The organism is Kitasatospora sp. NPDC057738, from assembly GCF_042798815.1.
GTDB classification, from domain to species: domain Bacteria; phylum Actinomycetota; class Actinomycetes; order Streptomycetales; family Streptomycetaceae; genus Kitasatospora; species Kitasatospora lactacystinica.
In genome coordinates this window covers 1-57,671 of sequence record NZ_JBHVJT010000056.1, presented here as the reverse complement: position 1 = coordinate 57,671, position 57,671 = coordinate 1, and the positions used below count along the sequence as shown (strand labels likewise).

44 protein-coding genes and 1 pseudogene (1 of these 45 running past the window's edge) are annotated in these 57,671 nt (G+C 73.8%); 34 read left to right on the top strand and 11 right to left on the bottom strand.

Annotation, left to right across the window (positions count from 1 at the left end):
- The 9 genes from ACFVGO_RS27370 to ACFVGO_RS27330 form a co-directional block, all read left to right on the top strand.
- Positions 1–345, top strand: the end of a protein-coding gene (locus tag ACFVGO_RS27370; RefSeq protein WP_380352581.1) for a HAMP domain-containing protein. 4,257 nt of this gene lie to the left of the window's left edge; 345 of the gene's 4,602 nt are visible here — the last part of the coding sequence; its start codon lies off the left edge, out of view; the stop codon is at positions 343–345.
- A gap of 294 nt (positions 346–639) precedes the next feature.
- Complete coding sequence (locus ACFVGO_RS27365; protein ID WP_359913916.1) at positions 640–1,278, top strand: response regulator; 639 nt, start codon at positions 640–642, stop codon at positions 1,276–1,278.
- A 146-nt stretch (positions 1,279–1,424) separates the two neighbouring features.
- A complete protein-coding gene (locus ACFVGO_RS27360; protein ID WP_359913899.1) occupies positions 1,425–4,100 on the top strand; it encodes a DNA translocase FtsK in 2,676 nt (891 codons plus the stop codon).
- A 281-nt stretch (positions 4,101–4,381) separates the two neighbouring features.
- The gene (locus ACFVGO_RS27355; protein WP_380352583.1) at positions 4,382–5,245 is read left to right on the top strand and encodes a helix-turn-helix domain-containing protein; all 864 of its coding nucleotides are present in this window, start codon (positions 4,382–4,384) and stop codon (positions 5,243–5,245) included.
- 96 nt (positions 5,246–5,341) lie between these two features.
- Positions 5,342–6,862 carry a 30S ribosomal protein S12 methylthiotransferase RimO gene (gene rimO / locus ACFVGO_RS27350; protein WP_380352585.1) on the top strand — a complete coding sequence of 507 codons (1,521 nt, stop codon included), beginning with the start codon at positions 5,342–5,344 and terminating at the stop codon, positions 6,860–6,862.
- Positions 6,859–7,497 carry a CDP-diacylglycerol--glycerol-3-phosphate 3-phosphatidyltransferase gene (gene pgsA, locus ACFVGO_RS27345; protein WP_359913893.1) on the top strand — a complete coding sequence of 213 codons (639 nt, stop codon included), beginning with the start codon at positions 6,859–6,861 and terminating at the stop codon, positions 7,495–7,497. The genes rimO and pgsA overlap by 4 nt, the downstream gene beginning before the upstream one ends.
- Before the next feature lie 17 nt (positions 7,498–7,514).
- Positions 7,515–8,027: a CinA family protein gene (locus tag ACFVGO_RS27340; protein ID WP_380352587.1), complete on the top strand. Its 513-nt coding sequence runs from the start codon at positions 7,515–7,517 to the stop codon at positions 8,025–8,027.
- Positions 8,028–8,346: 319 nt separating this feature from the next.
- Entirely contained in the window at positions 8,347–8,715 is a 369-nt protein-coding gene (locus tag ACFVGO_RS27335; RefSeq protein ID WP_359913890.1) for a helix-turn-helix transcriptional regulator, read from the top strand.
- A 55-nt stretch (positions 8,716–8,770) separates the two neighbouring features.
- A complete protein-coding gene (locus tag ACFVGO_RS27330; RefSeq protein ID WP_359913887.1) occupies positions 8,771–9,079 on the top strand; it encodes a hypothetical protein in 309 nt (102 codons plus the stop codon).
- A 94-nt stretch (positions 9,080–9,173) separates the two neighbouring features.
- On the opposite strand, the gene ACFVGO_RS27325 is transcribed toward ACFVGO_RS27330, so the two are convergent.
- Positions 9,174–13,883, bottom strand: coding sequence for an ATP-dependent helicase (locus ACFVGO_RS27325; RefSeq protein ID WP_380352589.1), 4,710 nt, complete (start codon positions 13,881–13,883; stop codon positions 9,174–9,176).
- 212 nt (positions 13,884–14,095) lie between these two features.
- On the opposite strand from ACFVGO_RS27325, the gene ACFVGO_RS27320 reads away from it, so the two are divergent.
- The 7 genes from ACFVGO_RS27320 (at position 14,096) to rny (ending at position 21,793) form a co-directional block, all read left to right on the top strand.
- On the top strand, positions 14,096–15,694 hold the full coding sequence (locus ACFVGO_RS27320) for a S8 family serine peptidase (protein WP_380634577.1): 1,599 nt from the start codon (positions 14,096–14,098) through the stop codon (positions 15,692–15,694).
- Between the two features lie 113 nt (positions 15,695–15,807).
- A complete protein-coding gene (locus ACFVGO_RS27315) occupies positions 15,808–16,398 on the top strand; it encodes a GNAT family N-acetyltransferase (protein WP_359907125.1) in 591 nt (196 codons plus the stop codon).
- Positions 16,395–16,589: a DUF3046 domain-containing protein gene (locus tag ACFVGO_RS27310; RefSeq protein WP_359907122.1), complete on the top strand. Its 195-nt coding sequence runs from the start codon at positions 16,395–16,397 to the stop codon at positions 16,587–16,589. The genes ACFVGO_RS27315 and ACFVGO_RS27310 overlap by 4 nt, the downstream gene beginning before the upstream one ends.
- Before the next feature lie 37 nt (positions 16,590–16,626).
- Complete coding sequence (locus ACFVGO_RS27305; RefSeq protein ID WP_380352592.1) at positions 16,627–17,853, top strand: AI-2E family transporter; 1,227 nt, start codon at positions 16,627–16,629, stop codon at positions 17,851–17,853.
- 196 nt (positions 17,854–18,049) lie between these two features.
- Positions 18,050–19,177, top strand: coding sequence for a recombinase RecA (gene recA, locus ACFVGO_RS27300; protein ID WP_380540197.1), 1,128 nt, complete (start codon positions 18,050–18,052; stop codon positions 19,175–19,177).
- A gap of 4 nt (positions 19,178–19,181) precedes the next feature.
- Positions 19,182–20,189 (top strand): regulatory protein RecX, encoded by a 1,008-nt coding sequence (locus ACFVGO_RS27295; RefSeq protein WP_380634573.1) that lies wholly within the window; start codon positions 19,182–19,184, stop codon positions 20,187–20,189.
- A 134-nt stretch (positions 20,190–20,323) separates the two neighbouring features.
- A complete protein-coding gene (gene rny / locus ACFVGO_RS27290; protein ID WP_359907114.1) occupies positions 20,324–21,793 on the top strand; it encodes a ribonuclease Y in 1,470 nt (489 codons plus the stop codon).
- A gap of 76 nt (positions 21,794–21,869) precedes the next feature.
- On the opposite strand, the gene ACFVGO_RS27285 is transcribed toward rny, so the two are convergent.
- From ACFVGO_RS27285 to ACFVGO_RS27265, 5 genes are all read right to left on the bottom strand, one after another.
- Positions 21,870–23,597, bottom strand: a complete 1,728-nt coding sequence (locus ACFVGO_RS27285; protein WP_359907111.1) for an FAD-dependent monooxygenase — start codon at positions 23,595–23,597, stop codon at positions 21,870–21,872.
- Positions 23,598–23,719: 122 nt separating this feature from the next.
- The gene (locus tag ACFVGO_RS27280) at positions 23,720–24,568 is read right to left on the bottom strand and encodes an amino acid ABC transporter permease (RefSeq protein WP_359907108.1); all 849 of its coding nucleotides are present in this window, start codon (positions 24,566–24,568) and stop codon (positions 23,720–23,722) included.
- A gap of 73 nt (positions 24,569–24,641) precedes the next feature.
- The gene (locus ACFVGO_RS27275) at positions 24,642–25,292 is read right to left on the bottom strand and encodes an amino acid ABC transporter permease (RefSeq protein ID WP_359907105.1); all 651 of its coding nucleotides are present in this window, start codon (positions 25,290–25,292) and stop codon (positions 24,642–24,644) included.
- 52 nt (positions 25,293–25,344) lie between these two features.
- Positions 25,345–26,250, bottom strand: coding sequence for a glutamate ABC transporter substrate-binding protein (locus ACFVGO_RS27270; protein WP_359907103.1), 906 nt, complete (start codon positions 26,248–26,250; stop codon positions 25,345–25,347).
- Positions 26,251–26,365: 115 nt separating this feature from the next.
- A complete protein-coding gene (locus ACFVGO_RS27265; protein ID WP_359907100.1) occupies positions 26,366–27,139 on the bottom strand; it encodes an amino acid ABC transporter ATP-binding protein in 774 nt (257 codons plus the stop codon).
- Positions 27,140–27,530: 391 nt separating this feature from the next.
- Here ACFVGO_RS27265 and ACFVGO_RS27260 point away from each other — a divergent pair, with 391 nt between their 5' ends.
- Together ACFVGO_RS27260 and ACFVGO_RS27255 are read left to right on the top strand one after the other, a co-directional pair.
- On the top strand, positions 27,531–28,289 hold the full coding sequence (locus tag ACFVGO_RS27260) for a response regulator transcription factor (RefSeq protein ID WP_359907097.1): 759 nt from the start codon (positions 27,531–27,533) through the stop codon (positions 28,287–28,289).
- A gap of 6 nt (positions 28,290–28,295) precedes the next feature.
- Positions 28,296–29,720: a HAMP domain-containing sensor histidine kinase gene (locus ACFVGO_RS27255; RefSeq protein WP_359907094.1), complete on the top strand. Its 1,425-nt coding sequence runs from the start codon at positions 28,296–28,298 to the stop codon at positions 29,718–29,720.
- Between the two features lie 77 nt (positions 29,721–29,797).
- On the opposite strand, the gene ACFVGO_RS27250 is transcribed toward ACFVGO_RS27255, so the two are convergent.
- Positions 29,798–30,817, bottom strand: coding sequence for a TAXI family TRAP transporter solute-binding subunit (locus ACFVGO_RS27250; protein WP_359907091.1), 1,020 nt, complete (start codon positions 30,815–30,817; stop codon positions 29,798–29,800).
- Between the two features lie 95 nt (positions 30,818–30,912).
- Here ACFVGO_RS27250 and miaB point away from each other — a divergent pair, with 95 nt between their 5' ends.
- Complete coding sequence (gene miaB / locus ACFVGO_RS27245; RefSeq protein ID WP_359907088.1) at positions 30,913–32,451, top strand: tRNA (N6-isopentenyl adenosine(37)-C2)-methylthiotransferase MiaB; 1,539 nt, start codon at positions 30,913–30,915, stop codon at positions 32,449–32,451.
- 78 nt (positions 32,452–32,529) lie between these two features.
- Positions 32,530–33,228, top strand: coding sequence for a class III extradiol dioxygenase subunit B-like domain-containing protein (locus tag ACFVGO_RS27240; protein ID WP_380634567.1), 699 nt, complete (start codon positions 32,530–32,532; stop codon positions 33,226–33,228).
- Positions 33,229–33,313: 85 nt separating this feature from the next.
- Here the strand turns inward: ACFVGO_RS27240 and ACFVGO_RS27235 are convergent, their stop codons facing one another.
- Complete coding sequence (locus ACFVGO_RS27235) at positions 33,314–33,574, bottom strand: antitoxin (protein WP_359907083.1); 261 nt, start codon at positions 33,572–33,574, stop codon at positions 33,314–33,316.
- Between the two features lie 164 nt (positions 33,575–33,738).
- On the opposite strand from ACFVGO_RS27235, the pseudogene miaA reads away from it, so the two are divergent.
- The 5 genes and pseudogenes from miaA to hflX all read left to right on the top strand — a co-directional run.
- Positions 33,739–34,677 (top strand): annotated as a pseudogene (miaA, locus tag ACFVGO_RS27230) (tRNA (adenosine(37)-N6)-dimethylallyltransferase MiaA); the annotation flags it as partial.
- 249 nt (positions 34,678–34,926) lie between these two features.
- Entirely contained in the window at positions 34,927–35,439 is a 513-nt protein-coding gene (locus ACFVGO_RS27225; RefSeq protein WP_359907080.1) for a hypothetical protein, read from the top strand.
- 112 nt (positions 35,440–35,551) lie between these two features.
- Complete coding sequence (gene dapF, locus ACFVGO_RS27220) at positions 35,552–36,457, top strand: diaminopimelate epimerase (protein WP_380634564.1); 906 nt, start codon at positions 35,552–35,554, stop codon at positions 36,455–36,457.
- Positions 36,458–36,658: 201 nt separating this feature from the next.
- On the top strand, positions 36,659–38,890 hold the full coding sequence (locus ACFVGO_RS27215; RefSeq protein WP_380352602.1) for a RelA/SpoT family protein: 2,232 nt from the start codon (positions 36,659–36,661) through the stop codon (positions 38,888–38,890).
- Positions 38,891–39,128: 238 nt separating this feature from the next.
- On the top strand, positions 39,129–40,631 hold the full coding sequence (gene hflX / locus ACFVGO_RS27210) for a GTPase HflX (RefSeq protein ID WP_380634562.1): 1,503 nt from the start codon (positions 39,129–39,131) through the stop codon (positions 40,629–40,631).
- A gap of 68 nt (positions 40,632–40,699) precedes the next feature.
- Here the strand turns inward: hflX and ACFVGO_RS27205 are convergent, their stop codons facing one another.
- Both ACFVGO_RS27205 and ACFVGO_RS27200 read right to left on the bottom strand, forming a co-directional pair.
- The gene (locus ACFVGO_RS27205) at positions 40,700–41,818 is read right to left on the bottom strand and encodes a hypothetical protein (RefSeq protein WP_359907069.1); all 1,119 of its coding nucleotides are present in this window, start codon (positions 41,816–41,818) and stop codon (positions 40,700–40,702) included.
- A 74-nt stretch (positions 41,819–41,892) separates the two neighbouring features.
- A complete protein-coding gene (locus ACFVGO_RS27200) occupies positions 41,893–43,086 on the bottom strand; it encodes a hypothetical protein (RefSeq protein ID WP_359907067.1) in 1,194 nt (397 codons plus the stop codon).
- 421 nt (positions 43,087–43,507) lie between these two features.
- Here ACFVGO_RS27200 and ACFVGO_RS27195 point away from each other — a divergent pair, with 421 nt between their 5' ends.
- Genes ACFVGO_RS27195 through ACFVGO_RS27175 form a run of 5 tightly spaced genes read left to right on the top strand, consistent with a single transcriptional unit; the run spans position 43,508 to position 51,298 of the window.
- Positions 43,508–45,304 carry an IucA/IucC family protein gene (locus ACFVGO_RS27195; protein WP_359907064.1) on the top strand — a complete coding sequence of 599 codons (1,797 nt, stop codon included), beginning with the start codon at positions 43,508–43,510 and terminating at the stop codon, positions 45,302–45,304.
- On the top strand, positions 45,304–45,960 hold the full coding sequence (locus ACFVGO_RS27190; RefSeq protein WP_380634559.1) for a GNAT family N-acetyltransferase: 657 nt from the start codon (positions 45,304–45,306) through the stop codon (positions 45,958–45,960). Before ACFVGO_RS27195 ends, ACFVGO_RS27190 begins: the two co-directional genes overlap by 1 nt.
- Before the next feature lie 9 nt (positions 45,961–45,969).
- Positions 45,970–47,370 (top strand): lysine N(6)-hydroxylase/L-ornithine N(5)-oxygenase family protein, encoded by a 1,401-nt coding sequence (locus ACFVGO_RS27185; protein WP_380634557.1) that lies wholly within the window; start codon positions 45,970–45,972, stop codon positions 47,368–47,370.
- The gene (locus ACFVGO_RS27180) at positions 47,348–49,171 is read left to right on the top strand and encodes an IucA/IucC family siderophore biosynthesis protein (protein ID WP_359907056.1); all 1,824 of its coding nucleotides are present in this window, start codon (positions 47,348–47,350) and stop codon (positions 49,169–49,171) included. Before ACFVGO_RS27185 ends, ACFVGO_RS27180 begins: the two co-directional genes overlap by 23 nt.
- 12 nt (positions 49,172–49,183) lie before the next feature.
- Positions 49,184–51,298: an ATP-dependent DNA helicase gene (locus tag ACFVGO_RS27175; RefSeq protein ID WP_380634554.1), complete on the top strand. Its 2,115-nt coding sequence runs from the start codon at positions 49,184–49,186 to the stop codon at positions 51,296–51,298.
- A gap of 120 nt (positions 51,299–51,418) precedes the next feature.
- On the opposite strand, the gene lexA is transcribed toward ACFVGO_RS27175, so the two are convergent.
- Positions 51,419–52,204, bottom strand: a complete 786-nt coding sequence (lexA, locus tag ACFVGO_RS27170; protein WP_380350895.1) for a transcriptional repressor LexA — start codon at positions 52,202–52,204, stop codon at positions 51,419–51,421.
- Between the two features lie 451 nt (positions 52,205–52,655).
- On the opposite strand from lexA, the gene nrdR reads away from it, so the two are divergent.
- From nrdR to ACFVGO_RS27150, 4 genes are all read left to right on the top strand, one after another.
- The gene (nrdR, locus tag ACFVGO_RS27165) at positions 52,656–53,156 is read left to right on the top strand and encodes a transcriptional regulator NrdR (RefSeq protein ID WP_359907050.1); all 501 of its coding nucleotides are present in this window, start codon (positions 52,656–52,658) and stop codon (positions 53,154–53,156) included.
- Between the two features lie 207 nt (positions 53,157–53,363).
- Positions 53,364–56,249, top strand: coding sequence for a vitamin B12-dependent ribonucleotide reductase (locus tag ACFVGO_RS27160; RefSeq protein WP_359907047.1), 2,886 nt, complete (start codon positions 53,364–53,366; stop codon positions 56,247–56,249).
- Positions 56,250–56,420: 171 nt separating this feature from the next.
- On the top strand, positions 56,421–57,185 hold the full coding sequence (locus tag ACFVGO_RS27155; protein WP_380634588.1) for an SDR family oxidoreductase: 765 nt from the start codon (positions 56,421–56,423) through the stop codon (positions 57,183–57,185).
- Positions 57,186–57,489: 304 nt separating this feature from the next.
- The coding region (locus ACFVGO_RS27150) for a hypothetical protein (protein ID WP_380634552.1) at positions 57,490–57,671 on the top strand (182 nt) is incomplete at its 3' end.

The window sequence follows — 57,671 nt, the reverse complement described above, 5'->3', positions numbered from 1 at the left end:
CGCAACGTGTTCGCGCTCACCAGCGTGCTGGAGCAGCACGGCCTGACCGTCCTGTACGCCGAGAACGGCCGCGAGGGCATCGAGATGCTGGAGCAGCACGAGAACGTGGCGCTGGTCCTGATGGACATCATGATGCCGGAGATGGACGGCTACGCGACCACCGAGGCGATCCGCCGGATGCCCCAGTTCGCGGGCCTGCCGATCATCGCGCTGACCGCCAAGGCGATGAAGGGCGACCGGGAGAAGTCGCTGCAGGCGGGTGCCACCGACCACATCACCAAGCCGGTGGAGACCGACCACCTGCTGTCGGTCATGCGCGAGTGGCTGAACGCGGACCGCGCGTGATCGCGGGGGGAGGCGTGAAGCCCCGACCGGGCCCCGGGGTTCACGTCGGCCGGTCGGCCGGTTTGCTGGCGGTCGGGCCCGGGAACCGGGTAGGGTCACCGATCGTTGCGAACAGTGACCGGATGGCGACACGCTGCTGAGCGTGCGCCGGAGCACTGGCTGCGCGCCGCCCCGGATCGGGTCACGACGGGGCGATGTGCCGGGCGAGGGGGTGCGGCTAGCATGACCGGGGTAGCGGTGGGCAGTACGCGGGTGCCTGCACCGGGCGGCAGGCAGGCGACAGGAGGGCGAGCCCTGATGCAGAAGGCCAAGATCCTCCTGGTCGACGACCGACCGGAGAACCTGCTGGCGCTGGAGGCGATCCTCTCGGCCCTGGACCAGACACTGGTCCGTGCGGCCTCGGGTGAGGAGGCGCTGAAGGCGCTGCTCACCGACGACTTCGCGGTGATCCTGCTGGACGTCCAGATGCCGGGGATGGACGGCTTCGAGACCGCCGCCCACATCAAGCGCCGCGAGCGCACCCGGGACATCCCGATCATCTTCCTGACCGCGATCAACCACGGCCCGCACCACACCTTCCGCGGCTACGCGGCCGGCGCGGTGGACTACATCTCCAAGCCCTTCGACCCGTGGGTGCTGCGCGCCAAGGTCTCCGTCTTCGTCGACCTGTACGCGAAGAACTGCCAGCTGAAGGAGCAGGCCGCGCTGCTGCGCCTGCAGCTGGAGGAGGGCGGCGACGAGCGGGCCCTCGGCGGGGCGCTGCTGGGTGAGCTGTCCGCGCGGCTGGCGGCGGTCGAGGAGCAGGCGGAGGCGCTCGGCAAGCAGCTGGACGGGGGCGAGGACGCCGGGGTGGCCGCCACCGCGGCACACCTGGAGCGCAAGCTCGCCGGGCTGCGCCGGGCCCTGGACGCGATGCGTCCGGGCAGTTCCTGATCCCCTGCCGGGGTTCACCCGTCCGGGTGGTCCGGTGCGGCGACCGGGTGAATCCCGGTCAGGGTGACGGTGTGTCTGCGACACGTCCCGGCGCCCGGACTCGGGCACATGTGCAGTGGTCGTCGGCCCCGGTAGGCTGCTGACCCATGGCCACTCGCACGCCCGGGAACGCAGCACGCAAGTCGAGTCCGGGAGCGTCCGGGAAGGCCGCGGCGAAGGCCCCGGGCAAGCCGCCCGCGAAGAAGGCGGCGGCCGGGAAGGCGGCTCCCGCGAAGAAGGCGGCGGCCAAGCCGGCCGCACCCGCGCCGCCGAAGCCGTCCAGATCGGTGCTGATGGGCGCGCTCAACGCCCTGGCCAGCCCGATCGCGGCGATCTTCCGGGGCTTCGGCGACGGCGCCAAGAACCTGCATCCGGACCACCGCAAGGACGGCGTGGGACTGCTGCTGTTCGCGCTCGCGCTGGTGACCGCGGCCGGCACCTGGTTCAGCCCGCAGGGCTGGCTGGGGGAGGGGGCCACCGCCGTGGTGTCCGGGCTGTTCGGCCGGCTCGACGTGCTGGTGCCGTTCCTGCTGGCCGCGATGGCGATCAGGCTCTGGCGCCACCCGGAGCTGCCGGAGGCCAACGGACGGATCATGATCGGGCTGAGCGCGCTGCTGGTCGGCGTCCTCGGCCTGGTCCACATCGGCTGCGGCGCGCCCATGATGGGCAGCGGCGCCTCCCGGATAAGGGCGGCCGGCGGAATCATCGGCTGGGCCGCGTCCACCCCGATGATGGCCGCCGCCGGGCCGGCGCTCGCCGTGCCGCTGCTCCTGCTGCTGGCCTTCTTCGGCCTGCTGGTGGTCACCGCCACCCCGATCAACCGGATCGGCGAGCGGGTGCGGGGGATCGGCATACGGCTGGGCGTGGTCGAGCCCGGGCCGGAGGACGAGCGGTGGGGGCGCGCGCCGGAGCGCGAGCTGTCCACCGACCCGCCGGAGGACGCCGACCCCGACGCGCTGCCGTTCACCGTGGACACCGGCGGTGACGACCCCTCGGACGAGGTGGCCGCCCGCCGGCGCCGCCGCCGGCGCAAGCCCGCCGAGGAGCCGGAGGACGTCGAGCGGATCTCCCTGGACAAGGAGCCGCTGGACCCGTACGCCACCCGCGACCTCGCCGCCGGCGCGGCCGCGGACCTGGACGGCGCCCTGGTCTACGGCGTGCCCGCCTCCTCCGCGGTGGCGGACATGATGCACCAGGTGCAGGACCGCACCGCCCCGCCGGAGGAGGCCGCCGTCCCCGCCGCCCGCAGCGGCGGCCCGGGCGCGCCCGAGGAGCACGGCGCGGCGCCGGTGCGGATGGAGCAGCTGCAGTTCGGCGAGGGCGTCACCTACGCCCTGCCCTCGCTCGACCTGCTGGAGCGCGGCGGCCCGGCCAAGGCCCGCAGCGCCCTCAACGACGAGGTGGTCGCCCAGCTCACCGGCACCTTCGCCGAGTTCAAGGTGGACGCCAAGGTCACCGGCTTCACCCGGGGGCCGACGGTCACCCGCTACGAGGTCGAGCTCGGCCCGGCCGTCAAGGTGGAGCGGATCACCGCGCTCGCCAAGAACATCGCGTACGCGGTGGCCAGCCCGGACGTGCGGATCATCAGCCCGATCCCCGGAAAGTCCGCGGTCGGGATCGAGATCCCCAACCGGGACCGCGAGATGGTCAACCTCGGCGACCTGCTGCGCTCGCGCACGGCCGCCGAGGACACCCACCCGATGGTCGTCGGCATGGGCAAGGACGTCGAGGGCCACACCGTGATGGCCAACCTCGCCAAGATGCCGCACATCCTGGTGGCCGGCGCGACCGGCGCGGGCAAGTCCTCCTGCATCAACTGCCTGATCACCTCGATCCTCGCCCGGGCCACCCCGGACGAGGTGCGGATGGTGCTGGTCGACCCCAAGCGGGTAGAGCTGACCGCGTACGAGGGCATCCCGCACCTGATCACGCCGATCATCACCAACCCCAAGAAGGCCGCCGAGGCCCTCCAGTGGGTGGTGCGCGAGATGGACATGCGCTACGACGACCTCGCGGCGTTCGGCTTCCGGCACGTGGACGACTTCAACGCGGCGGTGCGGGCCGGCAAGGTCACCCCGCCGCTCGGCAGCGAGCGCGAGCTGACGCCGTACCCGTACCTGCTGGTGATCGTCGACGAGCTGGCCGACCTGATGATGGTCGCGCCGCGCGACGTCGAGGACTCGGTGGTCCGGATCACCCAGCTGGCCCGCGCGGCCGGCATCCACCTGGTGCTCGCCACCCAACGGCCCTCGGTGGACGTGGTCACCGGCCTGATCAAGGCCAACGTGCCGTCCCGGCTGGCCTTCGCGACCTCCGCGATGGCCGACTCCCGGGTCATCCTGGACCAGCCCGGCGCGGAGAAGCTGATCGGCAAGGGCGACGCGCTCTTCCTGCCGATGGGCGCCAGCAAGCCGATCCGCATGCAGGGCGCGTTCGTCACCGAGGCGGAGATCGCCAGGGTGGTGCAGCACTGCAAGGACCAGCTGACCGCCGTCTACCGGGACGACGTGACGGTCGGGGGCGGGCCGAAGAAGGAGATCGACGAGGAGATCGGCGACGACCTGGACCTGCTGATCCAGGCGGCCGAGCTGGTGGTCTCCACCCAGTTCGGCTCGACCTCGATGCTCCAGCGCAAGCTCCGGGTCGGCTTCGCGAAGGCGGGCCGGCTGATGGACCTGATGGAGTCGCGCGGGATCGTCGGTCCGAGCGAGGGCTCCAAGGCCCGCGACGTGCTGGTGAAGCCGGACGAGCTGGACGGGGTGCTGATCACCCTTCGGGGCTGACGGACGGGCCCGGTCGGGGCCCGGCCCGTGTCCTGGGCGAGGTGTCACTCGTTCGGAGGGGGGTAGGCGCCACGTGGGGAACCGAACGTGCGTACACCGCGTCACACCGCGGAAAGCGGACCCCGGGTTCCCCGCGCGGCCGCGCTGACGGCCCGTCGGCGCGGTGCCGGACCCCGGTCGGACCGGGAGTGCGCATTCGGCCCGTTCCGCTTGAGAAACGATCCGCCCACGCCCCTAGACTGTTCCCCAGCAGGTGGCCATCCGCTCGAAAGGCGTGCCCCGTGACCATCGGCAAGTCCTCCGACCGCGAGAACACCATGCCGCCCCTCGAACCGGCCGACGACGTGGTGCAGGCGGCCGATGCCCCGAGCATCGGCCGGGTGCTGTCCACCGCCCGGATCGACGCGGGGCTCACGGTGGACCAGGTGAGTACCGCCACCCGGGTCCGGGTGCCGATCGTCCATGCCGTCGAGGCGGACGACTTCGCCCGCTGCGGCGGCGACTTCTACGCCCGCGGGCACATCCGCCTGATCGCCCGGGTGGTCGGTCTGGACGGTGAGGCGCTGGTCGCCCGGTACGACGCCGCGCACGGCGGCCCGCCCGCCGCCAGGCGCCCGGCGACCCAGCTGATCGACAGCGGCCCGATCAAGGTGCCCCGCCGCGGCCGGCCGAACTGGGCGGCCGCCATGGTCGCCGCGATCGTCGCCGTGGTCGCGCTGATCGGCTTCAACCTGGTCAGCGGCACGGGCGGGCGCGGCACCACCGGCTCGGCCAGCGCGCCGCTGCCCAGCGGCTCGGGGACCGGCTCGGTGGCCCCCGCCGCCACGCCCGCCGTCCAGCCGCCGGCTCCCGTGCCCAGCGCCGCCGCGATCGCCGCCGTCCCGGCCGACAAGGTCACCGTGAAGCTGGTCGCCGAGGGCACCAGCTGGGTCTCGGCGATGGACGGCAGCGGAAAGTCGCTGTTCCAGAACAACATCAGCAACGGCCAGGACCAGACCTTCACCGACCCCCGGCAGATCAAGCTGGTGCTCGGCAACGGCGGGGCCGTGCACGCGTACGTCAACGGGAAGGACCTCGGCCTCCTCGGCAAGGACGGCCAGGTGGTGCACGTCACGTACACCCCCGGAGACCCGCAGGCTGGCTGACCACAGGGGCCGGACGGCCCGCTGATGATCAGCTGATCCGAGGCGCGCGGACTCCGGGGCCAACGGCACCGGAGCCCGCGCGTTAATCTTGGGCCTATGCCTGAACGCCGTACTGTCGCCCTTGTCACGCTCGGATGCGCCCGCAACGAGGTGGACTCCGAGGAACTCGCCGGGCGACTGGAAGCCGACGGCTGGTTGCTCGTCGACGACGCCGCCGAAGCGGACGTCGCCGTGGTCAACACCTGCGGCTTCGTCGAGGCCGCCAAGAAGGACTCCGTGGACGCCCTGCTGGAGGCCAACGACCTCAAGGGGCACGGCCGCACCCAGGCCGTCGTCGCGGTCGGCTGCATGGCCGAGCGGTACGGCAAGGAGCTCGCCGACGCGCTGCCCGAGGCCGACGGCGTGCTCGGCTTCGACGACTACACCAACATCTCCGACCGCCTGCAGACGATCCTCTCCGGCGGCCACCATGCCCCGCACCTGCCCCGCGACCGCCGCAAGCTGCTGCCGATCAGCCCGGCCGAGCGGCAGTCCGCCGCCGAGGCCGTCGCGCTGCCCGGCCACGGCGCCGAGGCCCCCGCCGAGCCGATCACCGACCTGCCCGACGGCGTCGCCCCCGCCTCCGGCCCGCGCACCCTGCGCAAGCGGCTGGACGACAACCCGGTGGCCTCGGTCAAGCTCGCCTCCGGCTGCGACCGCCGCTGCTCCTTCTGCGCCATCCCGGCCTTCCGCGGCTCCTTCATCTCCCGGCGCCCCTCCGACGTGCTGAACGAGGCCCAGTGGCTGGCCGGGCAGGGCGTGCGCGAGATCGTCCTGGTGAGCGAGAACAACACCTCGTACGGCAAGGACCTCGGCGACATCCGGCTGCTGGAGACGCTGCTCGGCGAGATCGCCGCGATCGAGGGCGTCGAGCGGGTCCGGGTCTCCTACCTCCAGCCGGCCGAGATGCGCCCGGGCCTGATCGACTCGATGACCGGGACCGCCGACGTGGTGCCCTACTTCGACCTGTCCTTCCAGCACTCGGCACCCGCCGTGCTGCGCCGGATGCGCCGCTTCGGCTCCACCGACCAGTTCCTGGAACTGCTGGGGACCATCCGCGGCAAGGCCCCGCAGGCCGGCGCCCGGTCCAACTTCATCGTCGGCTTCCCCGGTGAGACCGAGGAGGACTTCGCCGAGCTGGAGCGCTTCGTCACCCACGCCGGGCTGGACGCGATCGGCGTCTTCGGCTACTCGGACGAGGACGGCACCGAGGCCGCGACCTACGACGGCAAGCTCGCCGAGGACGTGATCGCCGACCGCCTGGACCGGCTGAGCCGGCTGGCCGAGGAGATGACCGCCCAGCGGGCCGAGCAGCGGATCGGCACCGAGGTCGAGGTGCTGATCGAGTCGATCGAGGACGGCGTGGTCGAGGGCCGCTCCGCCCACCAGGCCCCGGAGACCGACGGCCTGACCACCCTCACCGGCGTCGAGGCGCCCGGGATCGGCCAGTTCTGGCGGGCCAAGGTGGTCGCCAGCGAGGGTGTCGACCTGATCGCCGAGGCGCTGGAGCAGGTGCGACCGCCCAGGACCCCGGGCGCCGAGGTCGCGGGGGCCACGGTCTCGGGAGTCGGGGAATGACCAAGGGGCCCGTCGCCCCGGCCGCGGCCCACCCGGGCAGACCGGTGGCCGCGGCGGCGTCCGCCCCGGGGGTCTGGAACATCGCCAACGTGCTCACGATGGTCCGGGTGCTGCTGGTGCCGGTCTTCGTGGCCCTGCTGTTCGCCGACGACGGGCACAACCCCAAGTGGCGCGCGGTCGCCTGGGCGGCGTTCGCGATCGCGATGATCACCGACCTGTTCGACGGCGAGCTCGCCCGGCGCAAGGGCCTGGTCACCGACTTCGGCAAGATCGCCGACCCGATCGCCGACAAGGCGATCATGGGCTCGGCGCTGATCGGCCTCTCGGTGCTCGGCGACCTGCCCTGGTGGGTCACCGTGGTGATCCTGGCCCGCGAGCTCGGCATCACGCTGATGCGCTTCTGGGTGATCCGCTACGGCGTCATCCCGGCCAGCCGCGGCGGCAAGCTCAAGACGCTCACCCAGGGCACCGCGGTCGGCATGTACGTGCTGCCGCTGACCGGCTGGCTGGCCACCGGGCGGGCCGTGCTGATGGGCCTGGCGGTAGTGCTGACCGTCGGCACCGCGCTGGACTACATCGGACAGGCGGTGCGACTGCGCCGCGAGGGACAGGCCGCGGCCCGGGCCGGCCGCTGAGCGACGGGGGAGACCGGGTGGCGGAGCGGGACGTGGCGCAGCGGGACGCGGCGGAGCGGGACTACGAGCTGGCGGAGCGGGCGCACGCCGCGCTGCGGGCCGAGGGCGGCACGCTCGCGGTCGCCGAATCGCTGACCGGGGGTCTGCTGGCCGCCGCGCTGGTGGACGTCCCCGGGGCGTCCGCGACCTTCCGGGGCTCGGTCACCGCGTACGCGACCGAACTGAAGGCCTCGGTGCTCGGGGTCGACGAGGGCCTGCTGGACGTGTACGGGCCGGTCCATCCGGTGGTGGCCCGGCAGATGGCCGAGGGCGTGCGCGGATTGCTGGGGGCCACGTACGGGCTCGCGACGACCGGGGTGGCCGGGCCCGACCCGCAGGACGGGCGGCCGGTGGGCACGGTGCACCTGGCGGTCGCCGGCCCGGGGGGAACTCTGGTCAGTTCTCCCCTGCTGTCGGGGGGTCGTGCCACAATCCGTCACGGGGCGGTGACCGCGGCGCTGGAGCTGCTGGTCGGTCGGTTCGCACGGTAGGAGCCCCGCCGGGCGGGGATCTCCACCGAACCGGGATCCGGCGATCCGGTGCGCGGGTATGGGACAGCTGGAGGATCGTGTTACATCCAACACCCTGGTTGGGCAGAAACCAGGTGGCGAACGAGTTGCGTGACGGTGGCGGGGCGGGTCGCGACGGGTACCACGAGGGGCCCGCGAACCCCGGTACGACACCGGAACGAGGAGGGGGACGGCCTTGCAGCCCAGAGTGAACACGACCAGGGTCCCCGCACGCGAAGCGGGCAAGGCGGTACGGTGGGGTCGTGACATCTCGATCCGCAGTCCGAGGAGGGAGGCACCGATGATCCTGCTTCGTCGCCTACTGGGCGATGTACTGCGTCGGCAGCGCCAGCGCCAGGGCCGCACACTCCGCGAGGTGTCGGCGGCCGCCAGGGTTTCGCTCGGATACCTCTCCGAGGTCGAGCGGGGACAGAAGGAGGCGTCCTCGGAGCTGCTCTCCGCCATCTGCGACGCGCTCGATGTCCGGATGTCCGAGGTCATGCGCGAGGTCAGCGACGAACTGTCGCTCGCCGAACTTGCGGCGATGGCCACCCTCTCCGAAGGTGATCTGCTGAGGCCGGTACTCGAACCGGTTCCGCTGCCCGCCCCCGGCGCCGACCGGGCGACCCTGTCGCCCAAGGCCGCCGCGATGGACGTGGTCGCCGCCTGATCCCGGCCTCGACTCCCGGGCGCCCCTGCCCGGGGCGAGCGAAGGGAGGGCGGTCGTGCGAACAGACGCGCAGACGCGCCCGATGGCCCGAATACGGGCCCGGGCGCGGCTGTCCACCCGGGTACGGCGTCCGGTGCGCCGGCTGCTGGCGCTCTCGGCGGCCGGGCTCGCCTGGTGGCTCCTGGTGGTCCGGGGGCAGTTGACCGACGGTGCGGTGCTGGGGCTGCTCGCGGCCGGCGGCTGGGGACTCGGTCTCATCCCGGTCCACGCCGACTGGAACGCGACCGGACCGGCCCGGCGTCCGCGGGCGGAGCCGGTGGCACCGGTGGAGCCGGTGGAGGTACAGCTGCCGCCGACCGGGTGATTCGACGGGGCCGGAGGCCGCGGGGTCCGACCCCGCGGCCTCCGGCCTTTCGGCGTTCCCCCACGGTCCCCGCGGCGGGGCCGGAACCGCGCGGTCAGGGGCGCAGGCGCAGGCCGCGCGGGGTGGCGTGGAAGCCGGCCTCCTCCAGGGCGCGGCCGAGATCCGAGCCGAGGGCGGGCTCGCCGTTGGCCCGCTCGACCGTCACGCTGCCGAGCGCGCCCTCCCGGACGGCGGCCGCGAGCGCCCCGGCCGCCAGCGCCAGGGTGGCTCCGTCCTGCGGCCAGGCCAGCAGGGACTTGCCGCCGCGCTCGACGTACAGCGCCGGCTCGCCGTCCACCAGGACCACCAGGGCGCCCGCCTTGCGCCCCGGGCGGTGGGCGGTGGACTCCTTGCCGCCGGGGGCGGTGGGCGGCTCGGGCCAGGGCAGGGCGGCGCCGTACGCGTTGGCCGGGTCCGCTGCCGCCAGCACCAACGTCTGCGGCGGCTCACCCAGCGGGGCGGCCGGCCACTCGGCGGCCCGGGCCCGCTCCAGCCGGCCGTTCACCGAGCGCAGCCGGTCCGCCGCGCCCTCCATGGCGAACTGGGCGCCGCCCAGGCCCTCGACGAAGTAGCCCCGGCGGGCCCGGCCGCGCTCCTCCATCGCGGCGAGCACCCGGTAGACGCCGGCGAAGCCGCCGGGCACCCGTTCGGCCGCCACCGTGCCCCGGGTGAGCAGGCCGTGCCGGTCCAGCAGGCTCTGCGCCCGGGCGGTGGCCCGGACCGTCGGGTCGGCGGCGAAGGCGGGCAGCAGCGACCACCGGCCGGCCACCGTCGGCGGGCCGCTGCGCAGGGCGCCGCCGACCCGGCCGAAGGCGCGGCCGGCGCCGCCGTAGCGGCCGCGCGGGGTGGACCTCGGCGCGCGGTGGGCGGTGGCGCCCGCCGTCCGGCCGGAGCCGAGCAGGGCGCGCAGCGGGGCGAGGGTGTCGTTGGTGACGTGACCGGCCCAGACCAGGTCCCAGAGCGCCTCGACGATCTCCGCCTCGGCGGTCTCCTCCGGCAGCTGCTGGACGAGCTGGCGGAAGAACAGGCCGTAGCCGCCGGCCAGCGCGGACATCAGGGCGCTGTGCACCGGGGTGAGCGCGGGCGGAACGGGCTCGGGGCGCAGCAGGTGGGCGTTCTCGGCGAGGTGCAGGCTGAGCCAGCCGTCCTTGCCGGGCAGCGCGCCGGCCCCGCACCAGCCGACCTCGCCGGCCGCCATCAGCTCGTCCAGCAGACCGGGGGAGTAGTCGGTGAGCCGGGCCGGGAGGATCAGCTTCTCCAGCGCGGAGGCGGGCAGGGCGGTGCCCTGGAGCTGCTCGACCACCCGCAGCAGGCCGTCCGGGCCGCGCAGCCGGTGGCCGGACAGGTGCTGCCACTGCGGCAGGAAGGCGGCCAGGGCGCGCGGCGGGACCGGCTCGACCTCCTGGCGCAGGGCCGCCAGCGAGCGGCGGCGCAGCCGGCGCAGCACCTCGGCGTCGCACCACTCGGGGGCGGTGTGGCTCTCGGAGGGCCTGAAGCGGCCCTGGACCAGCCGGCCGGCGGCGGTCAGGCGGTGCAGGGTGCCGGCGACCACGGCGCCGCCCAGGCCGTAGCGGGCGGCGGCCTCCGCGGCGGTGAACGGGCCGTGGGTGCGGGCGTGGCGGGCGATCAGATCGCCCAGCGGATCCTTGACCGGTTCGGTGAAGGCCTCCGGGACACCCACCGGCAGCGGCGTGCCCAGCGCGTCGCGCAGCCGTCCGGCGTCCTCGATCGCCGTCCAGCGCTGCTCGCCGGCGATCCGGACCTGGATCACCCGGCGGGCCGCCTCCAGCTCCAGGGCCCAGAGCGGATCGGCGCCGCGGAGCGTCAACTCGGCCTCGGTGAGCGGGCCGAGCAGGCGCAGGGCGTCGGCGACACCCTCGGCGTCCTTGATCCGGCGCTCGGGGGTGAGGCGCTGGAGCTCGGCCTCCAGCTCGGTGAGCACCTGCGGGTCGAGCAGTTCGCTCAGTTCGGCCTGGCCGAGGAGTTCGGACAGCAGCCGGGAGTCGAGCGAGAGGGCGGCGGCACGGCGCTCGGCGAGCGGGGTGTCGCCCTCGTAGAGGAACTGGGCGACGTAGCCGAACAGCAGCGAGCGGGCGAAGGGCGAGGGTTCCGGGGTGGTGACCTCGACCAGGCGGACGGCGCGGGACTCCAGATCGCCCATCAGCTCGACCAGGCCGGGGACGTCGAACACGTCCTGCAGGCACTCCCGGACGGCCTCCAGGACGATCGGGAACGAGCCGTACTCGGAGGCGACTTCGAGCAGCTGGGCGGCGCGCTGGCGCTGCTGCCAGAGCGGGGTGCGGCGGCCGGGGCTGCGGCGGGGGAGCAGCAGGGCGCGGCCGGCGCACTCCCGGAAGCGGGAGGCGAACAGGGCGGAGCCGCCGACCTGGTCGGTGACCAGCTGCTCGATCTCGCCGGGGTCGAACAGGGCGGCGTCGGCGCCGACCGGCGCCTCGTCCGGGACCGTCTGCTCCGGGGGGCCGCCGAAGTCGAAGTCGGCGGCCAGCAGGTCGGCGTCGGGCAGGCGCAGCACGATGCCGTCGTCGGCGTGCATGACCTGCGGGTCCAGGCCGTGCTTCTCGCGCAGCCGGGCGCCGAGGGCGAGCGCCCAGGGGGCGTGCACCTGGGCGCCGAAGGGGGAGTGGATGACGATCCGCCAGTCGCCGAGCTCGTCCCGGAAGCGCTCGACCACGATGGTGCGGTCGTCCGGGAGGTGGCCGCAGGCGGCGCGCTGCTCGGCCAGGTAGTCCAGCAGGTTGGCGGCCGCCCAGTCGTCCAGGCCGGCCTGCTGGAGGCGCGCGGTGGCGGCCTCGGGCCGGAGGGCGCCCAGTTCGCGGGTGAAGGCGCCGAGGGCGCGGCCGAGTTCGAGCGGACGGCCGAGGGTGTCGCCCTTCCAGAACGGGAGCCGGCCGGGGACGCCGGGAGCCGGGGTGACCAGCACCTTGTCGTGGGTGATCTCCTCGATCCGCCAGGAGGTGGTGCCGAGGGTGAACACGTCGCCGACGCGGGACTCGTAGACCATCTCCTCGTCGAGTTCGCCCACCCGTCGCCCGCCACCGCCCTTCTTCCCCGCCTTCGAATCGGACGCGGTGGTGCCGGCGATGAAGACGCCGAACAGTCCGCGGTCGGGGATGGTGCCGCCGGAGGTGACGGCCAGCCGCTGGGCGCCGGGGCGGCCGGTCACCGTGCCGGCCACCCGGTCCCACACCAGGCGGGGGCGCAGCTCGGCGAAGGCGTCCGAGGGGTAGCGGCCGGCCAGCATGTCGAGCACGGCGTCGAACGCGGACTGCGGGAGGGTGGCGAAGGGGGCGGCGCGGCGGACCACGGCGAGCAGCTCGTCCACCGGCCAGGCGTCCAGGGCCGTCATCGCGACCAGCTGCTGGGCGAGCACGTCCAGCGGGTTGCGCGGGATGCGCAGCGACTCGATCCGGCCGGCCCGCATCCGCTCGGTGACCACGGCGGACTGCACGAGGTCCCCCCGGTACTTGGGGAAGAAGACACCGGTGGAGACGGCGCCGACCTGGTGGCCGGCCCGGCCGACCCGCTGCAGGCCGGAGGCGACCGAGGGCGGGGACTCGACCTGGACGACCAGCTCGACGGCGCCCATGTCGATGCCCAGCTCCAGGCTGGAGGTGGCGACCACGGCGGGCAGCCGGCCGGCCTTCAACTCCTCCTCGACGAGCGACCGCTGCTCCTTGGAGACGGAGCCGTGGTGGGCCCGGGCGATCACCGGGGGCGCGCCCTTGGCCGCGCCCGAGCCGCCCATCAGCTCGGCCGGGGCGTGCGCCCCGGGGACGGCGGTGCCGGTGGCGCGCTCGTAGGCGATCTCGTTCAGCCGGTTGCACAGCCGCTCGGCCAGCCGGCGGGAGTTGGCGAAGACGATGGTCGAGCGGTGCGCCTCGACCAGGTCGACGATCCGCTCCTCGACGTGCGGCCAGATCGACGCCTGCCGCTGCGGGTCGGTGCCGGCGGAGCCGCCGGTGGCCGGGGCGGCGGGCAGGTCGTCCAGGTCGGGGACGGGGACGACCACCGAGAGGTCGAACTCCTTCTCGGAGGCGGGCTGGACCACGGCGGCGCCGCGCCGGGGGCTCAGGAAGCGGGCCACCTCCTCGACCGGGCGGACCGTCGCGGACAGGCCGATCCGGCGGGCCGGGCGGTCCAGCAGCTCGTCCAGCCGCTCCAGGCTGAGCGCGAGGTGCGCGCCGCGCTTGGTGCCGGCGACCGCGTGCACCTCGTCCAGGATCACCGTGTCCACGCCGCGCAGGGCCTCCCGGGAGGCGGAGGTGAGCAGCAGGAACAGCGACTCGGGGGTGGTGATCAGGATGTCCGGCGGGTGGGTCGCGAAGCGGCGGCGGTCGGCGGCCGGGGTGTCGCCGGAGCGGATGGCGACCTGGACCTCCGGTTCGGGCAGGCCGAGCCGGACGGCGGCCTGGCGCAGGCCGGCCAGCGGGGCGCGCAGGTTCCGTTCGACGTCCACCGCGAGCGCCTTGAGCGGCGAGACGTAGAGGACCCGGCAGCGGCGCCTGGGCTCGGCGGGGGGCGGGGTGGTGCTGAGGCGGTCGAGGGCGGAGAGGAAGGCGGCCAGCGTCTTGCCGGAGCCGGTGGGGGCGACCACCAGGACGTCCGTCTCCCGCCGGATGGCCCGCCAGGCCTCGGACTGGGCGGCGGTGGGAGCGGAGAAGGCGCCGGTGAACCAGGCCCGGGTGGCCGGGGCGAAACCGGCCAGGGGGTCGTCGGCGGGCGGGGTCGGGTGCGGGGGCGCCATGCCCCCATGGTGCCGGGTGGGACCGACAAGTGGAGGTGGGCCGGGACGGGGGACCGGGAGGGCGGTTCGGGAGGGGACGGGCGGGAGGTGCGGGGGAGGGGTGCGGGGAGGGGTGCAAGCCGGGGAGCAGAAACAACAATCCGCTCATATGGTGAGGAATCGGATGCTTGATCCAGCCGTGACCCACCGGACCGACGAGCGGAGACCGTGCGATGGCGCAGGTGCACCCGTCGGGCAGGACCGTCCGGCGCCGCCGGGTCGGCGGGCCCGCCCGGGCGCTGCTCGCGATGCTGCTCACGGCGCTCGTGGTGGGTGGCGCCGTCCCGTACGTGTCCGGATCGGGGCGGGCGTACCTCAGCTACCTGGTGCTGGCCGAGGGCGAGGACGCCGCCGGCGCGGCCCGGGCCGGAACGGAGAGCCGGGCCGTGGGCGGGCAGGTGGTCCAGGAGTACCCGCAGATCGGGGCCGCGCTGGTGTACGCGCCCGGCCCGTTCGCCGACCGGGTGCGGGCCCGGCCCGGGATCGCCGCCGTCGGGGCGACCAGGACCGCGCCGGTGGTCGCGCCGCCGCGGGCGGTGGCGGGGGCGGGCGACTTCTCGGCGGGCACCGGCGCGCGGCCGGCGGCCGGGACGGGCCGGAGCGGGGACGTCCTTCCGCGCGGTGGTGACCGGGCGGACTCCGGGACCGTGACGGTGCCCGATCCGGGGGAGGCGGGCGCCTGGAACCTCGCCATGGTCGGGGGCGCCGGCGTCCGGGCGGGCGATGCCTCGGCGGTGTCCGGTGGCGCGCCGCCGGCCGCAGGCGCGGTGCGGGGCGGGGGTCCGGCGCCGGCCGGGGCTGCGGTGCCGGGCGCCGACGTGCTGCACAAGGTGCTGGTCGCCGTGCTGGACTCCGGCGTCGACGACACCCACCCGGACCTGCGTGCCGCCGTCGACCCCAAGGCCTCCGCCTCCTGCGCGGACGGCCGGCCCGACGCCCGGACCGGCGCCTGGCGGCCGGACCCCGGGGTGGTCGAGAGCGGCCACGGCACGCACGTCGCCGGGATCGTGGGCGCCACCCGGGACGGCCACGGCGTCACCGGGGTCGCGCCGGGCGTACGGATCGCCGCCGTCCGGCTGCTCGGGCCGCTCGGGCAGTACTACGCCGAGAACGTCGTCTGCGGCATGCTCTGGGCCGCCGACCACGGGGCCAGGGCGATCAACAACAGCTACTTCGCCGACCCGTGGAAGTACAACTGCCCCGAGGACCGGGACCAGGCCGCACTGACCGCGGCCGTCGGGCGGGCCGTCGGGTACGCCCGGCGGAAGGGGGCGGTGGTGGTCGCCTCGGCGGGCAACGACGGGCAGGACCTCGGCGCCGGGCGGACCGACGACCGGAGCCCCAACGACCGGCTCTCGGGGCCGGCGCCCGTCCGCCACCTGGGCACCGAGTGCGTGCGGCTGCCCGGCGAGCTTCCCGGGGTGGTCACCGTCACCGCGGTCAACCGGGACGGGCACCCGGCGGGCTACTCCAACTACGGGCGCGGACGGGTCTCGCTGGCCGCGCCGGGGGGCGACCCGGACGGCGGGCCGCAGGGCGCGATCGTCTCCGACTGGCCGGACGGGCGGTACGCCGCGCTGGCGGGGACCTCGATGGCGGCCGCGCACGTGACCGGGGCGGTGGCGGTGGTGGCGGCCCTGCGTCCGGAACTGGGGGCGGACGGGCTGGCGGGGGTGCTGGCGGGGGCGGCGGCACCGGGGTGTCCCGCGGGGGTGTTCGGCTGCGGGGAGCGGCAGTACTTCGGTGCGGGGCTGCTGGCGCTGCCCCGGTGACGGGGGCGCGGATTCCGTTGCGGGCGCGCGGGCCGCGCCCCGCGCGCCCGTCGGGTGGTGGGGGCGGGGAAAAGCAGGTGACGGGGCGGCGGGACGGGGGTGAGGATCGGGGCATGGGTGAATCGGACGCGGCGGTGTTCCTGACGACCGAGCGGCTGGTGCTGCGGCGCTTCACGGCGGCGGACGCGGACCGGCTCGTGGAGCTGGACGGGGACCCCGCGGTGATGCGCTTCCTCACCGGGGGGCGCCCGAGCCCGCGGGAGTGGGTCGAGGAGGAGTTGTTGCCGCAGTACCTGGAGCACTACCGGCGGTACGGCGACCTCGGCTGGTGGGCGGCCGAGGAGCGGGCGGGCGGGGCGTTCCTGGGGTGGTTCGAGTTCCGGCCGACGCGGGAGGGGGAGCGCGGGGAGGTCGAGCTCGGGTACCGCCTGCGGCGGGCCGCGTGGGGGCGCGGGTACGCGACGGAGGGAGCGCGGGCGCTGGTCCGGCGCGGGTTCATGGAGCTGGGGGTGGAGCGGGTGGTGGCGTACACCATGACGGTGAACGCGGGCTCGCGGCGGGTGATGGAGAAGAGCGGGCTGTCGTACGTCCGTACGTTCCGCGAGGACTACCCGGAGACGATCCCGGGCAGTGAGCACGGTGAGGTCGAGTACGCGCTGACGGCCGGGGACTGGCGGGCGCGGTCCGGGATAATCGGGGCATGAGGCTGACGGATTTCTGGCGACGGATGTACGCGCACTTCGGGGAGTCGTACGCGGAGTCGTTCGCGACCGACCACGTGATGAGCGAGCTGGGCGGGCGGACGGTGCGCCAGGCGCTGGAGTCGGGCTGGGAGGCCAAGGACGTCTGGCGCGTGGTCTGCGACACCCAGGGCGTCTCCGGCGTGCTGCGCTGAGTGCCGGCCTCCGGGCGGCATGGGACAGACTGTTCGGGTGACAAATAGCGCAGAGCAGAAGAATTCGGACCGGAGCGCCGAGGGCGCTCCGGTGGGCGGGGGGCTCTGGGGCGGCGGGATGCCGCGCTGGCTGCCGCGGGCGATGGTGCTGTTCCTGGTGCTGGTGGGGGTGTTCCAGCTCGCCGACTGGGCGTTCCGGCAGCTGATCGACCTGTTCGTGATGCTGCTGGTGTCGTTCTTCCTGTCGCTGGCGCTGGAGCCGGCCGTGGACCGGATGGCGGCGCGGGGGGTGCGCCGGGGGGTGGGGACCTTCCTGGTGTTCGTGGCGGTCGGGGCCGCGGTGGTGGGCTTCCTCGCCGCGCTCGGCACGCTGCTGGTCGACCAGGTGGCGAAGATCGCGGGGGACCTTCCGCACCTGGTCGACAATCTGATCGGCTGGATCAACCGGACCTTCCACCAGGACCTCTCGCTGGGCGAGTTGCAGAATCGGTTGCTCAAGGACTCCGGCACCATCGAGAACTACGTCCAGCAGGCCGCCGACAACGTCTGGGGCGTCTCGTCCACCGTGATCGGCGGGCTCTTCCAGGCCTTCACGGTCGGGCTGTTCACCTTCTACTTCACCGCCGAGGGCCCGCGGGTGCGCCGGACGGTCTGTTCGATGCTGCCGCCCGCCAAGCAGGGCGAGGTGCTGCGGGCCTGGGAGATCGCGCTCGCCAAGACCGGCGGCTACCTGTACTCCCGGGCGCTGCTCGCGGTGGTGTCGGCCGCCGGGCACTGGGTGATGTTCGAACTGCTGAACCTGCCGTACGCGGCGGCGCTGGCGGTCTGGGTCGGCGTCATGTCGCAGTTCGTGCCGACCCTCGGGACGTACCTGGCCGGGACGCTGCCGGTGCTGGTGGCGCTGACGGTGGAGCCGGTGGACGCGCTCTGGGTGCTGGTCTTCGTGGTGGTCTACCAGCAGGTCGAGAACTACCTGCTGCAGCCGCGGATCACCGCGCGGACGGTGGACGTGCACCCGGCGGTGGCCTTCGGCTCGGTGATCGCGGGCGCGGCGCTGCTCGGCGCGGTCGGCGCGGTGATCGCGATCCCGGCGGCGGCCACGCTCCAGGGCTTCGTGGGGACGTACGTGCGGCGGTACGAGGTGGCCACCGATCCGCGGATCGACCGGGGCGAGCAGCGGCGGGCGCGGCGGGAGCTGCGCCGGGAGGCGGCCCGGCGGCTGCGCCGGATGGTCGGCGGGGACGGGACGAGGCGCGGGGAGTGACCCGGGGCGCCGCCCCCGGGGGGTGTCCCGGGGGCGCCACGGCCCGGACGTGCGACGCTTGAATCGAACAGATGTTCTTTGTACTCTCCGGCGAGGAGTTTTCCACAGGCCGAGCCCGATCGAGCCCGTTTGTCAGTGGGACGCGCTAGCGTCGAGGACGATGAAGCGCACAGCACAGAACCCGAGGGAAAAAGCCATGGCAGGTACGGACCGCGAGAAGGCCCTGGAGACCGCTCTCGCCCAGATCGAGCGGCAGTTCGGCAAGGGCTCGGTGATGCGCCTCGGCGAGAAGGCCAACGAGCCGGTCGAGGTGATCTCCACCGGGTCCACCGCCCTGGACGTCGCCCTCGGGGTCGGCGGCATCCCGCGCGGCCGGGTGGTCGAGATCTACGGCCCCGAGTCCTCCGGCAAGACCACCCTGACCCTGCACCTGGCCGCCAACGCCCAGAAGGCCGGCGGCACGGTCGCGTTCGTCGACGCGGAGCACGCGCTCGACCCGGAGTACGCCAAGAAGCTCGGCGTGGACACCGACGCCCTGCTGGTCAGCCAGCCGGACACCGGTGAGCAGGCGCTGGAGATCACCGACATGCTGATCCGCTCCGGCGCGATCGACCTGGTGATCATCGACTCGGTCGCGGCGCTCGTGCCGCGCGCCGAGATCGAGGGCGAGATGGGCGACTCGCACGTCGGTCTGCAGGCCCGACTGATGAGCCAGGCGCTGCGCAAGATCGCCGGTGCGCTGAACCAGTCGAACACCACCGCGATCTTCATCAACCAGCTGCGCGAGAAGATCGGCGTGATGTTCGGTTCGCCGGAAACCACGACGGGTGGCCGGGCGCTGAAGTTCTACGCCTCGGTCCGCCTCGACATCCGCCGGATCGAGACCCTGAAGGACGGCACCGAGGCGGTCGGCAACCGCACCCGCGTCAAGGTGGTCAAGAACAAGGTCGCCGCGCCGTTCAAGCAGGCCGAGTTCGACATCCTCTACGGCGTGGGCATCAGCCGCGAGGGCGGCCTGATCGACATGGGCGTGGAGCACGGCTTCATCCGCAAGTCGGGCGCCTGGTACACCTACGAGGGCGACCAGCTCGGCCAGGGCAAGGAGAACGCCCGCAACTTCCTGCGGGACAACCCGCAGCTCGCCGACGAGATCGAGCGGAAGATCAAGGGCAAGCTCGGCATCGGCCCGAAGGTGGAGGAGCCGGCCGAGGGCGGGGCCGACGCTGCTGCTGCTGCTCCCGCCGCCGACGGCGCCGCCAAGCCGATCACCGCGACCGCCACCAAGACGGCCGCGGCGAAGAAGACGGCGGCGGCCAAGGCCTGATCCGTTGACGCAGTACGACACGGTGGGCGGCGGCCCGGCGGGCCCGGAGGACGACGACTACGGCCCGCCGGACTGGTTCGCCGCGGTCGCGGAGGAACCGGAGCCGGCGGCCGAGAGGCCCGGGCGGCGGTCCTCCCGGCGCGACCGCCGCTCCACCACGCAGTGGGCATCCGGCCCCGAGCCGGAGTTCGACCTGGCTCCGGACCGGGCGGTGCGCGGCGCGGCGCCCGGGCCGGAGCCGGCGGAAGCATCGGTCGAGGCGCTCGGCCTGGTCTCCGCCTCCGAGCTGCCCACCGGCCGTCGACGACGGCGCTCGGCCCTGGAGGCCGAGGAACTCGAAGCGGCGGGGCCCGCTTCGGCACCGGCGGCCGCGGAGAGCGGCCGGGGCGGAGGCGAGGCGGCCGGTCACGGGGGTGCGGCCGCCTCGGCCTCCCGTCGCGGCGCCCGTCGGGGCCGTTCCGCGGCCGGGCCGTCCGGGGAGGAGGGCACCGGCCGTGCCTCCCGGAAGCAGGCCGAGGAGTCGGTCGATCCGGAGACCCGCGCGCGGGACATCTGCCTGCGGCTGCTGACCGGCGCCGCCAAGACCCGCAAGCAGCTCGCCGACGCCCTGCGCAAGCGGGAGATCCCGGACGAGGTCGCCGACGAGGTGCTCACCCGGCTCGAAGAGGTCGGGCTGATCGACGACGCGGCCTTCGCCGCGGCCTGGGTGGAGTCCCGGCACGCCGTCCGGGGCCTGTCCCGGCGGGCGCTGACCCAGGAGCTGCGCACCAAGGGCGTCGCCGCCGACCTGGTCGAGCAGGCCGTCGCCCAGGTCGACCACGACGACGAGACGGACGCGGCCCGGGCGCTGGTGGAGCGCAGGCTGCGCTCCACCCGGGGGCTGGACGCACAGGTGCGCACCCGGCGGCTGGTCGGGATGCTGGCCCGGCGCGGCTACTCCGAGGGACTGGCGTTCCGGGTGGTGCGCAGTGCGCTGGAGGAGGAGCGGAGTGAACTGTCGGGTCGGGAGTAGTGGCAGTTCTGTAGGCGTCCTGGAGTGAACCAGGTCAACCCTTGACCCTTTCATGACCCCCACCTAGCCTCGCCATCAGTTCCCGGGGCGCCTCCGTACGGCGGCCCGCGCGGCGACGGGGGAGTGGGCGGCACATGGGGATCTCGGCGGGCACCGGCCCGGGCGGCTCGCTGGTGGCGGTCGCCGGATCGGCCGCGTTCCTGCTGCTGGTGTTCGCGGTGGCCGCCGGGCTGGTGATCAGGCGGCTCCGGGCGGCCCGGCACAGCGCGCTGGCCGAGGCCGAGCGGGCCCGTCGGCGGGCCGAGGAGCAGAGCGCCGGGCAGCGGGCCGAACTCGCCCGGCGCGAGCAGGACATGGCCGAGGAACTGCGCAGGCTGCGCCGCCGCGAGGACGAACTGGCGGAGCGCTCGACCGAGTTGGAGCGGTCCCGGAGCGAGTCCGAGGCGCTGGTCGCCCGCCGGGTGGCGGCGCTGGAGCGGGCCGCCGGGCTCTCCGCCGAGCAGGCCCGCGCCGAACTCCTGCGGGAGGCCGAGGAGTCGGTCCGGCGGGAGGCCGCGGTCACCGTCCGGGAGATCGAGCGCGAGGCCAAGGAGGAGGGCGAGCGCCGGGCCCGGGACATCGTCGCCGGGGCGATCCAGCGGCTGGCGACGGAGCAGACGATGGAGAGCGCCGTCACCGTCCTGCCGCTGCCGAACGAGGACATCAAGGGCCGGATCATCGGTCGGGAGGGCCGCAACATCCGGGCCTTCGAGGCGGTCACCGGCGTGAACCTGATCGTCGACGACACCCCCGAGTCGGTGCAGCTGTCCTGCTTCGACCCGGTCCGCCGGGAGACCGCCCGGCTCACCCTGGAGCAGCTGGTCGAGGACGGCCGGATCCACCCGACCCGGATCGAGCACCTGCACGAGCGCAGCCGGGAGGAGGTCGGGCAGCGCTGCGTCCGGGCCGGCGAGGACGCCCTGCTGGACGCCCGGGTCGGCGCGATGCACCCCGAACTCGTCCGTACCCTGGGCTCGTTGCGCTACCGGGCGTCGTACGGGCAGAACGTGCTCGGGCACCTGCTGGAGTCCGCGCACCTGGCAGGGATGATGGCCGCCGAGCTCGGGGTGGACCCGGAGCCGGTGCGGCGCGCGGCGCTGCTGCACGACATCGGCAAGGCGCTCACCCATGAGTCGGAGGGCAGCCACGCGGCGGTGGGCGCGGAGCTCGCCCGGCGGTACGGCGAGTCCCCCGAGGTGGTGCACGCGATCGCCGCCCACCACAACGAGGTCGATCCCCGGACGGTGACGGCCGTGCTGACCCAGGCCGCGGACGGCTGCTCGGGCGGTCGGCCGGGCGCCCGCAAGGAGTCGCTGGAGCTGTACGTGCGGCGGCTGGCGCGGCTGGAGGAGATCGCGCGCTCGCACCAGGGCGTGGCCGAGGTGTACGCGATGCAGGCCGGCCGTGAGGTCCGGGTGATGGTCCGCCCGGACGCGGTGGACGACCTGGGCGCGGAGCTGATCGCCCGTGAGGTCGCCCGCCAGTTCTCCACCGAGCTGACCTACCCGGGCCGGATCCGGGTGACGGTGGTCCGCGAGAGCCGGGCCACGGCGGTGGCCGGCTAGGAGGGCCCGCCAGGAGACCTGCCAGACCTGCCAGGACCTGCAAGGGGACTTGCCTGGGCCGTCCCGCCGGGACCCGTCAGGACACGCCCTGGCTCGGGGAGTCCACCTCGCGGGGCTCGGGCTGCTCGGCCGGGTCGGGGGCCGGGGTGAGCGTGGCCGGGCCGCCGCGGGCGCGGTCGGCGAGGGCGAGGAGGTCCTCGGCGACGGCGCCCTGGGTGACGCCGACGAGGTGGCCGTCCGGGCGGATCAGCAGGACGGTGTGCGGGCCGGCGCCCGGGTAGTCCTCGGTGACCAGCACCTCGGCGGGGACGGGCAGCGCGGCGGCGACCTCGGCGAGGCGGGGCATCAGGCCGGCGCCGAGCCAGTGCTCGGAGGACCAGACGGCGGTGCCGGGGGCGACCAGCAGCAGCAGGAAGGTGGTGCCGAGCCGGGCGTGCAGGTGGTCGGGGGTGCCGTCGTCGGCGAGCACCGGCAGGTCCGGGACGAGCACCCCGGGGGCGGTGGCGGGCAGCAGCTCGCTGAGCGAGGTGGTGCCGCGCGCGCCGCGCTGCACCGGGACCCGGCCGGGGACGCCGGAGGGCGCCGCCGGGTAGGCGGGCGCGCCGCCGAACCGGCCGGTGCCGAGCTGGCCGTCGGCGAGCAGCGGGGCGTGCTTGCGGAAGCCGCCGACCAGCAGCGAGCGCCGGGTCTGCTGCCAGCCGCGCAGCGGGCGCAGCAGCGGCATGGACTGGTCGACCGCGCGCAGCCGGGCGCCGACCGCCCCGCGCCGCTCGGCCTCGTAGCCGTCCAGCAGCGATCCGCCGGGCTGCGGGCCGCCGGAGTGGAGGTGCCAGGCGAGGGCCAGCCGCCAGGCGAGGTTGTCGGCGTCGCGCAGCCCGTCCGGGAGGTTCTGCATGCCGAGGGCGCCGTGCAGGTGGGCGGCGTCGCCGGCCAGGAAGCAGCGGCCGATCCGGAAGCGGGCGGCGAGCCGCTGCTGGGCGGTGTGGTCGGCGGCGGCCAGCAGTTCGAAGCGGGGCAGCTCGCCGCACCAGCCGGTGAGGGTGGAGGTGACCCGGGTGAGCAGGGTGTCGCCGGTGACGATGCCGGGCCAGGTGGCGTGCGGGTCGACCGTCTCGGTGGCGGCGGGCCGGCCGGGGGGCAGTCGCCAGTCGAGCCGCCAGACGCCGTCCGGCAGCGGACGGGCGGAGGCCTCGCGGTCGCCCCGCCACGGGGGCTCGCGGTGCAGGCGGGCGCCGTCGAAGGGCAGGTCGACCCGGACGGTGGCGATGGCGTTGCGGTCGACCGCCGGGCGGCCGGGGAAACGGATCTTCAGGAGCTTGCGGACGGTGGATCTGGCGCCGTCGCAGCCGACCAGGTGGCTGCCGCGCCACCAGGTGGTGGAGCCGTCCTGGGTGCCCGTGGTGCGGATGCTGACGCCGTCCCGGTCCTGTTCGAGTTCGACGACCCGGTTGAGCGGGACCAGCTTGATCAGCGGGGTGCCGGTGAGGGCGTCGCGCAGCCCGCGCTGGAGGCGGTGCTGGGGCAGGTGGTAGGTGGGCGAATCGGTGAGGTCGATCCGCAGCACCTCCTGGCGGCGGCGCCAGACGGCGAAGGAGTCCCACAGCGCGGAGTCCGAGGCGGCCCGCGGGTAGCCGATCCGGGTCAGGAAGGCGGCGGTGTCGGCGCCGAGCACGAGGCTGCGCGGGCCCTCGGGACAGAGCCCGGAGCCCTCGTCCAGGACGACGGTGGGTACCTCGTGCCGGGCCAGGGCGAGGGCCAGGGCCAGACCGACCGGTCCGGCCCCGACCACGATCACCGGGTCCATGAGGGAACCTCCGGGCGCGAACCGGCCGATCGGCCGGCGTCAGTTACCGCTGCCGCATATGCCGCGTGGATGCTCCCGGGAGGTGTCACGAAGAGCAATGCAACAGTTCACCTGCGTGTCCGTCAAGCAGAAGCTGAAGTGCGCCGGTTCGCGCCGCGACGGCCACGTGCTTCGATCCAGCGTGCGAGCGCGGTCAACAGAAGGCACATCACGATGTAGATCGGGCCGATCACGAGCACCACGGGGATGTAGGGGAAGCCCGCGGCGTTGATCGGCTGGCTGGCGATCTTCTTGCCCATGAACAACAGTTCGCTGTAGGTGATGACGAAGCCGAGCGAGGTGTCCTTGAGGGTGACGACCAGCTGGCCGATCATCGAGGGCAGCATCGAGCGGACGGCCTGCGGCACCAGGATCGACATCATCACCTGGGTCTTGCGCATGCCGAGCCCGTACGCCGCCTCGCCCTGGCCGCGCGGGACGGCGTTGACGCCGCTGCGGATGATCTCGGCCTGGACCGCCCCGTTGTAGAGGCTGAGGCCGAGCACCAGCGCCCACATCGGCTGCTGGGCGAAGAAGGCGTAGTAGAGCCCGACGATCAGGATCAGCAGCGGCATCGCCCGGAAGAACTGGGTGAAGGCCGTGCAGAACCAGCGGACCGGCCGGTGGTCGGAGAGCTGACCGGCCGCCAGCAGCGCGCCCAGAGTGAGCGAGAAGGCTGCCGCGAGCCCGAAGGCCTCCAGGGTGGACAGCAGGCCGTCCACGATCTGCTGCTGGACGAAGGTGTACTGGAAGGCGTCCCAGAGGCCGGCGTCGAACTGGCCGTTGTCGTTCAGCGCGCTGAAGACGTACCAGAGGAGACCGGCGATGCCGAGCACCGAGAGGACGCCGAACACGCGGTACCGGGTACGGGCCTTCGGGCCGGGGGTGTCGTAGAGGACACTCGCCGACGCCTGACGGTTCAGAACGCTCATGCGCCCACCTCGCTGCGCTCGGCAGGGGCCTTCGCCCACGCGCACCACTTGATCGTTCGCTCGCTGCGCTCACTCATCGGGCCACCGCCAGTCGGGATTCCAGGAAGCGGAAGAACGTGGCGACCGTGGCGCTGATCAGCAGGTAGGCGCAGGCCACCCAGAAGAAGATGGCGAAGATCGAGTAGCCGCGCTCGGAGAAGGTCTGCTGGGCGCTGTACAGCTCGGGGACGCTGAACGCGCCGGCGATCGCCGAGTTCCTGGGCAGGGCGATGAACACGCTGCTCATCGGGCCCAGGACGGTCCGGGCGGCCTGCGGCAGGACGACCAGGGTGAGGGTCTGGCCGAAGGTCATGCCCAGGCTGCGGGCGGCCTCCGCCTGGCCCAGCGGCACGGTGTTGATGCCGGAGCGGATGACCTCGCAGACGAACGAGGCGGTGTACCCGCCGAGCGCCAGCACCGCGAACGCCAGGTGGCTGAAGTGCACGCCCAGCGGCGGCAGGCCGAAGGTGACGGCGAAGAACAGCAGCGTCAGCGGGGTGTTGCGGAAGAGCGTCACCCAGGCGGTGCCGAAGGCGCGCAGGACCGGCACCGGGGAGACCCGGAAGGCCGCCAGCAGGGTGCCCAGCAGCAGGGCGAGAAGAGCGCTGAGCGCGCTCACCTCGATCGTCTGTAGGAAGCCGTCGCGGAACAACGCGAAGTTGTCGTCCTCGAACAGGAACCCCATCCGGCGGCCCTCCTCTCAGTTCATGGTCGGGAGTCGACGTACGGCGGGCGGATCAGTAGCGCTCGAGGGCCGGGACGTCCGGCGCCGGGGAGCCGGAGGCGCCCAGGGTCGCGTCGTAGGCCTTCTTCCAGTCGCCGTTGTCCTCGTGGGCCTTGAGGGCGTCGCTGATCGCGTCGCGCAGCGCCTTGTCGTCCTTGTTGAGGCCGACGCCGTAGTTCTCCTTGGTGAACGGCTTGCCGACCACCTTGAGCTTGGGGCTGTACTTGGAGGCGTAGCCCTTGAGGATCGCGTCGTCGGTGGTGACCGCGTCGACCTCGCCGGACAGCAGCTTCTCGACGCAGGCCGAGTAGGTGTCGAACTGGGTGACCTTCGGGTTGTACTGCTGGATGTTCTTGATCGAGGTCGAGCCGGTGGCGGTGCAGACGTTCTTGCCGCCGGTGCTCTCCGGGCCGGTGATCGTGGTGTTGTCGGCCTTCACCAGCAGGTCCTGGCCGGCGATGTAGTACGGGCCGGCGAAGGAGACGCTCTTCTTGCGCTCGTCGTTGATGCTGTAGGTGCCGACGTAGAAGTCGATCTGGCCCTTGGCGATGGCCGGCTCGCGCTGCGAGGAGACCAGGGTCTGCCACTTGATCTGCTGCGGGGTGAAGCCGAGGTCGGCGGCGATCATCTTGGCGATCTCGATGTCGAAGCCGCTGCGGTCGCCGCTGGCGACGTCCTCCCAGCCGAGGTTCGGCTGGTCGGCCTTGGCGCCGATGATCAGCTGGCCGCGCTTCTTGGCCTCGGCGAGGACCGCGGAGTCCACCTTGACGTCGGTCTTGACCGTGTAGCTCGGCAGCTTCGGGGCGCCGGCGCCGCTGCTCGCGGCGGTGGCGCCGGGGGTGCCGTCCTTGCCGCAGGCGGCGGTGGCGGTGAGCGCGACGGCACAGAGCGCGACGGCGAGGGTGCGGGACGTCCTCATGAGGGTTCTCCTGGGGCTGGGCCGCGGTGTCAACCGGGCTCTGGCGTCTGGAAGGCGTGCACGGGCGGGGCGGGCCGGCACTGCGGCCGGGGGCGGTCCCGCCGGTCTCGAAGCGTCAGTGGTGGAGGATCTTCGAGAGGAAGTCCTTGGCGCGCTCGGAGCGCGGCGCGGTGAAGAACGCGTCCGGGGTGTTCTGCTCGACGATCTTCCCGTCGGCCATGAACAGGACCCGGTTGGCGGCGGAGCGGGCGAAGCCCATCTCGTGGGTGACCACGACCATCGTCATGCCGTCCGCGGCGAGCTGGCGCATGACCTCCAGCACCTCGTTGACCATCTCCGGGTCCAGCGCCGAGGTGGGCTCGTCGAAGAGCATCACCTTGGGCTTCATCGCCAGCGCGCGGGCGATCGCCACGCGCTGCTGCTGGCCGCCGGAGAGCTGGGCCGGGAACTTGTCCGCCTGCGCGCCGACGCCGACCCGCTCCAGCAGCTCCCGGGCGGTCTTCTCGGCCTGCGGGCGGGGCACCTTGCGCACCTTCACCTGGCCGATGACCACGTTCTCCAGCACGGTCTTGTGCGCGAACAGGTTGAAGCTCTGGAACACCATGCCGACCTCGGCGCGCAGCCGGGCCAGTTCCTTGCCCTCGTCGGGCAGCGGCCGGCCGTCGATCGTGATCGCGCCGGAGTCGATCGTCTCCAGCCGGTTGATCGTCCGGCAGAGCGTCGACTTGCCCGAGCCGGACGGGCCGATCAGCACGACCACCTCGCCCTGGGCGATCCGGAGGTCGATGTCCTGCAGGACGTGCAGCGCGCCGTAGTGCTTGTTGACGTTGCTCAGCACGACCAGTGGGGCGGCTGCGGGGGTGGAGTCCTCGACCGGGCTCTCGGTCATCGCGCCTGCTCCCTCTGTCGTCGAATCACGCCTGTCCGAGAAGTCTCAACTCCCTTGACAGGCAATGGTGGTACGGATCCGGGGGCCGAGGCCGGCGGAGCCGCGGCCCCCGGTGGGCCGACCTTAGGAGCCATGACCGCGCGCCGTCAGCCGATCTGAGCGGAACTTGAGGATCACGAAACGGCCACACGGCGCTCGCACGCTGTTCGCGCGGGCGCCGACGGGGCATGTCACAGCGGGAATCCGCTCCGGTGCTCCCCGTTCCCCCCGGGCCCGGTGCGCGGTCGAACCTGGCGCCGGGCCGTTCGCTGGCCCATACTGCGCAGGACCGGGACCTGAACGATCGGCCCGGTGATCATCGGTGATCACGTGGGGGAAGGAGGAGGACAGGATGCGACTGCTGCTCGTCGAGGACGACGAACGCGTGGCCGCCGCGCTGGTCGCGGTGCTGGGCCGGCACGGCTTCCAGGTCCGGCACGCCCGCAGCGGGCACGAGGCGCTGGACGCCCTGGTGCCGGACGGCAACGAGCCGTACCGCGTGGTGCTGCTCGACCTCGGACTGCCCGACCGCGACGGCTTCGAGGTGTGCAGCCGGATCAGGGCCGGCAGCGGCGTGCCGGTGATCATGGTCACCGCCCGCGCCGACGTCCGCTCCCGGATCCACGGCCTCAACCTGGGCGCCGACGACTACGTCACCAAGCCGTACGACATGGGCGAGCTGCTCGCCCGCATCCACGCCGTGGCCCGCCGCGGCGCCGCCCCCGCCGCGGTGGCGGTGTCCGCGCCCGACACCGTGCCGCAGCAGCGCGGCCCGCTGGAGTCCCGAGGCATCCGGATCGACCGGGAGCGCCGCCGGGTCAGCGTGGACGGCCGCGACGTGCCGCTCACCCGCAAGGAGTTCGACCTGCTCGCACTGCTCGCGCAGAGCCCCGGCGTCGTCTACCGGCGCGAGCAGATCTTCAGCGAGGTCTGGCGCAGCGGCTGGGAGGGCAACGGGCGCACCCTGGAGGTGCACATCGGCTCGCTGCGCAACAAGCTGGCGCTGCCCGGCCTGGTCGAGGCCGTGCGCGGGGTCGGCTACCGGCTGATCCCCGACTGCCCCACGCCCGCCGCGGCCGAACCGGCCCCGAGCGCCCCCGCGGAGCACTGACCGCACGTGCGCACCCGCCTGCTCGGCATCCTGATCGCCCTCATGCTCTGCGTCCTGGCCGCCCTGGGGCTGCCGCTCGCGGCGGCGGTCGCGGCGGCCGAACAGACCAAGGTGGTCGTCGACCGGCTCGACGACGCCGCCCGCCTCGCCCAGGACCTGCCCACCTCCGGCGCCGCCGACTCCGCCCGCAAGGGCGACCCGGAACCCGCCCCGGGCGACGGCAGCCGGCAGCGCGCGATCGAGGCCGAGGTCCGCCGCTACCACGACCTGTACGGCGTGCGCCTGGGCATCTTCCAGCGCGACGGCATTCCGCTCGCCGTCGCCCCGGACGACTGGCGGGTGCCCTCCGGGGGCTGGGGCGCCCAGGCCTTCCAGGAGGCGCTGGACGGGCGGCGCAGCCACAACCCGCCGCAGGTCTGGCCGTGGACGCCGGACCGGACGATCACCGTCGCCGCCCCCGTGGTGCGCGACGGCGACGTGGTCGCGGTGGTGCTCAGCGAATCCCCGGCCGAGGCGCTGCGCACCCGGGTGGTGCACAAGTGGCTGGTGATCGGCACGGGCGAGGCCGCCGCGATGATCGTCGCCGTGCTGCTCGCCGTCCGGCTCACCGAGTGGGTGCTGCGCCCGGTGCGCACCCTGGACCGGGCCACCCACGACATCGCCACCGGCCGGATGGCCGCCCGGGTCGCCCCGGGCGGCGGACCGCCCGAACTCCAGCGGCTGGCCCGCTCGTTCAACGAGATGGCGGACCACGTGGTGCTCGCCATGGACCAGCAGAAGGCCTTCGTCGCGGACGCCTCCCACCAGCTGCGCAACCCGCTGTCGGCGCTGCTGCTGCGGGTCGAGCTGCTCGGCCTGGAACTGCCCGAGGGCCACGAGGAGGAGCTCAGCGGCGTACGGGAGGAAGGCGCCCGGCTGGCCAGGGTGCTGGACGACCTGCTCGGCCTGGCCACCGCCGAGCACGCCCGCCCCGAACCGGAGCGCACCGACCTCGCCGAGCTCACCCTGTCCCGGGTGGACGCCTGGCGGCCGGTGGCCGAGCAGCGCGGGATCGGGCTGCGCTGGGACGGCCCGGCGCTGGCGATCGGGATGGCCGACCCGATCGGCTTCGGCTCGGCCCTGGACGCCGTGGTGGACAACGCGCTCAAGTTCAGCCCGGCCGGCAGCGAGGTGCGGCTGCGGGTGGCGGTGCGGCGGGACGAGGTCGCGGTGACCGTCACCGACGCCGGGCCCGGTCTCACCGAGGACGAGCTGTCCCGGGCCGGGGACCGGTTCTGGCGCAGCACGCGGCACCAGAACGTGGACGGTTCGGGGCTCGGGCTGTCCATCGCCCGCACCCTGCTGGCGGCCGGCGGCGGCACGCTCGGCTTCGCGCCGGTCAGGCCGACCGGGCTCGCGGTGACGCTGGCGGTGCCCCGGCCGGAGAAGTAGCCGGGGCAGGCCCTGCGCCTTACGGCTTCACCGGGCGGCGGCCGCGCCCCGCGGCGTCAGCGGTCGGTGGTCGCGCCCTACGGCTTCACCGAGCGGTAGTAGCGGGCCGCGCCGGTGTGCAGCGGGAGCGGGTCGGTGTAGACGGCGGTGCGCAGGTCGACCAGCTGGGCCGCGTGCACCTGGGCGCCGATCTGGTCCCGGCTGTCGATCACCGCGCGGGTCATGCCCTCGACCAGGCGCGGGTCCGCGTCGTCCAGGGTGATGAGCAGGTTCGGCACGGCCACCGTGGCGACGGCGTCCTTGGGCTCGGCGTTCGGGTACGTCCCCTTGGGCATGGTGGCCGCCCGGTAGGCGTCGGTGCCGCCGCCCTCGGCCTTGTGCAGGGCCTCGGCGAGGTCGCTCAGCGGCACGACACGGATCGGGAAGTGGTCGGAGAGGTCGGTGAGCGCGCTGGTGGGCAGGCCGCCGGACCAGAAGAAGGCGTCCAGCCGGCCCGCGCGCAGGTCGTCGGCGGCCTCGCCGATCCCCTTCGGCACCGGGACGATGTCGTGGTCCGGGTCCAGGCCGGCCGCGCCCAGCAGCCGCTTGGTCACCAGGTTCACCCCGGACTGCGGCAGGCCGACGCCGACCCGCAGGCCCTTGAGGTCGGCGGTGCGGCGCACCGGGGAGGAGGCCGGGACGATCAGCTGCAGGTAGTCGTCGTACAGCCGGGCGATGGCCCGCAGCTTCTCCTTGCCCTGGCCCTGGTAGTCGGCGACCGCGTCGGCGGTGGCTATCGCGAAGGCGTCCCGGCCTCTGATCACCCGGGTGAGGTTGTCGATCGAGCCCTCGGAGTTGTCCAGGGCCAGCCGCACCCCGGGCATGGTCCGGGAGACGTGGGCCTGGAGCAGCTGCCCGTACCGGTCGTAGACGCCGCGCTGCACCCCGGTGGCGAAGCGGACCTCGCCGCGCGGGTACCCGGGCGAGCGGCCCGCCGACAGCCACCAGCCGCCGAACCCGGCCACCAGCAGTACCACCACCAGCACCGTGCGCCACAGCGGGCTCCGGGCCGCGGTGCGGACGGCGGCGCCGAGACGGGACGCAGTGGTGGGGGTCATGCAGGGATACTGCCAGGCGCTCAGGCCGAACGGGAGTGGAACGGGTGGTGGAAGCTCAGGGAAAAGCCCTTCGCCGCTGCCCGTACCCTGGTCTGGTGAGCGGTGAGAGCGGATTGAAGAGCTACAAGGTCGTCACGCACGGCTGTCAGATGAACGTCCACGACTCCGAGCGGCTGTCCGGCCTGCTGGAGGACGCGGGGTACGTCAAGGCCGGGCCCGAGGGCGACCCGGACCTGGTGGTGTTCAACACCTGCGCGGTGCGCGAGAACGCCGACAACAAGCTGTACGGCAACCTCGGCCAGCTCGCGCCGGTCAAGACCCGTCACAAGGGCATGCAGATCGCCGTCGGCGGCTGCCTGGCCCAGAAGGACCGCGAGAGCATCGTCAAGCGCGCCCCGTGGGTCGACGTGGTCTTCGGCACCCACAACATCGGCCACCTGCCGGCGCTGCTGGAGCGGGCCGCGGTCGAGCGCAGGGCCCAGGTCGAGATCCTGGAGTCGCTGGAGACCTTCCCCTCCACCCTGCCGACCCGCCGCGAGTCCGCGTACGCCGCCTGGGTCGCCATCTCGGTCGGCTGCAACAACACCTGCACCTTCTGCATCGTCCCCGCGCTGCGCGGCAAGGAGGAGGACCGCCGCCCCGGCGACGTCCTCGCCGAGATCGAGGCGCTGGTGGACGAGGGCGTCATCGAGGTGACCCTGCTCGGCCAGAACGTCAACGCCTACGGCTCCGACCTGGGCGACCGCGAGGCCTTCTCCAAGCTGCTGCGCGCCGCCGGGCAGATCGAGGGCCTGGAGCGGATCCGCTTCACCTCGCCGCACCCCCGCGACTTCACCGACGACGTGATCGCCGCGATGGCCGAGACCCCGAGCGTGATGCACCAGCTGCACATGCCGCTGCAGTCCGGCTCGGACCGCGTCCTCAAGGCGATGCGCCGCTCCTACCGGCAGGACCGTTTCCTCGGGATCATCCGCAAGGTCCGCGAGGCGATGCCGGACGCGGCCATCTCCACCGACATCATCGTGGGCTTCCCCGGTGAGACCGAGGAGGACTTCGAGGAGACGATGCACACCGTCCGCGAGGCCCGCTTCACCAACGCCTTCACCTTCCAGTACTCCAAGCGCCCCGGCACCCCCGCCGCGGACATGGCGGACCAGGTGCCGAAGGAGGTCGTCCAGGCCCGCTACGACCGGCTGATCGCCCTCCAGGAGGAGATCTCCTGGGAGGAGAACAAGAAGCAGGTCGGCCGCACCCTGGACGTCCTGGTCGCCGAGGGCGAGGGCAAGAAGGACGATCAGACCCGGCGGCTCTCCGGCCGCGCCCCCGACAACCGGCTGGTGCACTTCAACCCGAGGCTCCGAGGGGTGGACGACGAGCACAGCACGAAGCCGGACGAGCCGGTGCGCCCCGGCGACGTGGTGACCGTCGAGATCACCTACGCCGCCCCGCACCACCTGCTCGCCGAGGGCCCGGCGCTCGCGGTGCGCCGCACCCGCGCCGGCGACGCCTGGGAGAAGCGCCGGGCCGCGCCCGCCGCCAAGCCGGCCGGAGTGATGCTCGGCCTGCCGAAGATCGGCGCCCCGGCCGAGCTGCCGCTGGCCGCGCCGGCGGGCGGGGCCTGCTGCGGCGACTGACCCGCGGGTGTTCCGGGCGGCCCGGCGGGAGCTTCGGCTCCGGCCGGGCCGCCCGGCTTCTTGGCTAGAGTGATCCACATGCTGGTAGCCGCCGCCGTGTGCCCCTGTCCGCCGCTGCTCGTCCCCGAGGTCGCCGCCGGGGCCGCGCCCGAGCTGGACGCCCTGCGCACGGCCTGCGACGAGGCGCTGGCGGCGCTGGTCGCGGCCGGGCCGCAGCTGGTCGTGGTGGTCGGCACCGGGTCGACGGCCGAGGTCTGGACCGAGGGCGGAGCCGGCTCCTTCCGCCGCTACGGGGTGCCGCTGGTCGCCAAGCTGCCCGGCGACCGGGTCGAGGGGCCGGAGCTGGCCCCCTCGCTGACCGTCGGCGCCTGGCTGCTGGAGCGCGCCGGGGTGACCCTGCCGACGCACGCCTGCGCGGTGCCCGCCGACGCCCCCGCCGACCGGATGCTCGGCCTCGGCCAGGGCCTGGCCGGCCTGGCCGAGCGGGTCGGCCTGCTGGTGCTCGGCGACGGCAGCGCCTGCCGCTCGGTGAAGGCGCCCGGGTACCTGGACGAGCGGGCCGAGGGCTTCGACGCCGCCCTGGCCGCCGCCCTGGGCTCGGCCGACCTGCCCGCCCTGGCCGCGCTGGACCCGCTTCTGGCCGCCGAGCTCAAGGCCGACGGCCGGGCGCCCTGGCAGGTGCTGGCCGGCGCCGCGGAGGGCGCCGGCCTCACCGGGCGGCTGGGCCACCAGGAGGCGCCGTACGGGGTCGGGTACTTCGTGGCGTCCTGGTCCTAGCCGGTCGGGGCCGCCGGACCGGGGCTCCCGGCCGTCGGGGCTCCCGGTCGGGACCGCCGGACCGGCCGGGACCGGGACCGCGGGGTCAGGACCGCGGGGGCTGCCCCTCGTCGCCCGGCTTCGGCTTCTGGGCGAAGTCGCCGACCGCGTCCTTGGCCTTCTCGGCGCCGTGCTCGATCTTGTCGCTGTACTTGCCCTTGGTCGCCTTGTCGATGGCCCCGCCGGCCTTGTCCACGGCCTTCTCGATCTGGTCGCTGTGCTTGCCCGCGAACTCGCCGGCCTTGCCCTTGAGCTCCTCGGCCTTGCCCTTGAGGTTGTCCATCAGGCCCATGACGATCTCCTTCATCCGCTGTTCCCCGCACAACGAGCGGGCCGGGCAAAGCGTTCGCAAAGCGGGCCCAACCGGGGAAACGGCCGGAAAATGTCCGGGAAACAGTCATATCGTCGCGCAGTGGCGGGCGGGCGGCAGCCCGGTCCCCGGTGGCCCGGCGGTTTTGGGAGACTGGAACGGTGAGCAGCTCCCGTACCCCGCATGTCGCCCCTCCCCGTGTGGTCTGCGTCGTCGGCGCGACCGCCGCCGGCAAGTCCGACCTGGCCGTCGCCATCGCCCGCAGCCTCGACGGCGAGGTGATCAACACCGACTCGATGCAGCTGTACCGGGGCATGGACATCGGCACCGCCAAGCTCACCACGGCCGAGCGCGGGGGAGTGCCGCACCACCTGCTGGACGTCTGGGACGTCACCGAGGCCGCCAGCGTCGCCGAGTACCAGCGGCTGGCCCGGGCCGAGATCGACCGGCTGCTCGCCGCCGGCCGCACGCCCGTCCTGGTCGGCGGCTCCGGGCTGTACGTCCGGGCGGCGATCGACGAGATGGAGTTCCCGGGCACCGACCCGGAGGTGCGGGCCCGGCTGGAGGCCGAGCTGGAGCTGGTCGGCCCGTACGCGCTGCACGGGCGGCTGGCCGAGCTGGACCCGGCGGCCGCCGAGGCGATCCTCGTCAGCAACGGCCGGCGGATCGTCCGCGCCCTGGAGGTCATCGAGATCACCGGGCAGCCGTTCACCGCCAACCTGCCGAGCAACACCGCCGTGTACGAGGCGGTGCAGATCGGCGTCGCCGTGCCGCGCCCGGAGCTGGACGAGCGGATCGCGCTGCGGGTCGACCGGATGTGGGAGGACGGACTGCTGGACGAGGTGCGGGAACTGGAGAGGGCCGGGCTGCGCGCGGGCAGGACCGCCTCCCGGGCGCTCGGCTACCAGCAGGTGCTCGACCACTTCGCCGGGGAGTGCACCGAGGACGAGGCCCGGGCCGAGACCGTCCGGGCGACCAAGCGCTTCGCCCGGCGTCAGGAGTCCTGGTTCCGCCGCGACGACCGCATCGAATGGCTCTCCCGGCCGGCCGGAACCGACCCCGTCGAGCTGCTGGAACGATCCCTCGAACTGATCGGCCGTCAGGCGGTTCCGGCCGTACAGGACGGGTTTTTGGCCAATCCGGCGGTGCACCTGCGCGCGCAGGCGACCGTGCAGGACGAACCGGCGGTCACGGCCCGATCACGTGATGGCCACGGATCACCCGTCGACCCCGGTCAGGCCCGGAACGCCTCTCTGGACATGCCATCATCGATGCCGTAGGGGTCGGCCGGACGGGCCGACCGTGCCCGGCCGCGAGTCCGCTCGTGTCGAACTGTCAGGGGAGGCCGTGTGTCGACGGGTACCGGCCCCGAATCCGGCCAGGGCGGAAGTGTCACCGCGCCGGCCGAGGAGTTCGACGAGTCGACGATGGGTGACCTCCCCGTGCTGACCGGACTGGAGGCGCCGACCTCCTACGCGGCCGCGGTGCCCGCCCTGGACACCCGCACGCCGCCCGACGCCGCGGTGCACGAACGGGAGATCCGTCCGCTGCGCCGGCTGCGCTGGTGGCAGACGCTGCCGATCGCCCTGCTGGGCACCCTCGGCTCGCTGATGTTCGCCTTCCCGCTCGCCTTCGGCTCGGCCGGGGCGCGCGCCACCATGGTCGGGATGCTCGGGCTGCTGTTCACCGCCGCCTCGATGGGCTGGGGCGCGATGGCCGCCCGGCACGCCGGCTACAAGTGGCCGGGGCTGCCGAGGCGGGGCTCCGGGCAGCGGGCCGGCTGGAAGGCGATCGTGGTCTACACCCTGATCGCGCTCGCCGCCTGCGCGCTCGCGGTCTGGCGGGTCGCCTACCTGCGCTGAGCGCCGTCCGCCCGGAGCACCTCCGCCCCGGGCGCCTCCCGCTCCGGGTGCCTCCCACCCCGGGAGCCTCCCGCCCCGAGCGGGCGGGTCGCCGCTCAGTACCATCGGAGGGGTGAGCGCATCCTCTCCCCAGCAGGGCGGCATCCCCTTCTTCAAGGGGCACGGCACCCAGAACGACTTCGTCATCGTCCCGGACCCGGACGGCGCGCTGGAGATCGGTCCCGAGACCGTCGCCGCGCTGTGCGACCGGCGGGCCGGCCTCGGCGGGGACGGGCTGCTGCGCGTGGTGCGCGCCGCCGCCGACCCGGCGGCCGCGGCGATGGCCGACCGGGCCGAGTGGTTCATGGACTACCGCAACTCGGACGGCAGCGTCGCCGAGATGTGCGGCAACGGCCTGCGGGTCTTCGCCCGCTTCCTGGTGGAGGCCGGCCTGGCCGAGCCGGGCGAGCAGGCCGTCGCCACCCGCTCCGGGGTGCTCACCGCGAAGGTCGCCGAGGCCGCCGAGGACGGCACGCCCGGCGACGTCACCATCGACATGGGCCGGGCCCGGCTGCCCGGGCCGGACGGCATCGAGGTCGCGGTCGGCGAGCGGCGCTGGCCGGCCCTGAACGTCAACATGGGCAACCCGCACGCGGTGGCCTTCGTGGAGAGCCTGGACCACGCCGGCGACCTGTTCGCCGCGCCGCTCACCAGCCCCGCGAGCGCCTACCCGGAGGGCGTCAACGTCGAGTTCGTGGTGGACCGCGGGCCGCGGCACGTCGCGATGCGGGTGCACGAGCGCGGCTCGGGCGAGACCCGTTCCTGCGGCACCGGCGCCTGCGCGGTGGCGGTGGCGGCCATCCGCCGGGACGGCGCCGACCCGGCGGTCACCGGCGAGTCGGTCGCGTACACCGTGGACGTGCTGGGCGGGCGACTGGTCATCACCGAGCACCCGGACGGCCGGGTGGAGATGACCGGGCCGGCGGTGATCGTGGCCGAGGGGCGGCTGGACGGGCGCTGGTGGGAGTCGGTGCGCTGAGGCCTGCGGCCCGGTTTGCCCAATTCGTGTGGTGACGAATCCCCCCGATCGGGTGATACCGGTCGCGGACGGGAATCAGGGCGTCGCGGAACGTGCTCTGCTCGGTAGCATGGACCACCGGGTCGATCACCCCATGGGGAGGGGTGTCGAGATCACCCCCTCGGACGGGGCGGCGCCCGGCGACCGTTGCCGGAGGTGCCGATGACCATCGAAGCCGGGCAGTCCCTGACGGGACAGCCGACGACCGTACGGCAGGCCGGGGCCAGGCGGCCCCTCGGAGAGCTCGGCCGGGCCGCTCTCGGCCGGGCCGGGCGGGCCGCGTTACTGGCCACCGGCCGGCCGCCGGTGCCGGACGCCCTGGAGCCGCTCGTCCAGGTCCACCGCCGGCACCACCCGCAGGCCGACCTCGGCCTGCTCGCCCGGGCGTACCGGCTCGCCGAGGCCAGCCACCGCGGCCAGAAGCGCAAGAGCGGCGAGCCGTACATCACCCACCCGCTGGCCGTGACCATGATCCTGGCCCAACTCGGCGCCGGGACGACGACCCTGGTCGCCTCGCTGCTCCACGACACGGTCGAGGACACCGAGTTGACGCTGGACCAGGTGGGCGCCGGGTTCGGGCCCGAAGTCGCCTACCTGGTCGACGGGGTGACGAAGCTGGAGAAGGTCGACTTCGGTGCCGCCGCCGAGGCCGAGACCTTCCGCAAGATGCTGGTCGCCACCGGGGACGACGTCCGGGTGATGGTGATCAAACTGGCCGACCGGCTGCACAACATGCGCACCATCCGGCACATGAAGCCGGCCAGCCAGGTGCGGATCGCCAAGGTCACCCGGGACGTGCTGATCCCGCTGGCCGAGCGGCTCGGCATCCAGGTGCTCAAGGCGGAGCTGGAGGACATCGTCTTCGCCACCCTGCACCCCGAGGAACACGCCCGCACCCGCGCCCTGATGACCGGTCACGAGGCCGAGCCGGACGCCCTGCTGGAGCCCTTCGCCCGGCAGCTGGCCCGCCAACTGGCCGAGGCCGGGGTGACCGCCGAGGTGACCGTCCGCCCCCGGCACTGCGTCTCGCTGCACCGGGTGCTGCTCCGCCGGGCCGCCGTGCCCGGGCCGGACGGCCGGCCGCAGGGGCCGCGGCCGGCCGACTTCGGGCGGCTGCTGGTGGTGGTCGAGGAGAACGCCGACTGCTACGCCGTGCTCGGCGAGCTGCACACCTGCTGGACGCCGCTGCCCGGGGAGTTCAAGGACTTCGTGGCCGCGCCCAAGTTCAACCTCTACCAGTCGCTGCACACCGCCGTGGCGCTCAGCGGCGGCGCGGTGGTCGAGGTGCTGGTCCGCACCCGGCGGATGCACGAGGTGGCCGAGACCGGGGTGGTCGCGCTCGGGGACCCGTCCCCGGCCGGCGCCGTGCAGGACGCCGACGAGCTGGACCGCACCGACCCGGCCCGCCCGGGCTGGCTCAGCCGGCTGCTGGAGTGGCAGCAGGAGACGCCCGATCCGGACGCCTTCTGGTCCGCGCTCACCGCCGACCTGGCCGGCGACCGCGAGATCACCGTGGTGACGGAGAGCGGCGAAACGCTTCAGCTGAGGGCCGGCGCCACCTGCGTGGACGCGGCCTACCTGCTCGGCGAGGAGACCGGCCACCGATGTATCGGGGTGCGGGTCAACGGGCGGCTCACCGCCCTGTCCACCGTGCTGGAGGACGGCGACCAGATCGCGGTGCTCACCGAATCCCTCCCGGCCGGCGGCGGCCAGCCCTCCGGCCCCGCCCCCGAGTGGCTGGCGCACGCCCGCACCCCGGGCGCCCGGCTGGCCATCGAGCGCTGGCTGGCCGACCACCCGGCCCGCCAGCCGGTGGTCCGCACCGGCCCGACCGGAGGCCAGCCCGCCCCGCCCGGGCGCCCGACCGCCGAGCGGCGGGCCGCCCCGGTCGCGGTGGCCGGACGGCCCGGGGCGCCGGTCCGGCTGGCGCGCTGCTGCACCCCGGTGCCGCCGGACGAGGTGGCCGGCTACCCGATCCGCGGCGGCGCGGTCGCGGTGCACCGCACCGGCTGCCCGGCGGGGGAGCGGATGCGCGCGGACGGGCGGGCCGAGCTGGAGGTCCGCTGGCGGCCGGAGGACGCCCCGGCGACCGGGCACCGGGTCACCCTGCGGGCCGAGGCGCTGAACCGGCCCCGGCTGCTCGCCGACCTCACCGCCGCGATCTCCGGAGCCGGCGCCGGGGTCGGCATCGTCTCGGCCGAGGTCGAGCCGCCGCAGGAGTCCCGGGTCCGGCACACCTACACCGTCGAACTGCCCGAGCCGGCCGCCCTGCCGCGGCTGATGCGGGCGATGCTCAAGGTCTCCGGGGTGTACGACGTGAGCCGCCCGCAGGCCCCGGACGGCGGCCGGGAGCCGGGGGAGCGGCCGCTCGGCCCGGCGGCCCGCGGGAAATGAGGATGTCCGGCCCGCGGAAATGGGGATGACCGGCCCGCGCCGGGCGTGCGACCATCATGGGGAATTCACGGCCGGTCCACGGTGTTGTCCGGGCACAGGAGCCCGGGCCTCATCCGAGGACCCGAGGGGCAGCTCACCCCCGCCCGGACGGTAACCGGGGCGGCAGCTGGGCAGACTCCGTACGGGACCGCGGCAGCGGTCCCCGAAGGCCACCCGTACCAGCGAGCCAAAGGACAGAATGACCTCCACGTTCGACACCCGCGACCACGCCGACGCTCCGCGCCGCCTCGACGGTCTGCGGGCGGAAGCCCTCATGGACGAGGACCTCGCGGCCATCGACGAGGACCTCGGCCACCACTACGACGGCGACCAGTACGACCGCAGCGAGCGAGCCGCCCTGCGCCGTGTCGCCGGCCTCTCCACCGAACTCGAAGACGTCACCGAGGTCGAGTACCGCCAGCTCCGCCTGGAGCGCGTGGTGCTCGTCGGCGTCTGGACGGACGGCACGCTGGAGGAGGCGGAGAACTCGATGGCCGAGCTCGCCGCGCTCGCCGAGACGGCCGGCTCCCAGGTGCTGGACGGCGTCATCCAGCGCCGCGACAAGCCCGACGCGGCCACCTACATCGGCTCCGGCAAGGCGAAGGAACTGCGCGACATCGTCGCCGCCAGCGGCGCCGACACCGTCGTCTGCGACGGTGAGCTCACCCCCGGCCAGCTGATCCACCTGGAGGACGTGGTCAAGGTCAAGGTCGTCGACCGGACGGCCCTGATCCTGGACATCTTCGCCCAGCACGCCAAGTCCCGGGAGGGCAAGGCGCAGGTCTCGCTCGCGCAGATGCAGTACATGCTGCCGCGCCTGCGCGGCTGGGGCCAGTCGCTGTCCCGGCAGATGGGTGGCGGTGGCTCCGGCACCTCGGGCGGCGGCATGGCCACCCGTGGCCCCGGTGAGACCAAGATCGAGACCGACCGGCGCCGGATCCGCGAGAAGATGGCGAAGCTCCGCAAGGAGATCGCCGACATGAAGAAGGGCCGCGACACCAAGCGCCAGGAGCGCAAGCGCCACCAGGTGCCGTCCGTGGCCATCGCCGGGTACACCAACGCCGGCAAGTCGTCGCTGCTCAACCGGCTCACCGGCGCGGGCGTCCTGGTGGAGAACTCGCTGTTCGCCACCCTGGACCCGACCGTGCGCCGGGCCGAGACCCCGAGCGGGCGGCTCTACACCCTGGCGGACACCGTCGGCTTCGTCCGGCACCTGCCGCACCACCTGGTCGAGGCCTTCCGCTCGACCATGGAGGAGGTCGCCGACGCCGACCTCATCCTGCACGTGGTGGACGGCTCGCACCCCGAGCCGGAGACGCAGCTGGCCGCCGTCCGCGAGGTCATCGTCTCGGTCGACGCGCAGAACGTGCCGGAGATCGTGGTGATCAACAAGGCGGACGCCGCCGATCCGCACGTGCTCCAGCGCCTGCTGCGCCGCGAGCCGCACGCCATCGTGGTGTCGGCCCGCAGCGGCGCGGGGATCGAGGAGCTGCTGCAGCTCATCGACGACGAGCTGCCGCGTCCGGCGGTCGAGGTGCGGGCCCTGGTGCCCTACACCCAGGGCGCGCTGGTCTCCCGGGTGCACGCCGAGGGGGAGCTGCTCTCCACCGAGCACACCGGCGAGGGCACCCTGCTGCACGCCAAGGTGCAGGCCGAGCTGGCCGCCGAGCTGGAGTACTTCGCGGTGGCCCTGCAGGGCTGAGGCCGGAGCCGACGGAGGGCCCCGGGACGGTACGCCGTCCCGGGGCCCTTCCCGTGCTCCCGCAGGGGCTACCGGACGTTCTTGGCGAAGTAGTCGAAGGCCTGCTTCGCCTGGTCGTGCAGGGAGGGCCCGGCCTGGTAGCCGGCCGGGTTGCGGTTGCCGACCGCGCCGACGCTGATCAGGTTGGGCTTGCCGTCCCTGATGACGAACCAGCCGCCGCCGGAGGCGCCGGCCGTCATGGAGCAGCCGATCACGTACATCGGCGGGCGGCTCCGGTCGAAGGAGAGCCGCCCGGGCGCGGCCGGGGAGTCGCAGTGTTCGAGCTCCAGGCCGTCGAACGGCCGCTCGGCCGGGTAGCCGTAGGCGGCGGCCGCGGTGATCTGCTCGCGCGGGGCGTTGAACCAGATCGGCACCGAGCCGCCGACCGTCTCCTCCAGGGACCTGCCGGAGCCGTCCTCGCCGCGCACCCGCAGCACGCCGTAGTCGTACTGGTTGCGGGCACCGACGCCGCTCTCCTGGCGCCAGGTCGGCGAGACCAGCGCGCGCACCGCCGTCCACCGGCCGTACGGGGCGGCCTGCTGGTCCGGGTTCGGCTTGCCGTGGACCACCCGGCCGTCCCGGTTGAAGGCGGGGACGAAGACCAGGTTCTTCAGCCAGCCGCCGCCCTTGCCGTCGTGCAGGCAGTGCGCGGCGGTGTAGACGAGGTTGCTGCGGCCGGGGTTGACCGGGTCGGAGACCACGGTGGCGGAGCAGGCCGCGTCGCCCTGCGGCGTGGTCATGAAGAGCCGGCCGACCACCGCACCGGCCTGGGCGTACGGGTGCGGCAGCGGCTGGGCCGGGACGGCGGCCGGCGGGGCGTCCTGTTCGACACCGGCCGCCGCGGGGGCTGCCAGGGAGTACTCCGGGGTGGGCCGGGGCTTGGCGGTGTCCATCCGGGCGGCCGTCCAGGAGCCGGGCGCCGCGTCGCCGGCGAAGGCGCTGTCGGCGACGTAGCGGTCCCAGTCCTCCACCTTCCAGCCGGTCAGGTCGCCCAGGCTGGTGGGCGCGGAGCGGGGCAGGGCGAGGGGCGCGGTGGCGGGCCGGGCCGGGCCGTCCGGGCCGCACCCGGCGGCGCCCAGCGCGAGCGCGGCGAGCAGCGCGGCGCCGGCCGTCGCGGCCCGGCGCCGCCGGCTGGTGGTTGTCGGCATGCTGGCTCGTCCCCCGTGCTGTGCTGGTGGTCCCGTACCGCCCCCCGCCGGCGGCTGCTTCCCTCGTACGGCTGCTACTTCTTGGAGATCCAGTCCAGTGCCTGCCGGGCGACCGCCTCCAGGTAGGGGCCGCTCAGCGAGGTGTGCTCCTGGGTGCCGATCGAGGTGTTGCTGACCAGGGCGGTCCTGCCGTCGGGCATGGTGGCGAACCAGCCGCCGCCACTGGCGCCCTGGGTCATGGTGCAGCCGATGGTCAGCATCGTCGGGCGCTTGGCGTCGAAGGAGAGCCGGGTCGGCTTGCCGCCGTCGCACTTGTACAGCTCCTGGCCGTCGAACGGCTTGACGAGCGGGTAGCCGACGGCCGAGACCTTGAGCTGGTCGCGCGGCGCGTCGAACCAGACCGGAACGGCCGAACCGACCGTCTCCTCCAGGGACTTGCCGGTGTCGTTCTGGTTGCGCACGCGCATCACCGCGAAGTCGTACTGGTTGGCGGCGTCGCCGCTGCCGCCGCCCTCGACCATCCACTGCGGCGAGGCGGTGACCTGGTCGGCCCACCAGGTGCCCAGCGGGGCCAGCTCGGACAGCGGGGCCCGCTTGCCGCCGCTGGAGGCGCCCGAGTTGTTGTAGGCGGGCACGAAGACCAGGTCCTTGAAGAAGTTCCCGCCCTTGCCCTCGTGCACGCAGTGGCCGGCCGTCCAGACCAGGTTGCTCTTTCCCGGGTGCTGCGGGTCGGTGATCACCGTCGCCGAGCAGTTTCCGCGGCCGCCCTGGGCGGAGAAGAACACCTTTCCGGAGGGCTGCTTCGTGTACGGGCGGGGCACCGCCAGGGCCTTGACCACCGGGGGCTCGGGGTCGGTCACGCCGTCGTCGGTGGACGGCGCGGGGGTGGCGGGGGCGGGCTTGGCGGTGGGCGGGGCCGGCTCGGCGGGCTTGGAGTCGCCCATCTTGTCCGGGTCCCAGAAGTCCTTCACCACCGGGTTGTTGAAGACGTGCTTGGACGCCCACTTGTCCCAGTCCTCGAACTTCCACTTCTTCAGGTCGTCCCAGCTCCTGGGCAGTCCCTCCAGCAGGCTGGTCGGCAGCCCGGACGGGAGGGTGATGCCGCCGATCGCCCCGCCCGCGCCCGCGGCCTGGGCCGCCGCGGAGGAGGGCGGCGGCGCGGGGCTGGTCCCGCCGCCCGCCGGGCCGTCGGGCCCGCAGGCGCTCACGGCGAGCAGGGTGCCCGCGGCCAGGGCGGCGGCCAGGGCTGACCGGTGGATCGTTGGCATCTGTGCGCTTCCCCCTGTGCTCGGGCGGTGGGTGCCGGGTCGCCGGGTGGTCCCGGCTCGCCGGACGGTGCCGCGGCGGGCGACCGCACACCGGGGCGCTGGGTGCCCGGCCGGTTCGCGGTGCGGCGGTCCGCCGTCCTGGAGTCTTCCATCGCCAAGGAGGACGGCGGTGCCCACCCCCCGGGTTGCGGTGCCGGCCGGAGGTCACCGATCCGTGATCCGGGCCCGGCCGGTGCACCGGCCCAGCAGGGCATCCGGCCCCGGATGTGCACAATCGCCGATTCTCACCCGGACGAGTGAGCGCTCCTTGTGATCACCCGTCATGGATAGGTAACCCTTACCTGACGCGACGGTGCGAGTGCCCGCCGATCCCCTCCACCACAGTGCGCGTCCGCACCCCCACGCGCCCCAAGGAGCAGCCTTGAGCACCGCCCTCACCGGAGCCCCGCCCGTACCGCCGCCCACCGCGGCACGGGCCTTCGGACACGACCTGCTGCTGCACCCCGACCCGGCCGTCGCCGCCGAACAGGCCGGACTGGAAGCCCTGTTGCGCTGCTGGACGCGGGAGACCGGAGCCCGGCCCGGCCCGGACGGCCGACTGCGGATCGCCGTCCTCGGCGGGGCCGCCCGGCTCACCGCCCCGGTCCGCTACTGGTCGCCCGGCGGCTGGCACCGCTTCGGCCCCGCCACCCTCGCGGCCGGCGAGGGCGGCGCCGAGGCCCCGGTGGACGCCGTCACCGCCGCCGCGCTGCTCGCCGCCGCGGCCGCCGAACGGCCCGACCCCGGGCAGGTCGCCGACCTGGCCGGCCGGGTCGCCGACTCGGTCGTGCGCACCGCCGAGATCCTCGCCCACCGCCGCACCGCCGCCGTGCCCGGCGGGCCGGAGCGCTCGCACTTCCTCGCCGCCGAACAGTCCCTGCTGCTCGGCCACCCGCTGCACCCCACGCCCAAGAGCCGCGACGGCCTCGGCCCCGCCCAGAGCGCCGCCTACTCGCCCGAACTGCACGGCTCCTTCCAACTGCACTGGTACGCGGTGGACCGCGAACTGCTCGCGGCCGGCTCCGCCGTCGCCGAGAGCGCCGAGCAGCTCACCGCAGGACTGCTCGACGGCGGCCCGGCGCTGCCGCCCGGCACCGCCGCCGTCCCGCTGCACCCCTGGCAGGCCCGCGAACTCGCCCACCGCCCGGCCGTCGCCGCACTCCTCGCCGACGGGCTGCTGCACGACCTCGGCCCGGCCGGCGAGCCCTGGTACCCCACCTCCTCGGTGCGCACCGTCTACCGGCCCGGCACCCCGTGGATGCTCAAGCTCTCGCTCGGCCTGCGGATCACCAACTCCCGCCGGGAGAACCTGCGCAAGGAACTGCACCGCGGCCTGGAGATGCACCGGCTGCTGGAGAGCGGGCTGGCCGCCGAGTGGCGGGCCGCCCACCCCGGCTTCGACATCGTCCGCGACCCTGCCTGGATCGGCGTCGACCACCCCGACCTCGGCGACCCCAACGGCCTGGACACCGTGCTGCGCGCCCAGCCCTTCGCACCCACCGACCGCGCGCTGTGCGTCGCCGGGCTGGTCGCCGAACAACCGCTCGGCGGCGGCGACACCGTGCCCTCCCGGCTCGGCGACCTCCTGCGGGCGCTGGCCCTGCGCTGCGCCCGCCCGCTGCGGACGGTGGCCGCCGAATGGTTCCTGCGCTACCTGGACGCGGTCGTGCTGCCCATCCTCTGGCTGGACGGCCGGGGCGGCATCGCCCTGGAGGCGCACCAGCAGAACAGCCTCGTGCTGCTGGACGCCGAGGGCTGGCCGTGCGGCGGCCGCTACCGCGACAACCAGGGCTACTACTACCGGGAGAGCGCCGCCGGCGCGCTCGCCGCCCGGCTGCCCGGGCTCGGCACGGACAGCGACACCTTCCTGCCGGACGAGGTGATCGACCACCACTTCGCCTACTACCTCGGCATCAACCACGTGCTCGGCCTGATCGGCGCCTTCGGCTCCCAGCGGCTCGCCGACGAAACGGTGCTGCTGGCGGCGCTGCGCCGGTTCCTGGCCGGTCCGCGGGCCGCCGCCACCGGCTCGGCGCTGCCCGCCCTGCTGCTGGACGCGCCCACGCTGCCCTGCAAGGCCAACCTGCTCACCCGGATCAACGGCATGGACGAGCTGGTCGGCCCGGTCGCCAGCCAGTCCGTGTACGTGGACATCCCCAACCCGGTGGCGGGCGCCTGATGCCGCACGAGCTGCCCGGGCGGGCACCGGTGCCCGCCCCGGCGGGCGAGTTCCGGCTCGGCCCGGTGCCCACGCCGGCGGGCGAGTTCCGGCTCGGTCCGGTGCCCACCGCGGCGGGCGAGTTCCGGCTCGGCCCGGTCCTGCTGCCCGCCGACCTGGCGCTGCTCACCGGCTGGATGAACGACCCGGAGGTCGACGCCTTCTGGGAGCTCGCCGGGCCGCCGGAGGTCACCGAACGGCACGTCCGGGCCCAGCAGGACGGCGACGGCCGGAGCCTGCCCTGCCTCGGCCTGCTCGACGGCGAGCCGATGAGCTACTGGGAGGTCTACCGCGCCGACCTCGACCCGCTCGCCGCGCACTACCCCGCCCGGCCGTACGACACCGGCGTGCACCTGCTGCTCGGCCCCGCCGCCAGCCGCGGCCGAGGGCTGGGCGCCGTCCTCCTCGCCGCCCTCGCAGAATTGATTCTTCGCGGGAATCCGCGCTGCGAACGGGTGGTGGCCGAGCCGGACGTCCGCAACCGGCGGTCCGTCCGGGCCTTCGAACGGGCCGGATTCCGAGCCGCCGCCGAACTCGACCTGCCCGGCAAGCGCGCCGCCCTGATGGTCCGCGACCGGGCCGACGGGCCCGCCGCGCAGGCCCAACTCCCCGCCTAGGAAACCCCTGTGGACACCTCGACACCCCCCGCGTACGACCTGCTCGGCGTCGGCATCGGCCCGTTCAACCTCTCGCTCGCCGCGCTCGCCGAGCCCGTCCCCGGCCTGCGCGCCCTCTTCTGCGACCAGCGCCCGGAGTTCCGCTGGCACCACGGGATGCTGGTGGACGGGGCCCGGATGCAGGTGCCGTTCCTCGCCGACCTGGTCTCCCTGGTCGACCCGACCAGCCCGTGGTCCTTCCTCAACTACCTGCGCGACCAGGACCGGCTCTTCCCGTTCTACTTCGCCGAGCGCTTCCAGCTGCCGCGCCGCGAGTACGACCACTACTGCCGCTGGGCCGCCGAACGGCTGGCCGGCTGCCGCTTCGGCACCGAGGTCACCGCCCTGCACTGGGACGCGCCCTGGTACCGCGCCGAGCTGACCGACACCGCGACCGGCCGGCGCTCCGAGGTCAGGGCCCGCAACCTCGCCCTCGGCGTCGGCACCCGGCCGGTCCTCCCCGAGGCCTTCGCCGCGCTGGCCGGACACCCGCACGCCTTCCACTCCGCCGAGTACCTGGACCGCCGCGCCGACCTGGCCGGCGCCCGGGACATCACCGTGATCGGCAGCGGACAGTCCGGCGCCGAGGTCTTCCTCGACCTGCTCCGGCGCCACGAGGGCGACGGCGTCCGGCTGCGCTGGCTCACCCGCACCAGGGCGCTCGCCCCCATGGAGTACTCCAAGCTCGGCCTGGAGCACTTCACCCCCGACTACACCCGCTACTTCCACGGCCTGCCCGCCCCCGTCCGGGACGCGCTGGTCGCCGCCCAGTGGCAGCTGCACAAGGCCGCCAGCACCGAGACCCTCGCCGAGATCCACGACCACCTCTACGAGCGCACCATCGGCCGCCCGATCGACACCGCCCCGGTCGAGATCACCCCCGGCACCGCCGTCACCGCCGCCCGACCGGGCCCCTGCGGCGGCCTCGAACTGCACTGCCGGCACACCGACTCCGGCGCCGAGCACCTGCTGCGCACCGACGCCCTGGTGCTCGCCACCGGCTACCGGGCGGCCCGCCCGGCCGCCCTCGAACCGCTCGCCGAGCTGATCGACTGGGACGAGGCCGGGCGCTACCGGGTCGACCTGGACCACCGGGTCGCCACCCGCCCCGAACTCACCGGCGGGCTGTACGTCCAGAACGCCGAACTGCACACCCACGGCGTCGGCACCCCCGACCTCGGACTCGGCGCCCACCGGGCCGCCGTGATCCTCAACGCCGTCACCGGGCGCACCGTCCACCGGCTGCCCGACCGCACCGCCTGGACCGGCTTCGCACCGCCCGTACCCGCCCCCGACCCCGCGTCCCACCACCGGACCCCCGTCGTCCCCCGCCCCCAGGAGTTGACCCGTGCCGCAACCGTCGGCCGCTGAACCGCCGCTCCACCTGCCCCCGCACCTCACCGCCGGGCACTGGCAGCGGGCCGGCCGCGCCCTGCTGGCCAAGATGCTGGGCGAGTTCGCCTACGAGGACCTGCTCCGGCCCGTCCCCGGCGAGGCGCCCGGCGAATACCGGCTGGAGCTGCCCGAGGCCGAGTACCGCTTCACCGCCCGGCGCGGCGCCTACGACAGCTGGCAGGTCGACCCCGAGTCCGTCCGCTGCACCCGCCCGGACGGCCTGGACCCGCTGCGCTTCCTCCCGTACGCCCGGCAGACCCTCGGCATGCGCGGCGAGACCACCGGCCACCTGATCCGCGAGCTCTGCGCCACCCTGACCGCCGACGCCCGCCAGCTCGCCACCGCGCTGACCGCCGCCGAACTCGCCGACCTCGACCACGCCGCCCTGGAGGGCCGGCAGACCGGCCACCCCTGGATCGTGCCCAACAAGGGCCGGATCGGCTTCTCCGGCACCGACGCCGCCCGCTGGGCCCCGGAGGCCCGCAGCCCCCGCCCGCTGCCCTGGATCGCCGTCCACCGCCGGCTCGCCGAGTACCGCGGGGTGCCCGGCCTGGAACGGCCCGAGCAGCTGTACGCCCGCGAGCTGGACGACGTCGACGCGCTGCGCGCCGCGCTCGGCCCGGACGCCGGGGACTACCTGCTGCTGCCCGTCCACCCCTGGCAGTGGGACGAGACGATCCTGCCGCTGTTCGCCCCCTGGATCGCCTCCGGCGAGATCGTCCCGCTGCCCTCGGACGGCGACCCACGGCTGCCCCAGCAGTCCATCCGCTCCTTCTTCAACACCGCCCACCCCGAGCGCTGCACCGTCAAGCTGCCGCTGTCCGTCCTGAACACCCTGGTCTGGCGCGGCCTGCCGGTCGAGCGCACGCTGGCCGCGCCCGCCGTCACCGCCTGGCTGCTCGGGCTGCGCGACGCCGACCCGTACCTGCGCGACGAGTGCCGGGTGATCCTGCTCGGCGAGATCGCCTCCGTCACCGTCGACCACCCGCTCTACCGCGAGCTGCCCGAGGCGCCGTACCAGTACAAGGAGCTGCTCGGCGCGATCTGGCGCCAGCCGCTCGGCCCCTTCCTGGACGGCGGCGAGCGGGCCCGCACCCTGGCCGCGCTGCTGCAGACCGGCTCCGACGGGCGGGCGCTCGCCGCCGAGCTGATCGACCGCTCCGGCCTGCTCCCCGGCGACTGGACCGCCCGGCTGTTCGCCGCGACGATGCCGCCGCTGCTGCACTTCCTCTACCGCTACGGGCTGGTCTTCTCCCCGCACGGCGAGAACGCCATCGTGGTCTTCGACCCCTCCGACGTGCCGGTCCGGCTCGCGGTCAAGGACTTCGTGGACGACGTCAACCTCAGCGCGCAGAGCCTGCCCGAACTGCACGCGCTGCCCGCCGAGGTCGCCGAGGTGCTGCTGCGGGAGAGCCCGCAGGGACTCTGCCAGTTCATCCACTCCGGGCTCTTCATCGGTGTCTTCCGCTACCTCGCCCCGCTGCTGGAGGCGCAGACCGGACTGCCCGAGACCGAGTTCTGGGCGCTGCTGCGCGCCGAGGTGCTGCGCTACCAGGACCGCTTCCCCGAGCTGGGCGAGCGCTTCGAGCTGTTCGACCTGTTCCGCCCCCGGATCGACCGGCTCTGCCTCAACCGCAACCGGCTGCTGCTGGACGGCTACCAGGACCGCCCGCACCGCCCGCACGCCGCCCGGCACGGGACCGTGCCGAACGCGCTGGTCGCGGTGGACGTGCGACTGCCCGGGCAACGGGACCGGATTGTCACCCCCGCCCCGTAGGGTGGGAGGGTCATGACGAACGACTCCGAATCCCAGCCCGCGACGGCCCTCGGCGACGAGGCCGAGGAAGCCGTCGCCGTCCCGCGCTCGCGGATCCCCGAACTGCTGCACGCCGCGGTGGCGGCCGTCGGCGGCGCGGAGCGCCCCGGTCAGGTCCGGATGGCCGAGGCCGTCGCCGACGCCGTCGACCACGGCGAGCACCTGCTCGTCCAGGCCGGCACCGGCACCGGGAAGTCCCTGGCCTACCTGGTGCCCGCGCTCGCCCACGGCGACCGCGTGGTCGTCGCCACGGCCACCCTGGCGCTGCAACGCCAGCTGGTGGAACGGGACTTGCCGCGCACCGTCGAGGCGCTGCACCCCGTGCTGCGCCGCCGGCCGCTGTTCGCGATGCTCAAGGGCCGCTCCAACTACCTGTGCCTGCACCGGGCCAACGAGGGCACCCCGAGCGACGAGGGCGAGGGCCTGTTCGACCCGGTGGACGCGCTCGGCGGGCCCACCGGGAAGCTCGGCAAGGACGTGCTGCGGCTGCGCGAATGGGCCGACGAGACGGACACCGGGGACCGCGACGACCTCAGCCCCGGCGTCTCCGACAAGGCCTGGGCCCAGCTGTCGGTCACCTCCAAGGAGTGCCTCGGCGCCACCCGCTGCCCGTACGGACAGGAGTGCTTCGCGGAGAAGGCGCGGGAGCGGGCCAAGCTGGCGGACGTCGTGGTCACCAACCACGCGATGCTCGCGATCGACGCGATCGAGGGCGCGCCGGTGCTGCCCGAGCACGGGCTGCTGATCGTGGACGAGGCGCACGAGCTGGTCAACCGGGTCACCGGCGCGGCCACCGCCGAGCTGACCGTCGGCGCGGTCAACCGGGCGGTCAAGCGGGCCGCGCGGCTGGCCAACGAGAAGGCGGTCGACGCGCTCCAGGCCGCCGCCGAGAACTACCACGGCCTGATGGAGACCGCCCAGCCCGGCCGGGTCGAGGAACTGCCCGAGTACCTGGCGTACGCGGTCACCGCGATCCGGGACGCCTCCCGCCAGGTGATCACCTCGCTGGGCGAGACCAGGGACAAGGGGCTCAGCGACGAGGACGCCGTCCGCAAGCAGGCGATGGCCTCGGCCGAGGCGCTGCACGAGACGGCCGAGCGGCTGCTGGAGGACTCCGAGTACGACGTGGTCTGGATCGAGCGCAGCGACCGCTACGGGCTGGGCACCGCCTCGCTGCGGGTCGCCCCGCTGAGCGTCTCCGGGCTGCTGCGCGAGGGGCTGTACAAGGAGCGCTCGGTCGTCCTCACCTCGGCCACGCTCAAGCTCGGCGGGGACTTCAACGGCGTCGCCGCCTCCGTCGGCCTGCCCTCCGAGACGCGGCTGCCGGACGTCCGCACCGCCGGGGACAACCCGGAGTCCGGTCCGGCCTTCGGCGAGGACGCGGTGCCGCACTGGCGCGGGATCGACGTCGGCTCGCCGTTCAAGTACCCCAAGCAGGGCATCCTGTACGTCGCCAAGCACCTCGCCGACCCCGGGCGCGACCCCGAACGGCCGGACATGCTGGACGAGTTGGCCGAGCTGATCGGTGCGGCCGGCGGGCGGACGCTGGGGCTGTTCTCCTCGATGCGGGGCGCCCAGACGGCCGCCGAGGCGATGCGCGAGCGGTTGGACCAGCGCGTCCTGCTGCAGGGCGAGGACACCCTGGGCGAGCTGATCCGGGAGTTCGCCTCGGACGCCACCACCTGCTTGTTCGGCACGCTCTCGCTCTGGCAGGGCGTGGACGTGCCCGGCTCGGCCTGCCAGCTGGTCGTGATGGACCGGATCCCGTTCCCCCGGCCGGACGACCCGCTGATGAGCGCCCGACAGAAGGACGTCGAGCAGCGCGGCGGGAACGGTTTCATGGCCGTCGCGGCGACGCACGCGGCGCTGCTGATGGCGCAGGGCGCGGGCCGGCTGGTGCGCGCGGCCGACGACCGGGGCGTGGTCGCGGTGCTGGACCCGCGGGTGGAGACCAAGCGGTACGGGAGCTTCTTCCGGTCCTCGATGCCCGAGTTCTGGTACACCACGGACCGCAACCAGGTGCGCCGCTCGCTGGCGGCGATCGACGCCTCGGCGGCGCCGGTGCGGCCGGTGGTGAAGCGGGGCTGAGGGCCGGGGCCCTCGGGTCCCGGCGTTCCGGGCCCGGGGGCTTCCGGGCCCGGAACGCCGGAGGGGCTCCCCGCACGAGCGGTGGAGCCCCTTCCGGTGCCGTCGGCCGCGGCACAGGAGTCAGAGGCGGCGCAGGACCGCGACGACCTTGCCCAGGATGGTCGCGTTGTCGCCGTTGATCGGCTCGTACGCGGAGTTGTGCGGCATCAGCCAGATCCGGCCGTCCTCGCGCTTGAGCCGCTTGACGGTGGCCTCGCCGTCGATCATCGCGGCCACGATGTCGCCGTTCTCGGCGACCGGCTGGCGGCGCACGGTGACCCAGTCGCCGTCGCAGATGGCGGCCTCGATCATCGAGTCGCCGCGCACGGTGAGCGCGAACAGCTCGCCCTCGCCGACCAGCTGGCGGGGCAGCGGGAAGACGTCCTCGACCGTCTGCTCGGCCAGGATCGGCCCGCCGGCGGCGATCCTGCCGACCAGCGGGACGTAGGAGGTGGACGGGCGCCCGGCCGTCTCGGCGGTGTTCGGGCGGGCCACCTCGACGCCGCGGACCTCGTAGGCGCGCGGGCGGTGCGGGTCCCGGCGCAGGAAGCCCTTGCGCTCCAGGGCCATCAGCTGGTGGGCCACCGAGGAGGTGCTGGACAGGCCGACGGCCTGGCCGATCTCGCGCATGGACGGCGGGTAGCCGCGGCGCTGGACGGAATCCCGGATGACCTCGATCACCCGGCGCTGGCGCTCGGTGAGACCGGCCTCGTCGGTGCGGATCCCGGGGGGGCGGCCGGGCATCGCGCGGGCGGGGGAGGGATGGCCGTCGTCCAGGGCGGCGGAGTGTTCGATCGGCTGGTCCGGAACGCGGGCCGTTCCGGACAGGGCCGCGCCGGGGAGACGGTGGTCTTCGCTACGGTCCATGCTGATGTCCAGACCCTGTTGATTCGTGGTGCGCTGCCCCACCTTGAACTGGGAGTGTTCCTGCACCGGGATGGTGTTGCTTTCGATCGTGTTCACGGCGGCCCCTCTCGACGGCTGTCCTCTCCCCTTTTCCAGCCCAACGCGCCTCCTATCGAAAGGTTGCGCCAAACACACGTTCGAGTGAATTATTCGGGAGTTGACTGACTCGATCAAGGCTTTGTTGTACATCGAGTAAATGTTCGAGCAGAACTCGACTCCGGCAGTCTAATCGGCGCCGTCGCGGCATCGACACGCCATGGTGCTCACCTCCCCCGGACTCCTAGATGTAGTGGCTACAGTCATCATCCGTGCCCAGTACTAGTGGTCACCCCGCATGATCGGCTTGCCCAGGCCGGGGGCACATCGCATAGACTCAAGAGGTCCGAACGTTCTGCCAGGGAGGGATCCCGAGGTGCACTGCCCCTTCTGCCGGCACTCCGACAGCCGTGTTGTCGACAGCCGGACCACCGAGGACGGCAGCTGCATCCGCCGCCGTCGGCAGTGCCCGGACTGCGGCCGCCGCTTCACCACGGTGGAGACGGCCGCACTGATGGTCATCAAGCGCAGCGGCGTCACCGAGCCGTTCTCCCGGCAGAAGGTCATCACCGGCGTCCGCAAGGCCTGCCAGGGCCGCCCGGTCACCGAGGACGCGCTGGCCCAGCTCGGGCAGCGGGTCGAGGAGTGCGTGCGCGCCAGCGGCAACGCCGAGCTGACCACCCACGACGTGGGGCTGGCCATACTCGGCCCGCTCAAGGAGCTCGACGTGGTCGCCTACCTGCGCTTCGCCTCCGTGTACCAGGCGTACGACGGACTTGAGGACTTCGAGGCCGCCATCGCGGAACTCCGCGTCGAACGGCCCCGCGCCCCCGAGGCGGACGACACCCCCGTGTCCGTCTCCGCCGCCGCGCCCTAGCGGACGCCGGCACCGGGCCCCGGGCGGGCCCCGTCGCACCACCATGGCCCCGCGGGGCCCACGCGTGCCCGAAAACGGGGCACAGAACACTACAAACCGTGCGTAAGCAGGCAAGGTCTCCGCCTGCCCGCACACCGGAAGAACGAACCAGCAGTGCCCGGACTTTTCAGGGCACTTCGGGCGTTTGCCCAGGAGGAGGAGCGAGAAGTGACAGACACCACGAGCGGTTCGGCGCGCGGGTCGAAGTCCGAGAAGGCCGCGGTCAAGGGCGCCAAGGCGCCGAAGGGCGGCCTCCCGATGGAGCGCATCTACACCACTCCTGGCGTGCACCCGTACGACGAGGTCCGCTGGGAGCGGCGTGACGTCGTCATGACCAACTGGCGCGACGGCTCGATCAACTTCGAGCAGCGCGGCGTCGAGTTCCCCGACTTCTGGTCGGTCAACGCCGTCAACATCGTCACGTCCAAGTACTTCCGCGGCGCCGTCGGCACCCCGCAGCGCGAGTGGAGCCTGAAGCAGATCATCGACCGCGTGGTGCTCACCTACCGCGCCGCCGGTGAGAAGCACGGCTACTTCGCCACCAAGGACGACGCCGAGATCTTCGAGCACGAGCTGACGCACGCCCTCCTCCACCAGGTGTTCAGCTTCAACTCGCCGGTCTGGTTCAACGTCGGCACCAAGCAGCCCCAGCAGGTCAGCGCCTGCTTCATCCTGTCCGTCGACGACTCCATGGAGTCGATCCTCGACTGGTACAAGGAAGAGGGCATGATCTTCAAGGGCGGCTCCGGCGCCGGCCTCAACCTCTCCCGGATCCGCTCCTCCAAGGAACTGCTCTCCTCCGGCGGCAACGCCTCCGGCCCGGTCTCCTTCATGCGCGGCGCCGACGCCTCGGCCGGCACCATCAAGTCCGGCGGCGCCACCCGCCGCGCGGCCAAGATGGTCGTCCTCGACGTGGACCACCCGGACGTCGAGGCCTTCATCGAGACCAAGGTGAAGGAGGAGGAGAAGATCCGCGCCCTGCGCGACGCGGGCTTCGACATGGACCTCGGCGGGGACGACATCACCTCCGTCCAGTACCAGAACGCCAACAACTCGGTCCGCGTCAACGACGAATTCATGACCGCCGTCGAGAACGGCACCGAATTCGGCCTGCGCGCCCGGATGACCGGCGAGGTCATCGAGACCGTCGACGCGAAGAAGCTGTTCCGCAAGATGGCCGAGGCCGCCTGGGCCTGCGCCGACCCCGGAATCCAGTACGACACCACCATCAACCACTGGCACACCTGCCCGGAGTCCGGCCGCATCAACGCGTCCAACCCCTGCTCCGAGTACATGCACCTGGACAACTCCAGCTGCAACCTCGCCTCGCTGAACCTGATGAAGTTCCTGCGCGACGACGACTCGTTCGACGCGGCGACCTTCGCCAAGGTCGTCGAGCTGGTCATCACCGCCATGGACATCTCCATCTGCTTCGCGGACTTCCCCACCGAGAAGATCGGCGAGACCACCCGCGCCTACCGCCAGCTCGGCATCGGCTACGCCAACCTCGGCGCCCTGCTGATGGCCACCGGCCACGCCTACGACAGCGAGGGCGGCCGCGCCCTGGCCGGCGCCATCACCTCGCTGATGACCGGCACCGCCTACCGCCGCGGCGCCGAACTCGCCGGTGTGGTCGGCCCGTACGACGGCTACGCCCGCAACGCGGCCCCGCACCAGCAGGTCATGAAGCAGCACGCCGACGCCTCGCTGGACGCCGTCTCCCACGACGACCTGGACGCCCCGGTCTGGCTGGCCGCCAACAAGACCTGGCAGGACGTGCTGCGCGTCGGTGCGCAGAACGGCTTCCGCAACGCCCAGGCCTCGGTGCTCGCCCCGACCGGCACCATCGGCCTGATGATGGACTGCGACACCACCGGCGTCGAGCCCGACCTGGCCCTGGTCAAGTTCAAGAAGCTGGTCGGCGGCGGCTCGATGCAGATCGTCAACGGCACCGTCCCGCGCGCCCTCAAGCGCCTCGGCTACCAGGACGAGCAGATCGAGGCGGTCGTCGCCCACATCGCCGAGCACGGCAACGTGGTGGACGCGCCCGGCCTGAAGGCCGAGCACTACGAGGTGTTCGACTGCGCGATGGGCGAGCGTGTCATCTCGGCCATGGGGCACGTGCGGATGATGGCCGCGATCCAGCCCTGGATCTCCGGTGCCATCTCCAAGACCGTGAACATGCCCGAGTCCGCCACCGTCGAGGAGATCGAGGAGATCTACTTCGAGGCGTGGAAGATGGGTGTCAAGGCACTCGCCATCTATCGCGATAACTGCAAGGTCGGCCAGCCGCTCTCGGCCAAGAAGAAGGACTCCGAGTCCAAGCCCGAGGCGGCTGCCCCGGCCGCCGCGGTCGAGAAGGTGGTCGAGTACCGCCCGGTCCGCAAGCGTCTGCCCAAGGGCCGCCCGGGCATCACCACCTCCTTCACGGTCGGTGGCGCCGAGGGCTACATGACCGCCAACTCCTACCCGGACGACGGTCTGGGCGAGGTCTTCCTGAAGATGTCCAAGCAGGGCTCGACCCTCGCGGGCATGATGGACGCCTTCTCCATCGCCGTCTCGGTCGGCCTCCAGTACGGCGTGCCGCTGGAGACCTACGTCTCGAAGTTCACCAACATGCGCTTCGAGCCGGCCGGCCTGACCGACGACCCGGACGTGCGGATGGCGCAGTCGATCGTCGACTACATCTTCCGCCGCCTGGCACTCGACTTCCTGCCGTTCGAGACCCGCTCGGCGCTCGGCATCCACTCCGTCGAGGAGCGCCAGCGCCACCTGGAGACGGGCTCGTACGAGCCGCTGGAGGCCGAGGAGCTCGACACCGAGTCGCTCGCCCAGTCCGCCCCGGTCGCCGCCAGGCCGGCCGTGGTCCCGGCCCCGGCCGTCGAGGCGCCCAGGACGGCCCCGAAGCAGGCCCACAACTCCACGGAGCTGATGGAGATCCAGCTCGGCCTCAACGCCGACGCCCCGCTCTGCTTCTCCTGCGGCACCAAGATGCGCCGCGCCGGCAGCTGCTACCTCTGCGAGGGCTGCGGCTCCACCAGCGGCTGCAGCTGATCACGCTCGACCCCGGTTCTCACCCGATGAGGTGAAAACCTGAGGCGGGGCGAGGACTTCACGGTCCTCGCCCCGCCTTTTTCGTGTTCCCGTGACTGCCGATGTCACGTTCGGGGGTGGTGTCCGGTCCACAGGGGGTGACGGGTTCTGCCGAGAAGGATTGGTGCGGTGATGGGAACGGTGCTGGTGACCGGGGCGACGGGGACGCTCGGGCGGGAGGTGGTGCGGCTGCTGGTGGCGCGCGGGGTGGCGGTGCGGGGGCTGAGCCGGCGGGCGCGGGCCGGGGGCGACGGGGTCGAGTGGGTGGTGGGCGACCTGGTGAGCGGCGCCGGGATCGCGGAGGCGATGGCCGGGGTCGAGGTGGTGGTGGACTGCGCGACCACGCAGAAGAAGGAGGACCTGGCCGGGGTCCGGACGCTGGTGGCGCGGGCCCGGGAGGCCGGGGTGCGGCACCTGGTGTACGTGTCGATCGTCGGGATCGACCGGGTGCCGATCGCGTACTACAACACGAAGCTCGCCTGTGAGCGGGTGGTGCGGGAGTCGGGGCTGGGCTGGACGGTGCTGCGGGCGACGCAGTTCCACGACCTGGTGCTGAGGTTCTTCGACGCCTCCGTGAGGCTGCCGGTCTTCCCGGTGCTGAGCGGGACGGCGTGCCAGCCGGTGGACGTGCGGGAGGTGGCGGCGGCGGTCGCGGACCTGGTGGGGGAGGAGCCGGCCGGCTTCGCGCCGGAGGTGGGCGGCCCGCAGGTGCGTTCGTACCGGGAGCTGGCCGAGGCCTACCTGCGGGCGGCGGGCAGGCGCCGGCTGCTGCTGACGCTGCGCGTGCCGGGTGCGGCCGGCCGCGGGTTTCGGGCGGGCGGCAACCTGACGCCGGACCGGGCGGTGGGCCGGGGGACCTTCGAGGAGGCGTTGGAACGGCGGTTCGGCGGCCGCTGAGTTCGGCGGCGGCCGACAGGGGCCGGCCCCCGGGGCGTGAACCGTGGCACGCGGGTGGGCGTCGGTGGTGTCGCAGTGTGGTGTGGACGGTGTGAAAGCAGGAGATTGGCCGTCAACTGGCCACTTGAGGCCTATGTCTGAATCGATATGATCGGCCGAAAGCGTGAACCGATCAGACGCCCGGAGACGTTTCATGACGTCGCCGGGCGGTCCGGTATGCGCCCGACCCAGCTGTCGGCGGCCGCGACCGTCGCCGACCCGCCGCCCGCGCCGCCGCCCGCCGACGTTGCCGAGGACCGCACCGATGAGAGAAGCCACCAGCCCCGACGGCCGATCGCGCCGACGGCCCGCGCCGCGCACCGTCGCCCTGACCGCGGCCGCCGTGCTGCTGGCGCTGGTCGCCGCACCGGTCGGCGTCGTCCGGGCGTTCGGCGCGCACCAGCCGCTCACCGCCCTCGCGGTGGTCGCCGTCACGGTGCTCTGGCT

Bases quoted from the DNA above. Each gene is read 5' to 3' on its own strand.
- ACFVGO_RS27285 (WP_359907111.1), bottom strand. From the start codon at position 23,597: ATGGACCCGGTGATCGTGGTCGGGGCCGGACCGGTCGGTCTGGCCCTG.
- lexA (WP_380350895.1), bottom strand. From the start codon at position 52,204: ATGGACCGTAGCGAAGACCACCGTCTCCCCGGCGCGGCCCTGTCCGGA.
- ACFVGO_RS27200 (WP_359907067.1), bottom strand. From the start codon at position 43,086: ATGCCAACGATCCACCGGTCAGCCCTGGCCGCCGCCCTGGCCGCGGGC.
- ACFVGO_RS27335 (WP_359913890.1), top strand. From the start codon at position 8,347: ATGATCCTGCTTCGTCGCCTACTGGGCGATGTACTGCGTCGGCAGCGC.
- hflX (WP_380634562.1), top strand. From the start codon at position 39,129: ATGACCTCCACGTTCGACACCCGCGACCACGCCGACGCTCCGCGCCGC.
- ACFVGO_RS27215 (WP_380352602.1), top strand. From the start codon at position 36,659: ATGACCATCGAAGCCGGGCAGTCCCTGACGGGACAGCCGACGACCGTA.
- rny (WP_359907114.1), top strand. From the start codon at position 20,324: ATGGGGATCTCGGCGGGCACCGGCCCGGGCGGCTCGCTGGTGGCGGTC.
- rimO (WP_380352585.1), top strand. From the start codon at position 5,342: ATGCCTGAACGCCGTACTGTCGCCCTTGTCACGCTCGGATGCGCCCGC.
- ACFVGO_RS27175 (WP_380634554.1), top strand. From the start codon at position 49,184: ATGACGAACGACTCCGAATCCCAGCCCGCGACGGCCCTCGGCGACGAG.
- ACFVGO_RS27325 (WP_380352589.1), bottom strand. From the start codon at position 13,883: ATGGCGCCCCCGCACCCGACCCCGCCCGCCGACGACCCCCTGGCCGGT.
- ACFVGO_RS27315 (WP_359907125.1), top strand. From the start codon at position 15,808: ATGGGTGAATCGGACGCGGCGGTGTTCCTGACGACCGAGCGGCTGGTG.
- recA (WP_380540197.1), top strand. From the start codon at position 18,050: ATGGCAGGTACGGACCGCGAGAAGGCCCTGGAGACCGCTCTCGCCCAG.
- ACFVGO_RS27155 (WP_380634588.1), top strand. From the start codon at position 56,421: ATGGGAACGGTGCTGGTGACCGGGGCGACGGGGACGCTCGGGCGGGAG.
- ACFVGO_RS27270 (WP_359907103.1), bottom strand. From the start codon at position 26,250: ATGAGGACGTCCCGCACCCTCGCCGTCGCGCTCTGTGCCGTCGCGCTC.
- ACFVGO_RS27320 (WP_380634577.1), top strand. From the start codon at position 14,096: ATGGCGCAGGTGCACCCGTCGGGCAGGACCGTCCGGCGCCGCCGGGTC.
- ACFVGO_RS27235 (WP_359907083.1), bottom strand. From the start codon at position 33,574: ATGAAGGAGATCGTCATGGGCCTGATGGACAACCTCAAGGGCAAGGCC.
- ACFVGO_RS27280 (WP_359907108.1), bottom strand. From the start codon at position 24,568: ATGAGCGTTCTGAACCGTCAGGCGTCGGCGAGTGTCCTCTACGACACC.
- ACFVGO_RS27240 (WP_380634567.1), top strand. From the start codon at position 32,530: ATGCTGGTAGCCGCCGCCGTGTGCCCCTGTCCGCCGCTGCTCGTCCCC.
- ACFVGO_RS27310 (WP_359907122.1), top strand. From the start codon at position 16,395: ATGAGGCTGACGGATTTCTGGCGACGGATGTACGCGCACTTCGGGGAG.
- pgsA (WP_359913893.1), top strand. From the start codon at position 6,859: ATGACCAAGGGGCCCGTCGCCCCGGCCGCGGCCCACCCGGGCAGACCG.
- ACFVGO_RS27190 (WP_380634559.1), top strand. From the start codon at position 45,304: ATGCCGCACGAGCTGCCCGGGCGGGCACCGGTGCCCGCCCCGGCGGGC.
- ACFVGO_RS27205 (WP_359907069.1), bottom strand. From the start codon at position 41,818: ATGCCGACAACCACCAGCCGGCGGCGCCGGGCCGCGACGGCCGGCGCC.
- ACFVGO_RS27250 (WP_359907091.1), bottom strand. From the start codon at position 30,817: ATGACCCCCACCACTGCGTCCCGTCTCGGCGCCGCCGTCCGCACCGCG.
- ACFVGO_RS27260 (WP_359907097.1), top strand. From the start codon at position 27,531: ATGCGACTGCTGCTCGTCGAGGACGACGAACGCGTGGCCGCCGCGCTG.
- ACFVGO_RS27360 (WP_359913899.1), top strand. From the start codon at position 1,425: ATGGCCACTCGCACGCCCGGGAACGCAGCACGCAAGTCGAGTCCGGGA.
- ACFVGO_RS27275 (WP_359907105.1), bottom strand. From the start codon at position 25,292: ATGGGGTTCCTGTTCGAGGACGACAACTTCGCGTTGTTCCGCGACGGC.
- ACFVGO_RS27265 (WP_359907100.1), bottom strand. From the start codon at position 27,139: ATGACCGAGAGCCCGGTCGAGGACTCCACCCCCGCAGCCGCCCCACTG.